This window comes from Flindersiella endophytica, assembly GCF_054779015.1.
This window is the reverse complement of the sequence record NZ_BAAGYY010000042.1, coordinates 1-57671: the sequence shown is the minus strand read 5'-3', so window position 1 is coordinate 57671 and position 57671 is coordinate 1. Positions and strand designations below refer to the sequence as shown.

46 protein-coding genes and 1 pseudogene (1 of these 47 running past the window's edge) are annotated in these 57671 nt (G+C 69.6%); 21 read left to right on the top strand and 26 right to left on the bottom strand.

What is annotated here, in order from left to right; all coding sequences use genetic code 11:
• Both ACYVF6_RS42520 and ACYVF6_RS42515 read left to right on the top strand, forming a co-directional pair.
• Window positions 1-658 carry the 3' portion of an inositol monophosphatase family protein gene (locus tag ACYVF6_RS42520; RefSeq protein ID WP_460531491.1) on the top strand. Its footprint begins 119 nt before the window's first position, so 658 of the gene's 777 nt are visible here — the last part of the coding sequence; its start codon lies off the left edge, out of view; its stop codon occupies window positions 656-658.
• 160 nt (window positions 659-818) lie between these two features.
• Window positions 819-2075, top strand: a complete 1257-nt coding sequence (locus ACYVF6_RS42515) for a sensor histidine kinase (protein ID WP_460531488.1) — start codon at window positions 819-821, stop codon at window positions 2073-2075.
• On the opposite strand, the gene ACYVF6_RS42510 is transcribed toward ACYVF6_RS42515, so the two are convergent.
• The 8 genes from ACYVF6_RS42510 to sppA form a co-directional block, all read right to left on the bottom strand.
• Window positions 1957-3756, bottom strand: coding sequence for an ABC transporter ATP-binding protein (locus ACYVF6_RS42510; protein WP_460531485.1), 1800 nt, complete (start codon window positions 3754-3756; stop codon window positions 1957-1959). The two genes, ACYVF6_RS42515 and ACYVF6_RS42510, sit on opposite strands and share 119 nt — an antisense overlap.
• Window positions 3753-5432: an ABC transporter ATP-binding protein gene (locus ACYVF6_RS42505; RefSeq protein WP_460531482.1), complete on the bottom strand. Its 1680-nt coding sequence runs from the start codon at window positions 5430-5432 to the stop codon at window positions 3753-3755. The genes ACYVF6_RS42510 and ACYVF6_RS42505 overlap by 4 nt, the downstream gene beginning before the upstream one ends.
• Before the next feature lie 117 nt (window positions 5433-5549).
• A complete protein-coding gene (locus ACYVF6_RS42500; protein WP_460531479.1) occupies window positions 5550-5705 on the bottom strand; it encodes a SapB/AmfS family lanthipeptide in 156 nt (51 codons plus the stop codon).
• 60 nt (window positions 5706-5765) lie between these two features.
• Window positions 5766-8420, bottom strand: coding sequence for a class III lanthionine synthetase LanKC (gene lanKC / locus ACYVF6_RS42495; RefSeq protein ID WP_460531476.1), 2655 nt, complete (start codon window positions 8418-8420; stop codon window positions 5766-5768).
• A 212-nt stretch (window positions 8421-8632) separates the two neighbouring features.
• Window positions 8633-10483, bottom strand: a complete 1851-nt coding sequence (locus ACYVF6_RS42490; protein ID WP_460531473.1) for a S9 family peptidase — start codon at window positions 10481-10483, stop codon at window positions 8633-8635.
• Between the two features lie 76 nt (window positions 10484-10559).
• A complete protein-coding gene (locus tag ACYVF6_RS42485; protein WP_460531469.1) occupies window positions 10560-11165 on the bottom strand; it encodes a response regulator transcription factor in 606 nt (201 codons plus the stop codon).
• A 315-nt stretch (window positions 11166-11480) separates the two neighbouring features.
• The gene (typA, locus tag ACYVF6_RS42480; RefSeq protein WP_460531465.1) at window positions 11481-13346 is read right to left on the bottom strand and encodes a GTP-binding protein TypA/BipA; all 1866 of its coding nucleotides are present in this window, start codon (window positions 13344-13346) and stop codon (window positions 11481-11483) included.
• A 108-nt stretch (window positions 13347-13454) separates the two neighbouring features.
• Entirely contained in the window at window positions 13455-15107 is a 1653-nt protein-coding gene (sppA, locus tag ACYVF6_RS42475; protein WP_460531462.1) for a signal peptide peptidase SppA, read from the bottom strand.
• Between the two features lie 327 nt (window positions 15108-15434).
• Between sppA and ACYVF6_RS42470 the strand changes: the two genes are divergently transcribed.
• Window positions 15435-16583: a TerC family protein gene (locus ACYVF6_RS42470; RefSeq protein ID WP_460531459.1), complete on the top strand. Its 1149-nt coding sequence runs from the start codon at window positions 15435-15437 to the stop codon at window positions 16581-16583.
• 96 nt (window positions 16584-16679) lie between these two features.
• Here ACYVF6_RS42470 and ACYVF6_RS42465 read toward each other — a convergent pair whose 3' ends face one another.
• The 7 genes from ACYVF6_RS42465 to lanL form a co-directional block, all read right to left on the bottom strand.
• A complete protein-coding gene (locus tag ACYVF6_RS42465; RefSeq protein ID WP_460531456.1) occupies window positions 16680-17612 on the bottom strand; it encodes a C40 family peptidase in 933 nt (310 codons plus the stop codon).
• A gap of 46 nt (window positions 17613-17658) precedes the next feature.
• The gene (locus tag ACYVF6_RS42460) at window positions 17659-18042 is read right to left on the bottom strand and encodes a PPOX class F420-dependent oxidoreductase (protein ID WP_460531453.1); all 384 of its coding nucleotides are present in this window, start codon (window positions 18040-18042) and stop codon (window positions 17659-17661) included.
• Window positions 18043-18061: 19 nt separating this feature from the next.
• Window positions 18062-18625 (bottom strand): mandelate racemase/muconate lactonizing enzyme family protein, encoded by a 564-nt coding sequence (locus tag ACYVF6_RS42455; RefSeq protein WP_460531892.1) that lies wholly within the window; start codon window positions 18623-18625, stop codon window positions 18062-18064.
• A gap of 58 nt (window positions 18626-18683) precedes the next feature.
• Entirely contained in the window at window positions 18684-18995 is a 312-nt protein-coding gene (locus ACYVF6_RS42450) for an enolase-like domain-containing protein (protein ID WP_460531450.1), read from the bottom strand.
• Window positions 18996-19142: 147 nt separating this feature from the next.
• A complete protein-coding gene (locus ACYVF6_RS42445; RefSeq protein ID WP_460531447.1) occupies window positions 19143-19274 on the bottom strand; it encodes a hypothetical protein in 132 nt (43 codons plus the stop codon).
• 52 nt (window positions 19275-19326) lie between these two features.
• A complete protein-coding gene (locus ACYVF6_RS42440) occupies window positions 19327-21051 on the bottom strand; it encodes a S9 family peptidase (RefSeq protein WP_460531444.1) in 1725 nt (574 codons plus the stop codon).
• A 570-nt stretch (window positions 21052-21621) separates the two neighbouring features.
• Window positions 21622-24549: a class IV lanthionine synthetase LanL gene (gene lanL, locus ACYVF6_RS42435; protein ID WP_460531441.1), complete on the bottom strand. Its 2928-nt coding sequence runs from the start codon at window positions 24547-24549 to the stop codon at window positions 21622-21624.
• A 344-nt stretch (window positions 24550-24893) separates the two neighbouring features.
• On the opposite strand from lanL, the gene ACYVF6_RS42430 reads away from it, so the two are divergent.
• From ACYVF6_RS42430 to ACYVF6_RS42415, 4 genes are read left to right on the top strand one after another with little or no spacing between them, the layout of a single operon-like run.
• Window positions 24894-27410, top strand: a complete 2517-nt coding sequence (locus tag ACYVF6_RS42430) for a glycoside hydrolase family 2 protein (protein WP_460531438.1) — start codon at window positions 24894-24896, stop codon at window positions 27408-27410.
• 9 nt (window positions 27411-27419) lie between these two features.
• The gene (locus ACYVF6_RS42425; protein ID WP_460531435.1) at window positions 27420-28568 is read left to right on the top strand and encodes a M24 family metallopeptidase; all 1149 of its coding nucleotides are present in this window, start codon (window positions 27420-27422) and stop codon (window positions 28566-28568) included.
• 18 nt (window positions 28569-28586) lie between these two features.
• Window positions 28587-29027: an Lrp/AsnC family transcriptional regulator gene (locus ACYVF6_RS42420; RefSeq protein WP_460531431.1), complete on the top strand. Its 441-nt coding sequence runs from the start codon at window positions 28587-28589 to the stop codon at window positions 29025-29027.
• Between the two features lie 29 nt (window positions 29028-29056).
• Complete coding sequence (locus tag ACYVF6_RS42415; protein WP_460531428.1) at window positions 29057-30136, top strand: TRM11 family SAM-dependent methyltransferase; 1080 nt, start codon at window positions 29057-29059, stop codon at window positions 30134-30136.
• Window positions 30137-30158: 22 nt separating this feature from the next.
• Here ACYVF6_RS42415 and ACYVF6_RS42410 read toward each other — a convergent pair whose 3' ends face one another.
• Genes ACYVF6_RS42410 through ACYVF6_RS42395 form a run of 4 tightly spaced genes read right to left on the bottom strand, consistent with a single transcriptional unit; the run spans window position 30159 to window position 32396 of the window.
• A complete protein-coding gene (locus ACYVF6_RS42410; protein ID WP_460531425.1) occupies window positions 30159-30671 on the bottom strand; it encodes a DinB family protein in 513 nt (170 codons plus the stop codon).
• On the bottom strand, window positions 30668-31339 hold the full coding sequence (locus ACYVF6_RS42405) for a phosphatase PAP2 family protein (RefSeq protein WP_460531422.1): 672 nt from the start codon (window positions 31337-31339) through the stop codon (window positions 30668-30670). The genes ACYVF6_RS42410 and ACYVF6_RS42405 overlap by 4 nt, the downstream gene beginning before the upstream one ends.
• A gap of 11 nt (window positions 31340-31350) precedes the next feature.
• Window positions 31351-31833: a YkvA family protein gene (locus tag ACYVF6_RS42400; protein ID WP_460531419.1), complete on the bottom strand. Its 483-nt coding sequence runs from the start codon at window positions 31831-31833 to the stop codon at window positions 31351-31353.
• Window positions 31830-32396, bottom strand: coding sequence for a Chromate resistance protein ChrB (locus ACYVF6_RS42395; protein ID WP_460531416.1), 567 nt, complete (start codon window positions 32394-32396; stop codon window positions 31830-31832). Before ACYVF6_RS42395 ends, ACYVF6_RS42400 begins: the two co-directional genes overlap by 4 nt.
• A 57-nt stretch (window positions 32397-32453) precedes the next feature.
• On the opposite strand from ACYVF6_RS42395, the gene ACYVF6_RS42390 reads away from it, so the two are divergent.
• From ACYVF6_RS42390 to ACYVF6_RS42380, 3 genes are all read left to right on the top strand, one after another.
• Window positions 32454-33296, top strand: coding sequence for an MBL fold metallo-hydrolase (locus ACYVF6_RS42390; RefSeq protein ID WP_460531413.1), 843 nt, complete (start codon window positions 32454-32456; stop codon window positions 33294-33296).
• Between the two features lie 130 nt (window positions 33297-33426).
• Window positions 33427-34374, top strand: coding sequence for an ATP-dependent DNA ligase (gene ligD / locus ACYVF6_RS42385; RefSeq protein ID WP_460531410.1), 948 nt, complete (start codon window positions 33427-33429; stop codon window positions 34372-34374).
• A gap of 124 nt (window positions 34375-34498) precedes the next feature.
• On the top strand, window positions 34499-35500 hold the full coding sequence (locus ACYVF6_RS42380; RefSeq protein ID WP_460531407.1) for a trypsin-like serine peptidase: 1002 nt from the start codon (window positions 34499-34501) through the stop codon (window positions 35498-35500).
• A 4-nt stretch (window positions 35501-35504) separates the two neighbouring features.
• On the opposite strand, the gene ACYVF6_RS42375 is transcribed toward ACYVF6_RS42380, so the two are convergent.
• The 7 genes from ACYVF6_RS42375 to ACYVF6_RS42345 form a co-directional block, all read right to left on the bottom strand.
• A complete protein-coding gene (locus tag ACYVF6_RS42375) occupies window positions 35505-38603 on the bottom strand; it encodes a WD40 repeat domain-containing protein (RefSeq protein ID WP_460531403.1) in 3099 nt (1032 codons plus the stop codon).
• A gap of 21 nt (window positions 38604-38624) precedes the next feature.
• On the bottom strand, window positions 38625-39803 hold the full coding sequence (locus ACYVF6_RS42370) for a hypothetical protein (RefSeq protein ID WP_460531400.1): 1179 nt from the start codon (window positions 39801-39803) through the stop codon (window positions 38625-38627).
• Window positions 39804-39953: 150 nt separating this feature from the next.
• Entirely contained in the window at window positions 39954-41210 is a 1257-nt protein-coding gene (locus ACYVF6_RS42365) for a copper amine oxidase (RefSeq protein WP_460531397.1), read from the bottom strand.
• A gap of 19 nt (window positions 41211-41229) precedes the next feature.
• Entirely contained in the window at window positions 41230-41931 is a 702-nt protein-coding gene (locus tag ACYVF6_RS42360) for a hypothetical protein (protein WP_460531394.1), read from the bottom strand.
• Between the two features lie 191 nt (window positions 41932-42122).
• The gene (locus tag ACYVF6_RS42355) at window positions 42123-42824 is read right to left on the bottom strand and encodes a transcriptional regulator (RefSeq protein ID WP_460531391.1); all 702 of its coding nucleotides are present in this window, start codon (window positions 42822-42824) and stop codon (window positions 42123-42125) included.
• Window positions 42821-44113 carry a sensor histidine kinase gene (locus tag ACYVF6_RS42350; protein ID WP_460531388.1) on the bottom strand — a complete coding sequence of 431 codons (1293 nt, stop codon included), beginning with the start codon at window positions 44111-44113 and terminating at the stop codon, window positions 42821-42823. The genes ACYVF6_RS42355 and ACYVF6_RS42350 overlap by 4 nt, the downstream gene beginning before the upstream one ends.
• A gap of 169 nt (window positions 44114-44282) precedes the next feature.
• Window positions 44283-45203: a RecB family exonuclease gene (locus ACYVF6_RS42345; RefSeq protein ID WP_460531385.1), complete on the bottom strand. Its 921-nt coding sequence runs from the start codon at window positions 45201-45203 to the stop codon at window positions 44283-44285.
• 104 nt (window positions 45204-45307) lie between these two features.
• On the opposite strand from ACYVF6_RS42345, the gene ACYVF6_RS42340 reads away from it, so the two are divergent.
• From ACYVF6_RS42340 to ACYVF6_RS42290, 11 genes and pseudogenes are all read left to right on the top strand, one after another.
• Entirely contained in the window at window positions 45308-46474 is a 1167-nt protein-coding gene (locus ACYVF6_RS42340; RefSeq protein WP_460531382.1) for a site-2 protease family protein, read from the top strand.
• Window positions 46475-46698: 224 nt separating this feature from the next.
• Window positions 46699-47577, top strand: a pseudogene (locus tag ACYVF6_RS42335) (tRNA (adenine-N1)-methyltransferase); the annotation flags it as partial.
• Window positions 47578-47734: 157 nt separating this feature from the next.
• A complete protein-coding gene (arc, locus tag ACYVF6_RS42330; RefSeq protein ID WP_460531379.1) occupies window positions 47735-49486 on the top strand; it encodes a proteasome ATPase in 1752 nt (583 codons plus the stop codon).
• A 179-nt stretch (window positions 49487-49665) separates the two neighbouring features.
• Window positions 49666-50859 (top strand): BTAD domain-containing putative transcriptional regulator, encoded by a 1194-nt coding sequence (locus ACYVF6_RS42325; protein ID WP_460531376.1) that lies wholly within the window; start codon window positions 49666-49668, stop codon window positions 50857-50859.
• A gap of 129 nt (window positions 50860-50988) precedes the next feature.
• A complete protein-coding gene (gene dop, locus ACYVF6_RS42320; protein WP_460531373.1) occupies window positions 50989-52503 on the top strand; it encodes a depupylase/deamidase Dop in 1515 nt (504 codons plus the stop codon).
• A 248-nt stretch (window positions 52504-52751) separates the two neighbouring features.
• Window positions 52752-52964 carry a ubiquitin-like protein Pup gene (locus tag ACYVF6_RS42315; RefSeq protein WP_460531370.1) on the top strand — a complete coding sequence of 71 codons (213 nt, stop codon included), beginning with the start codon at window positions 52752-52754 and terminating at the stop codon, window positions 52962-52964.
• A 62-nt stretch (window positions 52965-53026) separates the two neighbouring features.
• Window positions 53027-53191, top strand: a complete 165-nt coding sequence (locus tag ACYVF6_RS42310) for an endonuclease domain-containing protein (protein WP_460531367.1) — start codon at window positions 53027-53029, stop codon at window positions 53189-53191.
• Window positions 53188-54033 (top strand): proteasome subunit beta, encoded by an 846-nt coding sequence (gene prcB / locus ACYVF6_RS42305; protein WP_460531364.1) that lies wholly within the window; start codon window positions 53188-53190, stop codon window positions 54031-54033. The genes ACYVF6_RS42310 and prcB overlap by 4 nt, the downstream gene beginning before the upstream one ends.
• Window positions 54030-54851, top strand: a complete 822-nt coding sequence (gene prcA, locus ACYVF6_RS42300; RefSeq protein WP_460531360.1) for a proteasome subunit alpha — start codon at window positions 54030-54032, stop codon at window positions 54849-54851. The genes prcB and prcA overlap by 4 nt, the downstream gene beginning before the upstream one ends.
• 131 nt (window positions 54852-54982) lie before the next feature.
• Window positions 54983-56344 carry a Pup--protein ligase gene (gene pafA, locus ACYVF6_RS42295; RefSeq protein WP_460531357.1) on the top strand — a complete coding sequence of 454 codons (1362 nt, stop codon included), beginning with the start codon at window positions 54983-54985 and terminating at the stop codon, window positions 56342-56344.
• A gap of 134 nt (window positions 56345-56478) precedes the next feature.
• Complete coding sequence (locus ACYVF6_RS42290; RefSeq protein WP_460531354.1) at window positions 56479-57555, top strand: FKBP-type peptidyl-prolyl cis-trans isomerase; 1077 nt, start codon at window positions 56479-56481, stop codon at window positions 57553-57555.
• Window positions 57556-57671: the final 116 nt, after the last annotated feature.

Sequence of the window (57671 nt, the reverse complement as noted above, 5' to 3'; positions counted from 1 at the left end):
CGAGACCGACCGTGAGGTCGAGCAGTACGTCCGTGCCGTCATCGCCGAACGACTGCCGGGCCAGGTCGTCGTCGGCGAGGAGTACGGCGGTGAAGCGGCCGCAGACGGCGGCGCGACGTGGTATCTCGACCCTGTGGACGGTACGACCAACTACGCCCACGGCCTGCCGTGGAGCTCGTTCAGCCTGGCCCTGGTCGACGCCGACGGCCCCGCGGTCGGTGTGGTCGCGGATCCCTATCGTGGTGAGGTTTTCAGCGCTTCGCGGGACGGACAGGCTCTGCGCAACGGCGAGCCGATCCACTGCCGCGCGACCGAGACGCTGTCCGGCGAGGTCGTCACGACCGAATGGCTGGGCTACCGGCCCTGGCCTGATATGGATCGGTTCCTCGCCCGCTTGTCGGACGTGTTGTGCTCCACGCGCATCATGGGCTCCACCGCGCTGTCGCTCATCAGCGTCGCCGCCGGCAGGGCGGCCGGTTGCGTGATCGGCCGCTACAACGCGATCGACGGCCTGGCCGCCTCGTTCATCGCCGAGCGCGCGGGTGCGCTCGCCTTCGACGAGTCCAGGAACCGGACCGTCTTCCCACAGTCGGGCGGCATTCTGGTTGCCGCACCTGACGTCGCGGGCGCATTATGGGACGCCTGGCGCCAAGCGTAGCTTTGCGACATCTCTGAGACATAGTGTGGCGCTTCACCCGATGGGGGAGGTTGACGCCAGATCCGGCACCCCAGATGGTGTTTGTTGTAACCGTTTCGCAGCGTTTCCGACACTCGTGTGAAGAAGAACTTGCCCGCGAACGGACTGGAGGTCTGCCTGGATGGAGGAACGTGTCGCGTCGTCTGTGCCGCAGCCTCCGCCAGTTCCAGGCGAGCCCGCCGACCTGGACGGCGCCCCCCGTGTACCCGTGCCGCTGGCGGCGGGAGTCCTTGCCTGCTTGGTGATCGGCTGCCTGGCGGTCACGCTCGCCATGGTGGCCGACGCCCGCTTCAGCGGTGGCCGGCTGATGGCCGCGCTGGTCATCGCGGGACTGCTCCTGGTGTTGCAGGCGACACACTGCGCGTCGAAATATCGAACGTATGCGGGTGTGGCCCCGACCAGGATGCGGTGGTGGACGTTTCCCGTTCAGGCAGTACTCACCTACGTGCCCTTCGTCGCATTTGGTGAAGCCTGGTTGAAGGTTCCCGGTTTGCTGGCCGGTGCCGCCCTGCTGGTGTGGTCGCTGCCGTGGTCCTGGATCGGGTACGCCGTGGTCGTCGTCGCCCAGGCGGGGCTGGGCTGGAAGTTCGGGCTGGATCTCGCGCGGCTCACGGAGGAGGTCGTCGTCACGGCCGTGACCGGCCTGATGTTCTACGGCGTCGTGCGCCTGCTCGGCGTGGCGTACGTGCTGCAGATGACCCGCAGGCGGCTGGTCAAGGGCTCGGTGGCCGATGAGCAGGAGCGGTTCCGCCGCGACCTGCACGACCTGCTGGGGCACCGCCTGATGGCCGTCGCGCTGAAGAGCGAGCTGGCCAGGCGCATGCTGAGCGAGCGCGACCTGCACAAGGCCGACGAGCAGCTGACGGAGGTGGTCGAGGCAGTCCGGCAGGCCCAGTCCGACGTACGGGCGGTCGCGTACGGCTATCCGTCCGGCTCACTCGACCACGAGCTGAGCCAGGTCCGCTCGACGCTGGAGGCGGCAGGGGTACGCAGCCGGGTCGTGCAGGCCGAAGGGCTCGCGATCGACCAGTTGCCGCCGATCCTGGACGCCGTACTGGCGGCCGTTCTGCACGAGGGCGTGACCAACGTCCTGCGGCACAGCTTCGCGCAGTTGTGTGAGATCGAGATCGGGCGTGCGGGCGACGACCTGCTCCTGACCATCGTCAACGACGGCGTACGCGACGAGCCGCACCGGCAGGCCGCCGGAGGGGCGGGCATTCCCGGGCTGATCGACCGGGTGGCGGCCGTCGGAGGCGAGTTCAGCGCGGGTCTGCGAAACGGTGAGCGATTCCGGCTGGCTGCCCGGATTCCGCTGGCCGGCCGCAGGCCGGAGGTCCGCCGGGGCGACCCCGGCGACCCGGCTGGTGATCCGATCTGACCGTCCAGTGGCCGAGCAGGTCGCGGTAGAGCGCGGACTCCGACACCAGCGTGTCGTGATCGCCCGCGATCGCGGTGGTGCCGTCCAGCACCAGCACGCGCCTGGCCCGTAGGGCGGAACTGATCCGGTGGGCGATCACGATCAGTGTGCCGCCGCGGGCGGCGAACGCGAGCTCGGCCTGCTGCTCGGCCCGTGGATCGAGATGGCAGGTGGCCTCGTCGAGCACGACCAGGGGAGCGGCCGCGACGTACGCCCGGACCAGCGCGATCAGTTGCCGTTCGCCGGCCGACAGCGCGGCGGGAGTGAGCTGCGCGGACATGCCACCCAGCCGGTCCAGCAACGCGTTCGCGCCCACGGCGTCCACCGCGCGCTCGACCTCGCCCGTGGTCGCGGCGGGCCGCAGGTAGGTCACGTTGTCCGAGACCGTTCCGGTGAAGACGTAGGCCTCCTGCGGGATCAGCACGCGGGTCTTGGCCAGCTGGGCCGTCGACAGGTCGGTGACCGGTATGCCGCCCAGCTGGATCGCTCCCGCGTCGGGTTCCAGCAGCCCGCACAGCAGGTTGGCCAGCGTCGACTTGCCGATGCCGCTCGGACCGACGATCGCGAGGTGCTCGCCCTCGGGTACGAGCAGGTCGAGGCCGTGCAGTACAGGCTCGGAGTGCGGGCCGTAGGCGAACGTGACGCCACGCAGCCTCAGGTCGTAACCCGGCAGTGCGGTGACGACGGGCTGCCGTTCCTGGGCGCCGGTCTCGCTGGCCTGCAGGATTCGGCGCACGGTCACGAGGTACCGCAGGCCGGCGCTGCCGAGCCCGCTGGTCAGCGTGCGCAGGGCGGGCTGCAGGCCGAAGAGCACGTAGGTGAGTCCGCCGAGCAGCGCGCCGGCGGTCAGGCCGCGCGCGGCGAGAGCCGGGCCGGCGACCAGGACGAGGAGCAACGGGAGCCAGCCGCCGACGGCGAAGCAGAGCGTGCGCAGGACCTCGACCTTGGCCAGCGCCCGTTCGGCGTTCGCCTGGGCTTCGATCGGGCCGGCCGCGAGCTCGGCCGCGTGGTCCTCGGCGCCGCGCGCCACCACGTCCCGGGTGCCGGCCAGGACGAGGCCCGCGGTGGTGGCCAGCTGTTCGTCGGCGCGGATCGCGGCCAGCTGGCGGTCGGCCGACAGCCCGAGCGTGGCGGCGAACGCGGCGATGCCGAGCCCGAACGGCACCAGGATCAGCGCTGTGACCTCGGGCGCGACGGACAACAGCCCGGCGACCACACCGACGACGGTGACGGTGAAGCCGCGCAGCACGAGGATCAACCCGGCGTAGGAGTCGCGGACGACCTCGATCTGGCGGGTCAGCCGGGCAACCGCCCCATCGTCGGTCCGGCCGGCCACGCCGTGCCGCAGTGCACCGCTCACCACCCTGCGCACTAGGTCGTCGCGGAACGGCTCGACGAGATCACCCAGCCGCCGGTACACCTGCCGCGACCCGATCGCACTGGCGACCGCGGCCAGCAGGAACGTTCCCAGCCAGGCGAGCCCGACCACCGGTCGTCCGGCCAGGAAGCCCTTGTCGACCGCGCGAGCCATCGCGTACCCGGAGAGGGCGGTCGGCAACGCTTCGGGAATCGACCACAGGATGAGCGCGATCGCCGGCCCACGCCGAAGCGACGCGAGTCCGAGCCGGATGGCCTGCCTCATGCGAAGACCTCCCGGTATCCCGCGTGCCGCTCCCACAGCTCCGCATGCGTGCCGATCGCCCGGATCCGGCCGGCGTCCAGCCAGACCACGAGGTCCGCGCGGGCGGCCGTCGCCGCGCGGTGGGTGACGATCAGGCGGGTACGGGGCCGGCTGCCGTGGTCCGCGGTGAGCGTGCGGGAGATCTGCATCTCGGTCACCATGTCGAGGCTGGAGGTGGCGTCGTCCAGCACGAGCAGGCGGCTCGCAGGCCAGGCCCGGGCGATGCCCAGCCGCTGCCGTTCGCCACCGGACATCGGCGCGTCGGCGAGTGGCGTGTCGTACGCGCCGGGCAGGCGGCTGACGAACTCGTGCGCGTGGGTCGCCCGCGCTGCCTGGCGTACGGCGGCGGGTTCCAGTCCGAGGCCGATCGCGTCGCCGACGGTCCGGCCGACAAGCACCGGCCGCTCGAACGCGCAGCCGACCGCGTCTCGCAGGCCGGCCCGGCTGAGCGCGGTGAGCGGCACGCCGTCGAGCAGCACCTTACCCTGTTCCGGCTCGCGCAGCCTGGCGGCCAGCGCGGCGAGCACCGACTTGCCCGCGCCGGACGGCCCGACCACCGCGACAGCCGTGCCACCGGGAACGGTCAGGTCGATGTCGTGCAGGACGCCGCCGCTCACGCCACGGAACTCGAGCGTTCCCGGACCGTCCGGCAGCGGCCGGTCGCCGTAGCCGGCCGCTGGCACAGAGAGCACCTCGCCGGCCCGCCGGGCGCCGGCCCGGGCACGGGCGAGCGTGCTGAACACACCGGTCAGCCCGCCGAGACCGGCACCGAGCACGGCGTAGCGGCTGGCGGCGAACAGCTCGCCGGTCGTGATCGAGCCACCCGCGAGCAGCAGGCCGGCCGCGGCCAGGACGGTCACGAGCACCAGCGGGCCGACGATCGCGGCCTGGGATCCGGAACGGGCGAACAGCTGCCAGGTCCGTACGCCGTGAGCTCGCAGCTGGGGCAGTGCCTCGAGGACCCGCTTCTCCTCACCGGCCACGGTGCCGGCGGCGGCGATCGTCCGGGCACCGCCCAGCGACTCGGAGAGCCGGGCGGCGATCCGCCCCTGAGCTTCCTGGTATCCCGTGGTCACCTGGGTCGTCGCCCGGGTGAACGTCCACAGCACGAACGCGACGAGCAGGACGCCGGCGAGCAGCGCGCCCGCCAGCAGGAGGTGGATGTAGGCGAGCAGGACCAGCGCGCCGACGGGCGGCAGGACCGACGTGCCGACCGTGACCAGGCTCGGTCCGGCGTTGGCGGCATCAGCGGCGTTGCCCGACACCCGGCTCACCAGGTCACCGGTCTCGAAGCGCCGGGCGCCTTCGGGACCCAGGTGGAGGACGTGGCGGACCAGGCGATTGCGCAGCCATGCGCTCGTGCTGGCGACCGCGGCCGTGTCGGCGTACGCGCTGACGAGGTCGCAGACCAAGCCGAGCACCACCAGGCCGACCGCGAGCGCCAGCCAGCGACCGGTCGTACCGTCGGTGCCGGAAGCGCTGGAAGTAGTGGCACCCGCGAGGATGGCATCGACCGCCTTGCCGAGAACCACCGGAAGGGCCAGCGTGACGCCGGCCCTGATCAGGGACGAGGCGGCGATCAGCGGCAGCCAGCCGTGTGCCCGCCACACGATCGAGCCGAACGCCGAACTGGACACAGCCGCCACCGTCAACCGCCGCCTTATGATCGTTTCGGGCTCCGGCCCCGGACGACTACCGCTCGTCCGGGGCCGGAGCTCGTCACTGTGTGAAGACCCTCAGGAGGGTGGCCGAACTCAGTGGCCGCAGAGGAGCAGGGACAGGCCGCTGCCTTCCTCGCACAGACCGACGGACAGGTCGCTGCCCGTGCAGCTGTGGCCGCTGTTGCTGGAGCCGCCGAAAGCAGCGGAGTTGAACTCGGGGGCCATGCCCTGGAGGTCGAGAAGCGCCATGGTTATCTCCTTGGTGGGTTTACCGTTACCCGCGCCGTCTTGGTGCGGGAGCTCGTGTCGTTACTGGTAGGTCAGCCGCAGGTCGGCTCCGGCGAGCACTCGGCTCGGAGCGAGCAGCGGCAGGTGCACCGGCTGGTCGTGCAGGGCCGCGCCGAGGGCCAGCAGCACGCCGGCGGTGCCGGTCGCGAGGTCCATGGACAGCCGCAGCAGCCCCGTACCGGGGAACGCCGTGCCGTCGCGATAGGGGAGCGCGTGCCACGACAGCCCGCGCACTTGTTTGCCCACCCACGGGTCGGTCTGGGGCGACTCGGACCGACCCGCGAGGTAGAGCAGGATGCCGGCCCTGCCGGTGAACAAACCCGGCAGGATGTACATCTCGGATCGCGCGGCATCCTCGATCCGGCGGCCGGCCTCGGCGAAACTGGCCTGTCCCTCGTCCAGCCCCTGTACGAAGCAGGGTTCGTCCGGACGGTGAGCGAGGTACTCGTCGAGAACCAGGCCGATGCCGACGCTGCCGGCCGCCAGGTAGGGCATGGATCGCCAACCCTCGTAGACCTCGAGGGTTCCGTTGTCACGGACCACACAGCGCCGCAGGTCGTGCCGTAGCGCTGTCGCGGCATGGTCGAGGAACGCGGTGTCGCCGGTCTCCTCATACGCTCGGATCAGCAGTAGCGCTGGGCCGGCCTGGCCGAGCATCAGACCGGCTGACGGGTGGTCGCCACCGCTGATGGGCCGCTCGTCCTCGATGTCGGGCGGTGTCACACCGACCCGGCCGGCGACCAGTTCCGCCGTGCGCAGGAACGCCGCGCGCAGCTCCGGTTCGCCCGTACGGTCGGCGAAGTGGCGCAGGTTCAACCCGACGCCGGCGAGACCGCTGTTGAGATCGGGTCCGAGTGACTCCCAATCGCCTCGTAGGCAGATGTCCAGTGCGTCCAGCGCCTGTTGTTCGTAACCGAGCTGGTCGAGCGCGAACGCGGTGCCGTGCAGGCCATCGAACAGGCCGGGCCGGGTGTCGCCGGGCAGGTTCCGCACCTTGTCCAGCAGCCATTCCTCCAGCTGGGGATGGCGTCCCGCACCCGTCGCCGACAGTGCGTAGAGCACGCCGGCCGCGCCGACGCCCAGGCCGATCCCGCCGGTCTCGAACTGCTCGATGTCACCGGGGAAGAGCCGGTCGTCCCGGTCCGGGGTGGCGCTGGCGACGATCGCCTGGGCCAGCTCGCTGCGAAGCTCCGGCCAGTTGTCCGGTTCGAACGCCGGCAGCGCCGGCCGGGCCGCGCCCGACAGCCGGGAGATCTCGCCGCCGTTCGGCGGTGCGATCACGTCGACGGCCGAGCGCAGGAAGCCGCTGTCGACGGGGAAGTGGGCGCTGATCACGTCGGCGTAGTGCTGCGCCTTCGGCCGGTGCAGCCAGAGCAACGTCGTCATCGGCAGGAACAGCGCGAGCTTCAGGCAGGCCAGACCGTACCTGTCGATGTCGAATCCGGTCGTACCCGGAGGCGGGGCGAATCCGGCGTTGCCGAGCCCTGGTGACCGAGGCTCCTCGATGGGAGAGGCGACCTCGAAGTCCAGCAGCGCGATCGTCCCGTTCTCGCGCACCATGATGTTGAACAGGTGCAGGTCGCCGTAGACGATCCCGCGGGCGTGGATCGCCTCGATCGTGGCCTCGACCTGGCGGTAGATGTCCAGCGCCCAGTCGGTGTACGTGGCGAGCTCGTCCGGGCCTGCCGTGTGGTCGATCAGGGGGTACTTCAGCACGATCGTCTTGGAGAGCGACTCGCCCTCGACGTATTCCATCGCGAAGAACCGGTGTTCGCCGACCCAGAACAGGTCCTTCACCGCGGGGACGCCAGGCACCCCCGCCAGCCTGCCCTGGATGGCGTGCTCGCGCTCCACCCGGCGTACGGCGTCGTGGCCGTAGGCGTCCACACCGGAGTGCGGCCTGCCCTCCTTGAGCACGATGGCCTCGCCGGTGCGGGTGTCGGTGCCGACGTAGACACCGCCGCCGTTGGAGAAGTGCACGACACGTTCGATCGTGTACGGCAGGTCGGCGACGCTCACGGCATTCCTGGCCGCCAGGTGCGGTGCCAGGAAGTCCGGCAGCGTCACCCACGGCGGAACGCGGAAGACCGGGTCCCGCCGGTCGGGAACCAGCGTGCCGGTTCCGTCCGCGATCGCCGGTACGAGCTGGTCCTTGTCATCGACGCAGTACCGCATAGCGAAGGCGCCGTACCGCACGTAAAGCGGCCCGGCGCCCCAACGGAGGTCGGTGAGGATGTACGGACTGGGTTCGCCGTCGAGTGCTTCGCCGAGCTCGCGGAGGATCTTCTCGCACGCCGTGTCGTCGACGGGGTAGATCGTGACGAGCTTGCCGCTGTAGCCGCGAGGTGCGTACTTCGAGATCCGGGCGATCAGCGCGGACGGCGAGCGGAGGAACTTGAAGTAGATGCCGCGCGGAAGGCAGTAGTCCCAGACGGCGTCGAGGATGCGCGAGGCGTTGTCCATGCGGGCGGACACGTGGATCTTCCACCCCTGCGGCGGCAGGTCGGTCGTGTGCGGGCCGGAGAACGTGTACCAGTCCTCCTGCTCTCCGCGCTTCCAGCCCTCCGGCAGCGGGCGCTCGGCGGTCGGGAACGACTCGCCGGCAGTCCGCTCGGAGTGCAGAACGTCGTAGAACAAGGGATCTGCCATGCAGAACGTCTCGTACCCGCGATCCATGCGAACCTCGATCCGCTATCCCCACCCATCCACGCAGCCCTGTCTTTCGTCGCGTGGCCAAGATCAGGTTGGCACTGTCCGGAGTCGCGAAGTAGTGGACGGTGTCACCAAGTCAGGGTGAAGACATCACCGAGGGGCATGCGTTTCTCACAGTCCGCGTGCGCGATGCGAACAAGGTGGGAACCGAGTCGGCCGAAAGCGCTCCGAAGGGACTATTCCTCGCAGCGGCCGCCGAGATGGGTGGCCAGGAAACGTTCGGCCGCGGCGTAGAAGCGCTCGCGGTTGGCCGGGCGGTTGAGCCCGTGGCCTTCGTCCGGGAACAGCAGGTATTCGTGCGGAAGGCCCTTGTCTCGCAGGGCTTCGACGATCTGATCAGCTTCTGCCTGCTTCACGCGCGGATCGTTCGCTCCCTGCCCGATCAGCACCGGGATCCGGATATCGGCGACCCGCGACAGCGGCGACCGCGACCAGAGCAGCTCGCGCTCGGTCTCCGGGTTCCCGATCTTGTTGTGCATGTAGCCGATCATGGGCTTCCAGTACGGAGGGATCGACGCGAGCAGCGTCAGCAGGTTGGACGGACCGCACAGGTCCACCGCGCAACGGAACACCTCGGGGGTGAAGGCGGCGCCGGCCAGCGCGGCGTACCCGCCGTACGACGTGCCCATGATGCCGACCCGGCCGGCGTCCACCCAGCCCTGGCCGACGCAGAAGCCCACGGCGTCCACCAGGTCGTCCTGCATCCTGCGACCCCACTCCTTGTCGCCGGCGCTGCAGAACGCCTTGCCGTACCCACCCGACCCGCGGAAGTTCACCTGGACGCACACGTAGCCGCGGTTGGCCAGCCACTGCACCTCGGCGTTGTAGCCCCAGTAGTCGCGCGCGGTCGGCCCGCCGTGCACGTCGAGCACGGCAGGCAGCCCGCGGCGTTCCACATCGGCTGGGAACGTCACGTAGCCGTGAATCTCGAGGCCGTCCCTGCTGGTGAACGAGAACGGCTCCATCGGCGCCAGGCGGTACTCGTCGAGTTCCGGATTCTGGGCGAACAGGAGCCGCGTGGCCGAGGTCGCCCGGTCATGGAGGTAGTAGCGCGTCGAGGCGTCGGACGGCATCGCCACCACGACCCAGTAGCGGCCCGAACGTTCGGCACGGCCGATCACGATCTCGCCGTCCACGTCGAGTCCGGCCCGCACGCGCTCGACCTCGGCGCCGTACGCCGGGTCCAGCCACTGCCACTCCTGCCGGGCCTTGGTGAACCCGACGGCCTGCGGCTGGTTGGTCAGCGGGTCGAGGACGACATGGCCGACCTCCCAGTGCGGGTCCTCCGCGAGCACCTTCTGCTCGTTCGACTCGAGGTCGATCGCCAGCAGCCGTCGGGTGTTGGCACCCATCGGTGTGCACAACAGCAGCGTGCGGCCGTCGCGGGTGATGCCGATGACGTCGGTGCCGGCCACATCGTCGAACGGAATCGTGAGCCAGGGGTGGAATTCCCCCGTCTCCTGGTCGCGCAGATGGAATACCGCCCCACCCTCGGCTGTAACCGTTGCGCCACCCCTGACGACATGGTCAGTGTCCAGAATCCATGACGTGAAGCCCGGGTTTCGCTCCACCAGTTCGAGCCGGTCGGCTGCCAGGTCGTAGCGGTAGAGGTCGGAGATCTTCGGATCGTCCTTGTTGAGCATGAGCAACAAGGCTTCGGGGTGCCAGCGGTTGTGTGCCCGGATCTGCGCGCGCACCTTGTCGAACGGTGTGGCGCAGCGTTCCTCGCCGGACTCGAGGTCGAGCAGGCACACCCGCCAGTTCTCGTCGCCGTCGGCGTCCTGCAGATAGACCAGCGTGCGATCGTCCTGGCAGAACGCGAACGCCGGGATGCCCTGGCCGCGGTCGTGGGTGACGGCGACCGGCTCTCGTGAGCCGTCCAGCGGGCCCACCCAGACGTTCAGAACCCCCTCGTCGGGCGCGACGTAGCCGAACCGCGTGCCGTCCGGTGAGATGTCGGGACTCGTGCGGTGTGGATTGCCGAACAGCACCGAACGAGGCACCAGCGGCACAGCGTCATAGGCCATTCGCGCTCCCGTCAAAAGGCGATTCCCGGCCGGTCACCGAGCGGCTCTGAGTCCTCTGACCCCTCTGGATCCGCTACTAGATCCAGCCCTCGCCGCGAGCGATGCGGACGGCATCCAGGCGGTTGCGGGCTCCGAGCTTGCTGATGATGACCGAGAGGTAGTTCCGTACTGTGCCAGGCGCGAGGCACAGCCGGCAGGCGATCTCCGACACCGGCGCACCTTCGGCCGCGGCTTCGAGCACATCGTGCTCGCGCGCGGTCAGCGGGTCGCGGGTGCCTGCCAGCGCGGAACTGGCCAGCTCGGAGTCGATGACGCACTCGCCCTTGGCCACCCGCCGGATGCTTTCGGCCAGCACGCTGGGAGGCGCGTCCTTCACGACGAAGCCGCGGATCTTCGCGTCCAGCGCCAGCTGCAGCGTCCGGGGCGTGCCCATCGCCGTCAGGATCAACGAGTGGCAGTTGGGTACGACCTCGCTCAGCTCGCGGGCGGCGGTCAGGCCGTCCATGCCGGGCAACCCGATGTCGATCACCGCCACGTCGGGCTCGACTCCGGTCGCGGTCGCCACGATGTCGTCGCCGCGCTCCAGCTCGGCGACCACTTCGATGTCGGTCTCGTAGGCGAGCAACGCGACCAGTGCGCCCCGAACCATTGCCATATCCTCGGCGAGCAGGACACGAATCATAACCCCCACCTCGCCGAACGAATCGACGCGCGGGCCCGCCCGCCCAGCGACGAATAACGGTTGGCCGGGAGTTTCCCCCCGGCGCGTACAAGACTCTCCGCCGGTCTCGCAGCTTCGGCGAGCTCAGCCGATCCGTCCACAGTCGCCGCCATCCCCACGGCTGTCCCTCTCGACGCCCTTGTGGTCCTTGTCCAGAATCACCTGGGTCGCCTGCCCCCTGTAGACGTTACGTGTGTAAGTCAGGTCTGGCCACAGTCCGAAAGAAACTTTTAGTTATGTGACTATTCGACTGTAGTTGCGACAACGTTGCGAAGCCTAGCCACGGCGGGACCGAGCGCGTACCTTCTCCCGGTCTGTCTGGGAAAGCACCAGCTTACGAAGGCGGATCGCGTCCGGGGTGACCTCGACGCACTCGTCTGCTCTGCAGAACTCCAGAGCTTGTTCGAGCGCCATCTCACGTGGCGGGACCAACCGCTCCAGCTCCTCACCGGACGAGGAGCGCACGTTGGTCAGTTTCCGCTCGCGGGTCGCGTTGACGTCCATGTCGTCGGGCCGGGAGTTCTCGCCGACGATCATTCCTTCGTAGACCTCGGTCGTCGGCTTCACGAACAGGGTCCCGCGCTCCTGCAGGTTGAAACAGGCATACGTGGTGACGGCACCCGTCCGGTCGGCGACCAGCGATCCGCGTGGCCGGGTGCGCATCTCGCCGGCCCACGGCTCGTACGACTCGAAGACGTGGTGGATGAGGCCGGTGCCGCGAGTCTCGGTGAGGAACTCGGTCCGGAAGCCGATCAGGCCGCGAGCGGGTACGAGGTAGTCGAGCCGGACCCAGCCGGTGCCGTGGTTGACCATCTGCTCCAGGCGGCCGCGGCGCAGCCCGAGCAGTTGGGTGACCACTCCGACGTACTCCTCGGGAACGTCGATCGTCACGCGTTCGACCGGCTCGTGCTGCTTGCCGTCGATCTCGCGGGTGACCACCTCGGGCTTGCCGACGGTGAGCTCGAAGCCCTCCCGGCGCATGATCTCGACCAGCACAGCGAGCTGCAGCTCGCCCCGGCCCTGGACCTCCCAGGTGTCGGGCCGCTCGGTGTGGAGGACGCGGATCGAGACGTTGCCGATCGTCTCGGCGTCCAGCCGGCCCTTGACCAGCCGGGCGGTGAGCTTCTTGCCGCTGCGGCCGGCCAGCGGCGAGGTGTTGATACCGATCGTCACCGAGATCGACGGCTCGTCGACCCGGATCACCGGCAGCGGGCGCGGGTCCTCGACGTCGGCCAGCGTCTCGCCGATCGTGATCTCGGGGATGCCGGCGATCGCGACCAGGTCGCCGGGGCCGGCGGAGTCGGCCTGCACCCGTTCCAGGCCCTCCGTGCGCAGCAGGTCGGTGATCTTCACGCGTTCGACCGAGCCGTCGGCCCGGCACCAGGCGACCAGCTCGCCGCGGTTGAGGTGGCCGTGGTGCACCCGGCAGAGCGCGAGCCTTCCGAGGTACGGGGACGCGTCGAGGTTGGTGACCTGCGCCTGCAGCGGGTGGTCCTCGTCGTACGACGGTGCCGGAACGGTGCTGAGGATGGTTTCGAGCAGCGGCCGCAGGTCGGTACTGTCGGGCAGCTCGCCGTCACCGGGCTGCGTGAGGCTCGCGCGGCCTGCCTTCGCCGACGCGTACACGATCGGGAAGTCCAGTGCGGCGCTGTCGGTCGACGGGTCGTCGAGCAGGTCCATGAACAGCTCGTAGGTGCTGTCGACGACCTCGGAGATCCGGGAGTCGGGCCGGTCGACCTTGTTGATCACCAGCACGACCGGCAGCTTCTTGTGCAGCGCCTTGCGGAGTACGAACCGGGTCTGGGGGAGCGGCCCTTCCGACGCGTCGACCAGCAGCAGCACGCCGTCGACCATCTCCAGTGCACGCTCGACCTCGCCGCCGAAGTCGGCGTGACCAGGCGTGTCGACGATGTTGATCGTCACCGGACCTTCCGGCGCCTGCCAGCGGACGGTGGTGTTCTTGGCCAGGATCGTGATGCCCTTCTCCCGCTCGAGGTCCATGGAGTCCATGACCCGCTCGGCGACGTCCTGATTTTCCCGGAAGATTCCGGACTGCCACAACATGGCATCGACCAGCGTGGTCTTGCCGTGGTCGACATGGGCGATGATCGCGACGTTACGGAGATCGGTGCGGGAGTTCACCGCACAATCTTCCCGGATGCGAGCAACCGGGTGACCTCCAGGGTTCTGCTCGGTGCACCGTTCGACGTCCGGACGCGCTTGCGGACCTGGAGCGGGTCCGGGAGTTGGCTACCTGAACTCCCAGAGGACCGGGGTGGTCAGCACGCCCGCTCGCGGCACGCCGAGGGCGTCGGACACGAAGCGCAGCGGGCTCTCGGGCAGGCCCAGACTCGACACCGCTGCCGCCAGGTCGTCGGAGGAGTCCGGGGTACGGAACCGCTCGAACAGGCCCAGCCGGGGGACCGTACGGATCTCAGCGTCCGCACGGTCGATGCCGGCCCGGGCGGCCGCGAGGTCGAGTGCCCGGTCCAGGCCGCCGAGCTCGTCGACCAGCCCGCGCTGCTGTGCGTCGGAGCCGGACCAGACGCGCCCGCGGGCCGCCTCCTCGACGTGTTCGCGCGACAGCCCGCGGTCCGAGGCCACCTTGCCGGTGAAGTCGTCGTAGACCCGGTCGAGCCAGGTCGAAAGCCGCTGCCACTCCGACTCGGTGAACCGCCGGTAGGTCGAGAACATCCAGGCGTTGCGGCCCTCCGACACCCCGTCGCGGGAGATGCCGATCTTCTCCAGCAGGTCGCGGATCACGGCCTTGCCGCCGAACACGCCGATCGAGCCGGTCAGTGTGCCCGGGTCGGCGACGATGGTGTCGGCCGCCATCGAGATGAAGTAGCCGCCGGAGGCCGCGGCCGAGCCCATCGACACGATTACTGGCTTGCCGGTGTCGCGCAGCCGCATCACCTCGCGGCGCAGGGCGTCGGACGCGATGTAGGAGCCGCCCGGGCTGTCGACCCGCAGCACCACCGAACGGATCTCGGTGTCGGCGCCTGCGGCCCGCAGCGCCGCGCCCAGGCTGTCGGAGCCGATCGAGGAGCCGCCGAATCCCCGCCGGGTGGTCCGCCCGAGGTGGATGTCGCCGCTGCCGTGGATCACGGCGATCGCCGGCCGTTTGGCCAGCCGCGCCAGCGCCTGCCTCGGCTCGAAAGTCCGGCTGCGGTGGTAGCGGTGGACGTAACGCAGCTTGGTGTCCGTGCCGAACCGAGATCGCACCGAGGCGTAGACCTCGTCGCGGTAGCCCAGCCGGTCGACCAGGCCGGCCTCCTTCGCCTCGTCGCTCGACAGCGGGGCGGAGTCGACCAGCTCGCGGACGCGTTCCGGCGTCAGCTCGCGAGTGTCGGCGATCCCCGAGACGACCTGTTCCATCGCCGACGCCGTCAGCCGCCCGGCCGCCTCCCGGTGCGGCTTGGTCATCTCGGTCGAGACGAACGTGTCGATCGCGTTCTTGTATTCACCGCGCGCCGACAGCTCGGGTACGACCCCGAGCCTGGCCAGCGCGTCCTTCACGAAGACCGCCTCGGCCGTGATGCCGGTCAGCCCGACGTCGCCGGACGGCTGCAGCCAGATCTCGTCGAACCCGGTCGCGAGGTAGTAGGGAATCGTCCCCGGACCCAGCTCGCCGAACGACTCCGTCCAGGCGACCGTCGCCTTGCCGGACGCGGCGAAGTGGCGTACGGCCTGGCGCAGCTCCTGCACCTGCGCGAGGCTCTGCCCACCCCGCACGTGCGCGATCAGCCCGGCGACGTCCGGATCGGCCGCGGCCAGCCGGAGACTTTCGACCAGCTCGCGCAGCAGCGGCCGGCGTCTGGAAAGGGCGGCCGTGAGCGGGTCGGGAGGGGGTGCTTCCAGGACGGGGGAGCTGAGGTCGAGCTCGAGCACGGTGGCGACCATGTCGTTCAGCCTACGGCCGGACCCGGCCAAGTGGGTTGAGGCGCGAGCTGCGGGTATCAGCCGTTTTGGCAGCTGTTGGGCCCGGTCGTGGCTGTGACGCGGCTCCCACTCCGGGTTCTTCCGGAACAACCCCTAGTGGTCGGTTGTTTTGTTCGTACGCAACAATGATCAGCACGTGGAGGGGAGTATTCCTTCGCGGCGGCATCGTCATCACGGCTCACCCAGGTCGATTGTGTCCTGGGCCGCCCGGTGCCGCCGGCTTCTCGCAGGCGAGAAGCGGAAGAGACCTCCGGGAGGTTCTACGTCGTCTCTCGGAGGTATTCGGACTTGAACGTTCATCCCTGGGTTTGGCTCCTGACCGTAGGAATCATGATCGCCGTCCTGGCGGTCGACGTCTTCGTCATCGGCCGCCGGCCGCACGAGCCTTCGATGAAGGAAGCCGGCATCGCGATCGGCGTTTTCGTGAGCCTGGCGGTGCTTTTCGGCCTGGGAGTCTGGTACTTCTCGGGCGCGCAGTACGCCGGCGAGTTCTACGCCGGCTGGATCACCGAATACAGCCTCTCGGTCGACAACCTGTTCGTCTTCGTCATCTTGATGTCGAGATTCCGCGTGCCTCGGCAGTATCAGCAGACGGCACTCCTCGTCGGCATCATCTTGGCGCTGGTCATGCGTGGCATCTTCATCGCGCTCGGCGCGGCCGCGATCAGCGCGTTTGCCTGGGTTTTCTACCTCTTCGGCGCGTTCTTGATCTACACGGCGATCAACCTCGCCCGCCACGGTGAGAACGACGACGATGACGTCAAGGAAAACCTGATGATGCGGCTTGCCAAGTCGAGGCTGCCGGCGACCGACACCTACAACGGCGTCAAACTCACCATCATCGAGAACGGCAAGCGGCTGGCCACCCCGATGCTGTTGGTGATAGTCGCTCTTGGCACCACCGACCTGATGTTCGCGCTCGACTCGATCCCGGCGATCTACGGCCTGACCCGCGAGCCGTACCTCGTCTTCACCGCCAACGTGTTCGCGCTGATGGGCCTTCGGCAGCTCTACTTCCTGATCGGCGGGCTGCTGAAGCGGCTGGTCTACCTGTCGCTCGGGCTCTCGGTGATCCTCGGCTTCATCGGCGTCAAGCTGATCCTGCACGCGCTGCATGACAACAACCTGCCGTTCATCAACGGCGGCGAGCACCTCAACGGCGTACCCGAGATCTCCATCGTCTGGTCGCTGGCGTTCATCCTCGGCACGCTGGTCGTCACGACGATCGCGAGCCTGCTGCACACTCGGCGCCGCAACGGCAATGGGAACGGCAACTCCAACGGCGAATCCATCGGCAACGGCACGCAGGCGGAGAACCAGCAGGGGAGCGCCGTCGGCTCGGCCAACGGCTCGGCGTCCGGAGCCGCCACCGAGTCGGGTGCGGAGTCCGCGGTCGAGCCGAACGCAGAGTCCGGCGCCGCCCACCCGGACCGCTGACGACCGGCCGGATTCGCCGGCCCGACGTACGACTGCCGGCTCAGCCGAAACAGGCTGAGCCGGCAGTTGGCTTCTCGGGGTCTGTTGGTTGGTGGGCTACTGGTCGGTGGTGAACCGGCCGGCGGTCGGCAGCAGCGTGGCCGTCCGGTCGGAGTTCGGCGGCTCTTCGACGACGGGATTGCCGGTGCCGGGTGCGTGCAGCATCCGCAGCTCACCGTTGACACGGCCGGTGCAGAAACCGACGTGATGGATGCCGCGCCCCGGGCGGGCGAAGAACAGCAGGTCACCGGCCTTGGCGTCGGCCAGGGGCACGTCGTGCGCGGCGGTCGCCTGGTCGTAGCCGTCGCGCGGAACCACCTTGCCGAGCGCGCGGAACGACAGGTGCACCAGGCCCGAGCAGTCGAGCCCGTAGGCGCTGGTGCCGCCCCAGAGGTATTCCAGCCCGACGAACCGCCGGGCCGTGGCCAGCACCGCGGCGGCGGACACCGGGCGGTCCCGGTCGCCGTCGGTGACCGGAGTGAGCACGCAGGCCGACCTGCGCAGTTTTCCGGACTCGCCGCCCGGCAGCGCCACCTGCACGATCTCGTCGTCGGCTGCGACGACCGGGAGCACCGTGCCGTAGGACGCGACCCGGCTGCCGGAGGCAGTTGCGTACGAAGTCGCCTCGACCGCGACGACGGCCTCCCGTTCGGGCGTTGCCGTGGCCGGCGCGGACAGGTGCTCACGGCGTACCCAGCCGGGATACCCGTCGGGGTTCTTGTCGCTCGGCTGCCAGGGCGAGACCACCGACAGCCAGTCGCCGCGTTCTTCGACGACGACCACCGGCTCACCCAGCAGGAGCTGGCTGTGCACCCGGTTGAACAGGTCGAGCTTCTGCTCGCGGGTGAGTGATGTCGCCCACGCGTGCGGGTCGGGAACCGCGGCCAGCATCGGAGCGTCGACGTCACGCGGCGCGTCGGGGGTCACCCACAACGTGGTGGCGGTGACGTTGACCGCCAGTTGCTGCCGGTCGAGCTGTGAATCGAGCACATCGCAACCGTACCTGAGGCCCTACTCGCAAGTAGTCAGCAATCAGTCAGATCTGTGTGAGCTCGTAGTAAAGGGTCTTCTTGCCCGCCAGGCGGTGCATGAACGGCACGAGCGGCTGCATCAGCTTGTTCTTCCTCGGCAGTGCCCGCTTGGTCCAGGCGACCGCCGGGTCCTTGTCGTCCAGCAGGCGCGCGGTCGCCCGGATCGGCTCGCCGGTCGCCTTGCCGCGGAACGTGGACGGGGCGATCTCGACCTGCGGGTTACGGGCCAGTCGCCGCGCCTTGCCGGTGGTGTTCCAGGTCCGGAAGTACGCGTGATCGCCGCGCACCACGACGTGCACCGCCGTCGGTACGCCTGAGCCGTCCTTACGGTATGTCGTCACCACAACGGTCGGCTCGTCTGCCAAGCGGTCGAATGTCGTGTTCGTCATGCCCGTTGGACGCAGCGCCTCAGCGTTCCGTGACATCGTCGAGGAGTCCGTCGACGCCGAGGCCGGGCGCGTCGGGGAGCACCACCGTGGAGCCGGAGTAGCTCAGCCCACCGCTCACCGGCGAGGCGGCCAGCCACCAGGCAGCGTCCAGGTCGCTCACCAGCGTCGTGCCGTACGCCGCGACCAGGCTGGCAGCCGCGCCGACGCCGATCGGGCCCTCCATCATGGAGCCGACCAGCGTGCCCAGGCCGTAGGTGCGGGTCAGCTCGAGCAGCGTCCGGGCCGGCCCGAGGCCCCCGCACTTGGCCAGCTTGACGTTCACCAGGTCGGCCGCGCGGAGCCGGATCACCTCGACCAGATCGCGTACGTCGTAGACGGCCTCGTCGGCGAGGATCGGCGTGTCGACGCGGTCGCTCACCCAGGCGAGCCCGGCGAGGTCGGCGGCGGCGACAGGTTGCTCGACGAGCTCGATGCCGAGATCGGCGTCCTCCAGCGCGCGGATCACGCGGACCGCCTCGCGCGGTGTCCAGCCCTGGTTGGCGTCCAGCCGGATCACGACGTCGGGACCGACGGCCGTCCGGATCGCCTTGACGCGGGCGACGTCGCCGGCCGCGTCGGTGCCGACCCCCCGACCACCACCCCTACCCAGCTGCCTTCGCGCTCTGGTTGCCGACCACGGCGTCGTTCAGCTCGTGGAGCAGCGCGTTGAGGTCTTCGGGATCGCGCGTGAGCACGACGTCGCGCAGCGGGCCCTCGCAGCAGGCCTGAGCTCCGGCCAGGGACTCGCCGGTGACCCGCCAGACCTGCGGCGCCTCGCCGTACCCGGTGTGCCCGTCGTCGTCGGTGAGTCGTACCAGCAGCGACTCGACGTGCTCCGTGCGCCGCAGGGCCGTGACGAACGGCGTGTGCAGGGGTGCGCGGACGACCTGGCAGGCGACTTCGACGATCGGCATGGCTGGTGAGAGTACCCTCGGCAGCCTGACGGGGCAGTCAGTGCGCACTGACTGCCCCGCATCGGTTGGGGTGGGCCGTGGACTCTGCTGCGTTGGGGTTCCGCGGCCCACTCGTTCTTGGCGTCGCGTCACTCGTGCCCGATCACCTCACAGGAAGAGCGTGAGCAGGCAGCTGCAGTAGCACGTCACGGGACCGCAGTAGCAGTCGTCTCCGAGTTCGACCGACTCGGTCTCGGGCAGCTGTTCCAGCGCCGCGATGTCCTGCGTGAGCTCCGGCATGGGTTCACCTCCCTCCGTCACCACGTATGCCGGGCGCCTATGACCCCCTGTTTCAGCGGCTTGTGAACCAGCTCTCGATGGCCTGCCGAAAATCGGGTCCGTGCAGATGGTGCCCACAGTTGGGCAGCTCGATACGTCTGACTTCCAACCCCGCTTGGCGAAACGTGGTGTGCAGGCCGTCGACGTGGGAGGGGGGTACGGTCTCGTCGAGCGCACCGCCGACGATCAGCACGTTGGCTTCGACCACGCTCAGCGCGCTTACGGAGATGGGCTCCAGCGGGGCGATCCGGTCGAGCAGCGCGCGGACGCGGGAGCCGGCCTGGTCGTAGAGGCTCATCGACCAGAACGGCGCGGTCAGTGCCACCCGGTCGAACGCGTCGGGTTCGGCGCAGAGCGTGCGCAGGGCGAGGTAGGCGCCGTAGGAGCCGCCCAGCAGGGCGAGGCGGACTTTTTTGGCGCGGAGGGCATGGACGACCGCGCGGATGTCGTCGACGTCCTCGACGCCGAACCGGCATGGCGGGCGGCCGCTGCTGCCGCGCGGGTTGACGGCGACGACTGCGCAGGCGGTGGGGATGGCAGTGGTGTTGGCAGTGTCGGCGGTGCTGGTGCTGGGGCCCAGGCCGGACAGCGCGGACAGCAGGGGATCAGGCTGGAGCGTCCAGGCGGCATCCGGCCCGCCGTGGAGCGCGACGACGATGGTCTCGGCGGTGTCGAGGTTGCCGTACGTAACCGCCTGCACGGGTCCGGCCGGACCGGCGAACTCGACCTCCTCGATCGCGGCGGACCGTGGGTCGCGTGCGACCCGGGCGTCACCGACGTCGAGTACGACCGCGACCGAGCCGGCCTCGGCCAGCGGCGCGAACAGGCCGTCTGTCGTCCAGGCCGCGGTTGCGCCGAGCACGCCCGGCAGGTGCACGAGCTCCGTGTCGCCGGTCTCGAGGGTGTACAGCAGCAGATCGGAGCGGGCACCGGCATCGGACCGGAACGCGATCCGCTTCCCGTCGGGCGAGATCGCGAGCGGCAACAGGTGGCGCGCGTCGGCCAGCGCGGGCGGCCAGACCGGCTCACGACGGTCCGCCCGGCACCAGCCGATCCGTTCACCCTCGGCGACCACGTAGACGTCGGCCTCGGCGCCGGGCCCGGCCAGCAGCAGCCGGCGCCCGGTTGCGTTCGGCCAGGGACAGGTCAGCGAGCCGTCGATCAGGTCGACCAGCACAGTCGACAGGCGGCCGTCGCGCGCCCACGACAACGCGACCCGGCTCGGCAGCTTGACGCCGCCGCCGAGCAGCCCGGGCACCGTCAGTACCGGCGTGGTGGTGTCGCCGAGCAGCCAGACGGTGGACCGCACGGACCCGGCGGCGGCCCGCCCGGCCGCGGTGCTGACCGCGATCACCCGGTCACCGGAGTACGTGGCGACCAGCCGTAGCCCATGACCGCTGATGCCGGCCACCGTGTCGGCGCCGCCGGCATCGGCCAGCGCGACCTCGTGCTCCTCGGCACCGGCCGGCTGACACACCCAGACGGCGCCGTCGCCGCGGGGCAGCACCTGAACCCGCGACCACGCCGAGTCCCAACCCCCCACCCGCTGCGGCTCGCCGGTGCCCGGCAGCGCCCACGTCTCGGCCTGCCACCCGCCGCCACCCCCAACCCGCGCGACGCAGGCGGCATAACGTCCATCCGCGCTGAACCGGAAGCTGGTCCGCGCCCGAGCCGCCGCCTGGACGGCCGCGGGTGGATCCGCCGGCCCGTCCACAAAGCCCCCGCTACGTGCTGTCACAAACGGCCTCCTGATCGACGATCGGCAGCCCGGCGCTCCGACAACCGCGCGCCCCTGCACCACCCGTCTGCCCGCACCCGCCATCGAACGAACCCCACCCGCCCCGCGGCGGACGATCCCGAGGCGCCCGCCAGAGGATTCGCGCGCTCGCCCGCCGCCGCCCCGGCCGCGCCGGCGGCCGAGCAGCCTGCGAGACCAGCTGCCAGCCGGCCGCCGCTCCAGCTACCCGCCGGCGCCGACCCGGCTGCGGGCCCGCCGCCAACGGTGCCGAGCTGATCGCCAGAGGATTCGCGAGCTCGCCCGCCGCCCCGGTGGCGCCGGCAGCCGAGCAGCCTGCGAGACCAGATGCCAGCCGGCCGCCGCTCCGGTCACCCGTCGGCGCCGACCCGGCTGCAGGCCCCGCCGCCGCGCTCGAGGCATCGATGCCTCGGCGGAGAGCCGCGACGTCACCTGCGGCCGGGGCTGGGCTGGATTCCGGTCGTCCGGCGTGGCGAGGTGCTGGCCCGGCTGTGTCTGCCTCCGAGCTGTCGGCCTTCGGACCGTCTGGTCCTGCGCCCCCGTTTCCCGATCTCACCAACCGCCTCCGGAGCCGCCGTTGGGGGGTTTGCGCTCGCGTTCCCAGGACCGGGAGTCTTCGGGCCAGCCGTCGGCGATGACGTCGTCGGCCATGAAGAGACGGGGGCCGCCGTGGCGGAGGCGGAGGAGGTAGGCGACCACGCCGGCCAGGCCGGTGTTGTAGTCCGGCGTCACGCGGGTCAGCGACTCGTCGGGCACCAGGGCGCGGCCGTCGCGGCGGCAGTGGCGGACGGACATCAGCCGGACCAGTTCCTCGGCCCAGGCGTGGTAGGTGGAGTCGCGGAGGCGTTCGGCCGCGTCCAGCAGGAACTGGCCGTCGCCGGCGAGGCCGTGGCAGGTGGCGGGGGAGGACTGCCAGCGCGCGCGGTAGACCGCGCTCGCCGCGGCCCGGGCGTATTCCTCGAAGCGCTGCTCGCCGGTCACCGCGAGCAGCCGCAGGAGGTAGGTGCCGACGCCCGACGACCCGCTGCACCAATGGGGCAGCCGGGTGCTGTCCATCGGGCCGACCGGCCACCAGGCCGCGCCGTCCTCGTCGAGTTGGGCGACCCGGCACAGGAGGTAGCCGGCCTCGCAGGCCAGGTCGATGTAGCGCTCGTCCGAAAGCGCCCGGCCCGCGACCAGCAGGGCGTAGCCCACGCCCGCGACACCGTGCGCGAAGCCGTAGTGCACCGCACCCGCGAACTGCGAGTCGTACGAGGTCGGCACTGGCCACAGCGGCCCGTTCGGCCCCGGAAACGCGGCGGTACGCAGCGACTCGGCGTAGTCGGACAGCCGGTCGAGTACGCCGTGGTCGCCGGTCAGCCGCCCGACCTGCGCGTGGGCCAGCGCCGCTCCCGCCACGCCGTGGGCGAGGTCGGGGTTGGGCCAGTCGCCCGGCAGCCGCTTGGCCAGCCGGGTGGCCCGCTCCAGCAGGTGCGGCTCATCGAGTACGTCGGCGGCCTCGGCCAGCGCCCAGGCGACCCCCGCCTGCCCGAAGTAGAGGCCGGGCAGCACCTTCGCGGGCGCATCGGCGCCCGAACGCTCGGCCTGGTCCGCGCGATCGGAACGATCGGCCAGCCAGCCCGCGGCCTTACGCGTGGCCGAGATCAGGTCGCCGGAGCCTCGTTCGGCGGCGTCGCTGTCGGCGACCGCGCGCACGAGCACCGCCAGCACCCCGGCGGCGCCGTGCTGGACGTTGCGCGGGTCGGTGCGGGTTCCGAACCCCGCGGACGGCCAGAGCCGCTCGCCGTCGGGAGTCATGGACTGGATCAGCTCGTCGAGCCCGTCGGCGAACAGCTCGTCGGCGGTCGGCAGCGCGATCGTCAGGCACTGTATTTCGCCCCCAGCGAGGCTTCGCCACGCCCCGCCACCCCCCTCTGCCCGCGCGGGACCCGCGCCCGAGACCTCGGCCGGCAGCTGCGCCGACGCCTCGGCCAGGTCACACCGGAGCGAGGGGTCGTCGGCCAGCAGCTTGAGCACGACAGGCGCGAGCAGCCGAGCGCTCTCGCCGTAGCGGGCCACTTCGGCGAGCCAGGACGACAGCCGGTCGTGGCGCGTGCGCCCGGCCGAACCGCCGGCTGGACCGCCGGCCGAGCTGTCGTCTGGCAGCACGGGATCGTTGCCGGTGGCCAGCAGGAACAGCAGCGCGCCGAGGCTGTAGAGGTCTTCGGACGCGTTGGCCGTGACCCGCTGATCAGGATCCCCACCGGCCGACGCGTGCTCCGGCGCGCGATATCCGGGCGTGCCGGCCCGGGGCGCGGGCTCGCCGGCCGGGCTGGCGGCCTCCAGGTCGACCAGCCGAGGGACGCCATCGGGGTCGATCAGCAGGTTGGCCGGGCTGAGGTCGCGGATCACCATGCCTTCGCGATGGGCGGCCGCCACCAGGTCGAGCAGCCGCCGGCTCATCGACAGCGCGTCCTCGGCGGGTACGCCGGCGGCCACACCCGTGCGGGACCGCACCCACTGCCGCAGCGGGATGCCGGGCAGCCGCTCCATCACCAGGAACAGGTCGCCGTCCTGGGCGAAGACGGCCCGCGGCTCCGGCGCGGCGACCCGGGGGTGCAGCCGGCGCAGCATCCGCGCCTCGTGCAGCAGGCGGGTGCGCGCGTCGTTGCCGTCGAGGTCGGCCTCGGCGTGCGCCCTGGCGTGCTTGACCACGACCGGCTGGTCGGTGCCGGTGTCGGTCGCGGAGTAGATACCGCCGCGGGTGGAGTGCCGGATCGCCTCGCGTACGACGTAACGGTTGCCGAGCAGCACCTCCGAACGGCCGGCAGCCGGCGTCGGCGCGCTGGACGCCGGAGCGGCGGACGCCTCGAACGGGTTGGGCGCCCAGGCCGGCGGCGTGAACCACGCCATCCGCTGGTCGGGGATCGTCGAGCCGTCAGGCGCGCGCAGGAGGTATTGGAACAAGCCGTCGTTGTCGAGCTCGCCACCGCCGGTGAAGCCGCCGAAGCGGTAGTGGACCAGGCTGCCCGGCTGGTAGGGCCGGTCGGAGAGGATCCGCGGCCCGGGCAGGCCTCGCGTGACCTCGTGCAGGCGGGCCGCCAGCGCCACCGACTGAGCGTCGTCGAACGGATAGATGGTGACGAACTTGCCGGACGACTCCCGGTCGCACTCGCGCCCGCAGAGATATCGGACGGCCTTGCGGGTCGGCGCGAACTTGAACGGGGTGCCGAACTCCGCCAGCACCGGCGCGACGCTCGTCAGCACCTCCACCGCCGCGGCCGGTGTGGCCGACACGTGCAGCTTCCAGCCCTGGTCGGGTAAGGCATGCGCGGCCGGTGGCCGCGCCGTGTGCCAGAGCCGGCCGGGTTCGACGCGCCAGCTCCTCAGTTTTTCCACGATCACATCGATTGGTTCGAAAATCAGGGTGGTCTGATCGTTGAACATCTCGAGCGTGGTCCCCGTGATCTGCCTGTCGCCCACAGCCAGACCCCCTTCCATCCGGGCTTATGGTACTAAAAGTGCGCAAGCAATTACCAAGGGTTCGGGTGAAAATAAAACGGCTTCTTTGCACGACCGCGGGCTCATTCGCAGGTCGGACCGGGGCAGCCGGCAGTTGGGAGACGGCCTAGGCGATCTGTTCCAAGGGGTCGCCGGTCAAGCGCGCGGCGCATGGCGCCGCGCTGGCAAGGCGGAGGAGGAGCCAGGAGGGGCCTCCGGCGATCGACGACAACGCAGCCGGCGTGGATGCCAGGCGTCGCGCGTCAGGCGACCCCTTGGAATAGATCGTCTAGGCTGTAGCGGTTTGGCTGGGAGCTGTGGGCTTTTGCCTTGGAGGGTGGAACATGGGCGAGTGGCGGGATCTGCACGCGGGCTGGGTCCTTCGCGCGGTTGGCGACACGAGCGAGGTGCCGCAAGCGGTAGCTGACGCACTCGCGGCCGGGAAGGTGGCGGGCACCGTCCCTGGCTGCGTACACACTGACCTGCTGGCCGCCGGCCTGATCCCCGATCCCTATCTCGACCGCAACGAGTACGACCTGCGCTGGATCGGCCGCACCGACTGGGCGTACGCCACGAGCTTCGTCTGGAAGCCGGGCAGCGCCGACCGCACCGACGTGGTGTGCGAAGGGCTCGACACGATCGCGACGCTCGAGCTCAACGGGCAGCCGGTCGGGTCCACGCAGAACATGCACCGCTCGTACCGCTTCAACGTCTCCGACTCGCTTCGCGAGGGCCTGAACGAGCTGGTGATCACGTTCGCTTCCCCCGAGCGCTATGCCGGGGAACAGCGCGACCGGCTCGGCGACCTCCCCGGGCCGAACTCCGCCACCCCTGAACCCTTCAACTTCATCCGGAAGATGGCCTGCAACTTCGGCTGGGACTGGGGTCCGGTGCTGGTCACCTCCGGCATCTGGAAGCCGATCTACCTACACAGCTGGAAGCAGGCCAGGCTGGCGCAGGTCCGCCCGCACGTGAGCGTCGACGAGGGCGTCGGCTACGTCCGGGTCGACGCCGACCTCGACCACCACGACGACAACCGTCCATTGACGCTGGCCACGCGGATCGGCGACCGCACCACCACCACCACCGTCGACGTCGTTCCCGGCGACGCGAGCGTCTCGTTCGAGCTCGAGGTGCCCAACCCCCGCCTGTGGTGGCCCTACAGCCTGGGCGACCAGCCGCGCTACGACCTCGAGGTCACGCTGCTGTCGGCCGAGGGCACCGTCGTCGACCGGTGGACGCGCAAGATCGGGTTTCGCGAGATCCGGCTCGACACCACGCCCGACCAGTACGGCTCCGAGTTCACGATCGTGGTCAACGGCGTGCCGATTTTCGCGCGCGGTGCCAACTGGATTCCCGACGACTGTTTCCCGTCCCGGGTCACCGCCAAGCGTTATCGCGAACGGCTTCTGCAGGCCAAGGGCGCGAATATCGATCTGCTCCGGATCTGGGGCGGCGGCATTTACGAAAAGGACGAGTTCTACGACGCCTGTGACGAGCTCGGAATTCTCGTGTGGCAGGACTTCCTGTTCGCCTGCGCGGCATATCCGGAGGAGGAGCCGTTCGGCTCCGAGGTCGAGGCCGAGGCGCGCGAGAACGTCGCCCGGCTGATGCCGCACCCCAGCCTGGCGCTGTGGAACGGCAACAACGAGAACATCTGGGGCTCGATGGAATGGGGCTGGGCGGATCGGATCGCCGGCCGGACGTGGGGGGAGGGATTCTATTTCGATCTGCTGCCGCGCGTGGTCGCCGAAATCGACCCCGGCCGTCCGTACTGGCCCGGCAGCCCGTACGCCGGCTCGCGCGACCTGCCGGTCAACGCCGACAACTTCGGCTGCTCCCACATCTGGGACGTGTGGAACCAGCGCGACTACTTCTTCTACCGCAGCTACGTCCCGCGGTTCGTCGCGGAGTTCGGGTTCCAGGGCCCGCCGACCTGGGCGACGCTCACCCGGGCCGTCCACGACGAGCCGTTGGCTGCCGACTCCGAGGGCGTGCTGTCGCACCAGAAGGCGACCGGCGGCAACGAGAAGCTGGCTCGCGGGCTGGCACCGCACTTCCCGGAGCCGGTCACGGTCGAGGACTGGCACTGGCTGACCCAGCTCAACCAGGCCAGGGCGCTGCAGCTCGGCATCTCGCACTTCCGCTCCTACCGCGGCCGCTGCATGGGCACCGTCGTCTGGCAGCTCAACGACTGCTGGCCGGTCACATCCTGGGCGGCGGTCGACGGTGACGCCCGGTTGAAGCCGCTGTGGTACGCCCTGCGCGACGTCTACGACTCGCGCCTGCTGTCGGTGCAGCCGAGGGGCGCCGCGCTGGTCGTCTCCGCGGTCAACGACCGCTCCGACGCCTGGGACGCACCGCTCGTCGTCGAGCGGCGTACGTTCTCCGGCCAGGTGCTGGCCCGCTGGCACGGCGTGCTCAAGGCCGGCGCCCGCGACGCGCGCGCGTTCGAGATCGCCGCCGACGTCGCCACGCCGGGCGACCCGGCTGCCGAGCTGCTGGTCGTCACGGCCGGTGACCGGCGGGCGTTCTGGTTCTTCAGGAACGACAAGGACCTCGCCTACCCCGTGCCGGCCTACGACGTCACGGTGACCAAGTCCGGTGACGGCCATCGGGTGCTGGTTACGGCGAAGACGCTGCTGCGCGACCTGTCGCTGTTCGCCGACCGGCTCGATCCGGCCGGAAGCGTCGACACGATGCTCGTCACGCTGCTGCCAGGTGAGTCGCACACGTTCGCCGTTCGCGGGGTCGCCGAGCTCTCGGCCGCCGACCTGGTAGCGCCGGTGTTGCGTACGGCCGGGGACGTTCGCGCTGGTGTTCCGGCTGGGGAGCGGGCCGAGGTCGGTACGGCTGGATAGGGTGTCGCCGTGACTTCGTCGATCTCCGGGCAGACCTCTGGGACGGGTGCCGCCGACCTGACCGAGCGGCTCAGCCGTGCCCGCGCGGCGACCGCCGCCGCGGGCGTCGACGCGTTGCTCGTCTCGCCAGGTGCCGATCTGCGTTATCTCACCGGCTACGACGCCAAGCCGCTCGAACGGCTCACCTGCCTGGTGCTGCCCGCCGACGGCGATCCGCTGCTGGTCGTCCCCGCTCTCGAACGCGCCGCCGCGCAGGCCTCGCCCGCCGGTGAGCTCGGCCTCGAGATCGTCGACTGGCAGGAGACCGACAACCCCTATTCCCTGGTCGCCAAGCTGCTCCCGCACAGCCCGCGCCAGCTCGCGCTCGACAACCAGATGTGGGCCGAGAAGGTCATCGCGTTCCGCGTCGCGATGCCGACCGCGGCGCAGCTGCTGGCCGGCGACATCCTGCGCGAGCTGCGGATGCGCAAGACGCCGGGCGAGGTCGAGGCGCTGCGCCAGGCCGGCGCCGCGATCGACCGTGTGCACGCCCGGATCGGTGAGTGGCTGCGGCCGGGCCGCACCGAGCGCGAGGTCGGCGCCGACATCGCCGACGCGATCCTCGCCGAGGGACACGTGACGGTCGACTTCGTGATCGTCGGGTCCGGACCCAACGGCGCGTCGCCGCACCATGAGCTGTCCGACCGGGTGATCGAGCGCGGCGACCCGGTCGTGATCGACATCGGCGGAACGACGGCGGCGGGCTACTGCTCCGACGAGACGCGCACCTACGTCGCCGGCGGCTCGGCGCCGGAGGAGTTCCTGGCCTACTACGACGTGCTGCTGCGCGCGCAGATCGCGGCCTGCGAGCACGTCCGGCCGGGCGTCACCTGTGAGTCGGTCGACGCGGCGGCGCGTTCGGTGATCGCCGAAGCGGGTTACGGCGACCAGTTCATCCACCGCACGGGCCACGGCATCGGCCTGCAGGGCCACGAGGATCCCTACATCGTGGCCGGCAACACGCTCGCGCTCGAACCCGGCATGGCGTTCTCGGTCGAGCCGGGCATCTACTTCTCCGGCCGGCACGGCGCACGGATCGAGGACATCGTCGTGGTGACCGGCACCGGTGTCGAGCGGCTCAACGTGCGCCCTCGCGAACTTCTCGTGATCGAAAGCTGAGGTACTACTCTGAGCGCCGTGGAGGAGACCGACCGCCAGATCGTCCGCTTGCTCGCGGAGAACGGCCGGATGTCGTACACCGAGCTCGGCAAGCACACCGGGCTGTCGACGTCTGCTGTGCACCAGCGGGTACGCCGGCTGGAGGAGCGCGGCGTCATCAAGGGCTACGCCGCGGTGGTCGACTACGACGCGCTCGGCCTGGCGCTGACGGCCATGATCTCGATCAAGCCGATCGACCCGAGCCAGCCCGACGACTCGCCCGAGCGGCTGCGTGAGCTGCCGGAGATCGAGGCGTGCTACTCCGTGGCCGGCGACGAGACCTACATCCTCAAGGTGCGGGTCGCCACGCCGGCCGGACTGGAAGATTTGCTGGCCAGGATCCGGGCCAAGGCCAACGTCTCCACGCGATCCACGATCGTGCTGTCGACGCCGTACGAGCAGCGGCCGCCGGCCGTCTGATCGCGCACTGGCTGCTTTGAGTCTTCGTCGTGCCTGCTGACCGGTCCACCCGGATGTTCGTGCTCGCGCAGCCCGGCCTTGCCGGGTTGGTGAAACGCGAGCTCTCCTCGTTGCCGGCGGTGTCGAAGGTGACCGATCTCGGCAACGACGGCCGCTCCGATGTCGTGCTGTGTGACGTCGTGCCGGGGCAGGAACGTTCGCTGACCAAGCTACGGCTGGTCGAGGACGTGTTCGTCGAGCTGGGCCGCACCCTGCGTGCGGAGGGCGACAAGCCGCACTGGATCGCCTCGCGGTTGTGGCGGCCCGCGCGCGCTTCGCGGGCGACGCAGGTCTGGCGTTCGGTGACGTCGGCCCGCGGTGGCGTGACGTACCGCGTTGTGGCGCGGGTGCTGCAGGAGCGCGCGTTCAAGCGGACGGACCTGCGCCGGGCGCTGGGTTCGGTTGTGGACAAGGCCGAACGCGGCTGGCGGACGGCCGATCCCGCGAAGCTGGAGATCTGGACGCTGGAGTACCAACGGGGCAAGCTGATCGCCGGCCTGCGGTTGAGCGGGTCGGCGATGCGCCAGCACGGTGGGCGCGAGAGTGAGCGTTCCGGCGCACTGCGTCCGACGGTCGCGGCCGCGATGGTGTCGCTGGCCGGACCCTCCGGTGGCCGGAGTAGTGGCGGTGGCCGGGGCGCCGGTGGTGGTGTGCTGCTGGATCCGTGCTGCGGCTCCGGAACGATCCTCGCCGAGGCGCGAGCCGCCGGCTGGCAGGTCGAGGGCCGCGACATCGACGGTTCGGCGGTTCGGGTCGCCAGGCGTAACGTCGGCGCCGGAACCATCGCCGAGGGCGACGCTCGTTCGCTCGACCTGCCGGCGGCATCGGTCGACGCCTGCGTCTCCAACCTGCCGTTCGGCCGGCAGTACTCCGTGCAAGGCGATTCGGGGGAGTGGCTCCAGGAGGTGCTGGACGAGCTCGCCCGCGTCACCCGGCCCTCCGGCCGGGTCGTGCTGCTGGTGCCCGAGCTACCCCGCGAGTCGCGGCCGCGGGTGTTGCGCCTGGTCGACCGCTTCCCGCTGCGCCTGCTCGGCGCGCCGACGACGATCTGGCACCTGGAGCGTCAGTAACCGAGTAGCCCAAGGAGCTCGTTCAGTAGCCGGTCGTTTCGTCGGCGAGCTCGCGCAGCGCGTCGAGGTGGCCCAGGTGCCGGGCAGTCTCCTCGATCATGTGGACCACGATCCACCGCAGCGACACGAGCTCGATGCCCGGTGGCGCGTACGCCTCGAGCTCGTCGAGCCCGTGGCCGGCGACGATCTCGCGCGAGCGCGCGCACTGCTTGTCGTACTCGTCCAGCAAGGCAGGAAGCGACGATCCGTCGACGCGCCACTCCGCGTCCGGATCGCCGGCGGTCGACGGCGTACGGTGCGGCTCGCCGAGGAAGCTGACCTCGAACCAGTGGTGCTCGACCCACCGCAGGTGCGACACGACGCCCGCGATGGTCGTGAGCGGCGAGGACGGCAGCGGTGCCTGACCCGCGCCGGCGGGTGACAGGCCCTCGCACTTCAGGCGTACGGTCGTGCGCTGCCAGTCCAGCCATCCGGTCAGCATGGCCTGCTCGCCGGCGTTTCCTGCCGGGCGTTGGCGGTTCGGCTCGCTCGTCACGTGGCGATTCTCGCCCAGCCCGTTCGTACGAACGGCGCCGAGGCCGCGGTGAGGATGGCGCGGGTGCTGTTGACGAGTACGCCGATGGCGAGGCCAGCCAGGACGTCGGTGAGCCAGTGGTAGCCGAGGTAGAGCACGGCGACGGAGACGACCACCGGCAGTGCGACCGCGGCGACCTGGATGCAGCGGGTGAGGCCGGCCGGCTGCTCCGGCGCGGAGAAGCGCGAGGCGGTGAGGGCCAGCAGGCAGCCACCGGCCGCGACGGCGTTGGTGACGTGGCCGGAGGGGTAGGACACGCCGCCGGCCAGGAAGTCGACGACGCCGGCGGCGGGTGCGGGCCTCGCGGTCAGCAGCTTCAGGCCGCTCACGACGAGGTTGCCGGCCAGGACGGTGAACGCGGCCTGGCTGACGGGAATCCACGATCCGGTGCGGCGAGCCGTGGTCATGGCAACACAGACGAGCAGCCCGGCCAGGAACTCCAGGCGTCCCAGGCTGTTCAGCGCCCGCAGGATCTCCGAGCCCGCGGGACTCTGCAGGGCTTCCATCCACCGTGCGACCAACTGGTCCAGCGCCGAGACCGGACCCGCCGCCCAGGCGAGAACGGTCACGGCCACGAGCGCCGCGACGGAACCGACCACACTTGCCCAGCTGGACTGCTTGAACCGCATCCCGCTTTACGTTAGCCGCTGGCCGGGCCGCCCGGCCCTGGCTCAGGCGTGGGTGACTCGTCCACTTCCGGCCGGTTTGTGGCGGCCCTGATTCCGGTCAGGCGGCACAGCGCCGCGAAGCCGTCGGGAGTGCCCGGCCAGTGCTGTTCGACGGCTTGCAGCCCGGCGTGGCGTACCACCGAGCGGAGAACGACGGTCACGATGATCGCGTCGTCGGCGTACCCGAGGACGGGGATGAAGTCGGGGATCAGGTCGAACGGGATCGCGAGGTACGCCAGCAACAGGCCGAGCCGGACCCGGACGCCGCGCGGCAGCGTACGGTCGCCGGCCAGCCGGCGCAGGAGCCGCAGCAGGTCGGGAAGGATGCGCATGGCCTCCTTCAGCAACCCGCCCTTCGGCCGGGCGACGGCGAGCGCGATCACCATCAGCACCCAGGCGGCCAGCAACGCGACCGCGACTCCGATGCCGATGTCGAGGAGGAGACCCCAGCTCATTCCACTGTCCCTTCGGTCGCGGCGCCGGTGTCGGCGTGGAGCGCCGCGGCCTCGAACTCCGCGAGCGCCTGGCGGCACCGTTCGACGGCTTCGCGGGCTTCCGCGCCGCCCCGCGCGTCGAAGTAGTCGCGAGCGGCGATCTTGGCCAGCCAGCGTTCGAATCGCTCGAGATCGGCTTCGGACTCCTCCACCTCGGCGTAGGTCGTCCGGCCCTTGGCGGTCTCGGTGGCGATCTCGGTCAGGAACGCCGGGACCCGCTCGACGACCTCGGCGTACTCGACGTCGCGGTCATCTCGTTGCCGCGCGATCAGCTCGTCCAGTTCGGCCCGGTTGGTGATCGCGATCCGGATCGCGCGGGCGGTGCCGCCCTGGTCGCGTACCCGCGCCACGAGGCGGGCGATCGCCTTGCCGACCGCCGGGCGGTCCGGGAGCAGGCAGACCGACTGCTGGAGATAGACCGCGCCGAGCTTGCGCAGGGTTCGCCACACGTGCACCCGCAGGGACGCGGCGGCCCCGGTGGAGATGCTGACCAGCTGCCAGTTCCGCTCGGCGTCGCTCGTCATGTTACGAACGTAACACATGCCTGCTACGTCTGGCGCCTGGCGCTAGTGTTTCGACTTGTGATCGACTTCGGTGGCGTGGCGGTGGGGGACCTGGACGTGCGGTGGATCCACGGAGCGGAGGACGATCCGCCGATCCAGGTGCATCGGTACGACGAGCACACCTACGTCCTGCGGCAGAGCAAGCGCGTGCACTACGAAGCGCCGTTCCTCTACCTGATGTTCGGCAACGAGCGCGCGCTGCTGCTCGACACCGGCGCCACCGAGGACCCGTCGGTGTTCCCGTTGCGCGAGACCGTCGACGGGATCGCCGCGGGGTGGCTGGCCGCCCATCCTCGTGAGCACTACGAGCTGGTCGTGGCGCACACCCATTCCCACGGCGACCACATCGCCGGCGACGGGCAGTTCGCGGACCGGCCGGACACGAAGATCGTCGGCCCGAGCGTCGAGGAGGTACGAACGTTCTTCGGCTGCACCGGCTGGCCGGAGCAGGTCGTGACGTACGACCTGGGCGGCCGGACGCTCGAGCTGACCGGGATCCCCGGCCACCATCCGACGTCGGTGGTGCTGTTCGACCCGTGGACAGGTTTCCTGCTGACCGGGGACACGATGCTGCCCGGCCGGCTGATCGGCAACGACATGCCCTTGTTCGTCAGCAGCATGGACCACCTGCTGGACTTCGCCGCCGCGCGACCGGTCACCCACGTACTGGGTTGCCACATCGAGATGTCCCGCACACCCGGCCACCTCTATCCGATCGGCTCGACCTACCAGCCGGACGAGCCTCCGCTGCAGCTGACGGTGACCCAGCTCCGCGCGGCCCGGGCCGCAGCCCACGAGGTCGCGGACCGGCCGGGCCTACACAGCTTCGACGACTTCGTCATCGACAACCGGACCGGCTGACCGATCGCGAAACCGCTTTGAGCCGATGCACGTCATCGCCGGTATGCCGGAGAGCTCTGGGCGCTTCATCTCGGAGCTTGCTCGGAGGGACCACACGTAGCCATCAGCGTCGATCGGGCAAGATCTGCGTATGGAACTGATGGCGCCCATGCTGGCGGTGCTCGGCACGATGCCGCCGCCCGGTCAGCAGCCGTACTGGTCGTTCGAGATGAAGTGGGACGGCGTACGCACGCTGGCCTATCTCGAGCGCGGGCAACTCACGCTTTACGCTCGGTCCGGTCGCGACCGCACCGCGTTGTATCCGGAGTTGGAGCCGATGGCCGGTGCCGTGCCCGCACGCGAGGCCATCATCGACGGTGAGGTGGTGGCGTTCGACGCGAGTGGACGGCCGAGCTTCGCCGCGTTGCAGACCCGGATGCACAGCCTCGGGCCGGCTCCGCGGGCGCCGATCGCGTTCCTGGCGTTCGATCTGCTGCATCTGAACGGCATCTCGCTGCTCGGCCATCCCTACGTCGAACGGCGCAGCCTGCTCGACTCGCTCGAGCTGGCGGGCCCCAACTGGCAGCTCCCGCCGGTGTTCCGCGGCATGGGCGACGCCGCGTTGCAGACCAGCGTCGCGCAGAATCTCGAGGGCGTCGTCGCCAAGCGGCTCGACTCGCTGTACGAGCCGGGCCGCCGCAGCCCGGCCTGGATCAAGGTGAAGAACACCATGATGCAGTCGGTGGTCGTCGGCGGCTGGCGCACCGGCAAGGACTCCAGGCAGTCGACGTTCGGGTCGCTGCTGTGCGGCGTGAACGACCCGAGCGGGCGGCTGGTCTACGTCGGCCGGGTCGGCAGCGGGTTCGACTCCGAGACCCTCGGCGAGCTCAGCCAGCGCCTGACCGGTCTCGCGCGCACCACGTCGCCGTTCCACGACACCGTGCCGTACGAAGACACCCGCGACGCGCACTGGGTCGATCCCGTCCTGGTCGGCGAGGTCGTGTTCGCCGGATGGACGCCGGACAACCGGCTGTGGCACCCGCGCTGGCACGGTCTGCGCAGTGACATCACACCGCGAGAGGTCGTACGCGAGTCGTGAGCAAAAGTGGCCAAACCGATGACGGGTAAGGGAACTGTCACGTAGCTTTCGCCTATCGGTGCGGGCGGGAGTCGTGGGACCACGGTCAGCGACTTCGGCCCAACTCATCAGGTAGGGGATGCACATGGGCAAATCAGGGAGATCTGGCAGGTATGGCCGGCTGGGCGGTGCCGTCCTGGCCGGCATCGCGCTCGTCATGGCGTCAGCGGCGACAACGACCTCGGCACAGGCGGCACCGGGACCGGCGAAACGGGACGCGGCGACCTCCTCCAGCGCGCAGCAGAGCGTCTCGGCGTACTGGACGAGCGACCGCATGCGCAGTGCGATTCCGATGGAACGCCTGGTCAGCAGGAAATCCGTCGAACGCGCGAACGTGGCCGCCGGCGAGCCGTCGGTCATCGAAGGCACAGCCTCGAAGCTGCTCGGTGGCGTGACGCCGCAGGCGTTCCCGGAGTCCGGCGGGCCGTGGACGGGCGCAGGTGCGGTGACGAAGACCGCCGGTCGCGTGTTCTTCGTCTTCAACGGGCAGAACGCCTCGTGTTCCGGTGACGCGGTCACCAGCACCAACAAGAGCGTCGTCGTCACGGCCGGGCACTGCGTGAAGTACCAAGGCACCTGGCACACCAACTGGGTGTTCGTTCCGGGCTACGACAACGGCAGCCGTCCGTTCGGCACCTGGACCGCGAAGGCGACGCTGACCACGCCGCAGTGGCAGGCTTCGGAGGACCTCAACTACGACGTCGGCGTCGGCGTGGTCAACCAGCTGAACGGTCAGAGCCTCACCGACGTGGTCGGTGCGCAGGGCATCGCGTTCAACCAGGCACGCAACCAGAGCATGTACACCTTCGGCTATCCCGCGGCCGACCCGTACGACGGTACGAAGCTCATCTACTGCAGCGGATCCACCTTCACCGACTTCCTGCTCAGCACGGACCACGGCATGGCGTGCGACATGACCGGTGGTTCCAGCGGCGGACCGTGGTTCCTGCGGTTCAGCGAGTCCAGCGGCACCGGCGTGCAGGCGTCGGTGAACAGCTTCGGCTACAACTTCCTGCCTGGGTACATGTTCGGACCGTACTTCGGGGCGGACGCCCAGAACCTCTACAACCGCGCGCAGGCGAGCTGAGCGCTCAGCCGATGCCGATGTCGTGGGTGGTCCGTCCGGTCTCGGGTGGGCCGCCCACGCTCGGATAGCCGGCATCCTCAGGCAGCAGCTGCATCCCCGGCAGCACCTGGTCGAGCTCGCCGGGTTCGAAGCGGTGCAGGTCGATCGCGTACCAGAACTCGTCCTCCACCTCGCCGTCGAACTTGTACGCGCCGTCCGGCGACACCGAGGCCCAGCCGTCCGGGAACGTCAGCAACGTGAGCCAGAGCTCCGGATGCTCCTTGCCCTCGACCTGCCACAGCCGGATCGCGCCGTCCTCGCCCGCGGTCGCGAGCAGGCGGCCGTCCGGGCTGTAGATCGCCGACGACGTACGCCGGCCGTGCCCGCGTACGTCGTGCAGCCGCTGCCCGGTCTCGAGGTCCCACAGCCGCACGCGACCGTCGTAGCCGGCGCTGGCCAGCACAGTGCCGTCGGCGTTGAACGAGACCGCCGACAGGCCGGCCGCGTGCGCCGCGCCGATCTCCAGCCGCAGTGAGCCGGTCGCGACGTCCCAGAGCCGGATCGTGCGGTCCTCGCTTGCGGTGGCGAGCTTGCGACCGTCCCGGCTGAACGCGAGTACGTAGACCCGGTCGCCGTGCCCGAGCAGCTGCCGGACCTCCAGGCCGGTCTGCGGATTCCACAACCGCACGGTGCGGTCGTCGGCAGCGGTCGCGATCAGGTCGCCGGCCGGGCTGAATGTCAGAGCCCTTACCCGGTTGACATGTCCGAGCAGCTCGGCCTTGCGCAGCCCGCCCGTCACCTGCCACAGCTTCACCGTGTCGTCGTCGTTGGCGGTCGCGATCGTCTGCCCGTCCGGGCTGTACGTCACACCCCATACGAACGATTCGGTCGGGTCGACGATGAGCTGTTCGACCGCCCGACCGGTCCGGGCGTTCCAGCGGTAGACGATGCCGGTGCCCCCGGTCGCCGCGATCGTGGACGCGTCCGGGCTGACCGCGACCTGGTTCAGGAACCGCACGTCGCCGCCGGTCAGCCGGTGCAGGAGCCTGCCCTGCTCGAGGTTCCAGACCCAGACCTCGCCGGTGTTCGTGCCGGCGACGAGTCGTTCGGACGCCTGGTCGAACTCCAGCTTGTAGACCCGCCGCTGATGCCCGCTGAGTGTCGCGAGCTCGTGCCCGCCGTCGCGGCTCCACAGCCGTACGCTCTCGTCCAGGCCGAGTGTCGCGACCTGCGCGTGCCTGGCCGGGCAGTAGGCGACGGCCCGGACCGGCGCCGACGTCGCGGGAAAGACCTCGAGCGGCCGCCCGTCACGCGGGTCCCAGGTGCGTACGGTGCCGTCGGCGCTCGCCGAGCAGAGCTCCTCCGTACCGGACGGCGCGAAGCCCAGCCAGCGAACGGCGTCGCTGTGCTCGTTGAGCGTGCTGCGCAACGCGCCCGTACGGCTGTCCCAGAGCTTGATCGAGCCGTCGGAGCCGCCGGTCGCGATGTGCGTGGCGTCGCTGTTGACCGCCAGCGCCAGCACCGGCCGCCGGTGTGCCGGGATCTCCCGGCGCAACGGGTATCCCCGCGACAGACCCCACATCCGGACCAGGCCGCCGCCGGAGCCGGTCGCCAGGAACTCCGGTGTGACGGCCAGAGCAGTCACGCCGCCGTCGTGCCTTTCCGCGAACGTGTGCCGCGGCTCGCCGGTGTGCGCGTCACACAGGCGTACGCCACCGCCCGCGTCGCCGGCCACCAGCAGCTCGCCGTCGGGACAGAACGACAACGCCAGCAGGTATCCCTCGGCGTCCTCCCGCGTCGCGAGTGTCAGCCCGCGCTGGGTGTCCCAGATCCAGAGCCGCCCGGCCCGGTCACCCGCGGCGATCAGCGAGCCGTCCGGCGAGAACGCCAACGGCCAGGCCCACTCGTCGTACCCGGCCAGCACCTGCCGCAGCCGGCCCGTGCGCGCGTCGAGCAACCGGATCGTGCCGTCGTCGCTGGCGGAGGCGAGGGTCGAGCCGTCGGGGGAGTAGACGATGCCGTAGACCTTCTGCGCGTGCCCGCGCAACGTGCGCAGCGCCCGGCCGCTGTCGGTGTCGCACACCACGATTCCGCCGTCCTCGCAGCCGATCGCGAGCGACCGGCCGTCCGGGCTGTAGGCGAGCGGAACCGACAGGGGTCCGTGCGCGACGCCCTTGGCGGGGCCGACCGTGGCGGGCGCGACCTGCAGGCTGATGTGCTCGCGCGGTGCGCGCTTGGCCTGCTGCAACGCCTGCTGGCGTTGGTGTTCCTCGTCGGCCGTGGTCTGGTCGATGGTCTGCGACAGCCAGCGCCGGCCGACCATGTCGGTGCCCTCGATGAGGGTACGGATGAGCTTCGCGTTGACGAACAGTGCGCCCTCGACGCTGACCGAACGCAGCACGGCGTCGGTGAGGTCGGCCTTGCTGAGGTCCGCGCCGGTGAGGTCGGCGTACGCGATCTCGGCACCGGTCAGCGAGGCTCCGGCCAGGTTGGCGTTGCCGAGGTTCGCCTCGGTCAGGTTCGCGCCGTCCAGTCGCGCGTCGGAGAGATCGACGTCGTGCAGGTTCGCGGCGGTGAGGTCCGCACCTGTGAGGTCGGCGCCCGGCAGTACGGCACCGTGCAGCTGCAGCGGCTCAGGTGCCTTGTGCCGGTCGCGGTCGAGCACGACCTTGAGCGCCGCGGCGACATCGGCGGGCAGCCGGCCGGCCGGGGGCAGTGCCCGCGACTGCCGCCGGACGAACGTCGACAGCACCTCGATCACGGCGGCGTAGTCGCGGCGCGAGTCGTGCGCGATCCGGGCCAGGCCGTGCACACCACCGACGCGTACGGACTCCTCAGGCGAGCCGAGCTGCTGGACGGCCTGGGTGTAACGCTCGGTCAGCTGCGCCTGCAGGGAGAGCTGGTAGTTGCGAGCCGTGTAGTACAAGGGAATCAGCGCGAGCAGGCCGCCGACGGCCTGCAGCAGCCGGCCGCGGACCTGATCGATGTCGGGCGGTGCGGTGCCGCCGTGCGTGACGTCGTAGCGGGCGATCCAGCCGGCGCCGGGAAAGACCAGCAGATAAAGCAGGAGCAGTCCGACGACTGCTCCTGCCAGTATCAACCATCCCCGCACCGATATCCGCATGTCCCCAAGCGTATGGGGGTTTTAGTAGGCGGAGGCACGGAACGCGTAGACGTTGCGCTGGTTCGGATGCTCTGATGCCGTCCACACCTGGCCACGGTCGGGCCAGTAGGAGAAGTCCTCCGGGCCGATCGCCAGCACGTCGGTGTTCATCACGACCGATCCACCAGGCGTGAACTCCCCGAGGTCGCCCTTGTTGCTGTCGCCGTCGCTGGTCGACAGCAGGTACTTGTTGTTGATCGAGACCGCGCCCTGCATGCTGGTCACGTCGACCTGGTAGGCCTGCGTCCCGTGCGCGTAGCCGTCGGAGCTCGTGGTCAGCAGGCGGTTGGTGTAGTCGATCGGGAACCGCACGAGCCGGGTTCCGCTGCCGGGGTTGGCATACTCCCCGACGACCACGCTGTCCGGCGTGCTGGACCGGTCGAGCGAGGCGAACGAGAACGTCAGGTTGGTGTACCCGCCGGCCGTCGAGCGCAGGTAGCGGAACGACTGGGGGAGCACGTACTTGTAGTTGAACGCCTGGTACGTGCCGTCGGGCTGGCGGCCGATCAGGCTCTCGTTGCCGGTCGTGACCTGCCAGAGGTGCCGCAGGTCGAACACCCTGAAGCCGTTGGAGGTGTCGGCGACGTAGAGGTAGTAGCCGTACCAGAACATGCCGCCGGCGTGGACGTTGACCGGGCGGAAGTTCGGGCGGCCGGCGCTGTCGGTGTAGGGCTCGACCAGCAGGACGTGCCGGTAGGTCGGGGACGCGGTGTTCGACCAGTCGACGAACGACAGCCGCACGCCCTTGTCGATGCTGTCCTCGAGGTGGTCGTACCAGCTGACGACGACGGCGGTGGAGCCTTCGTAGGTGCCCTCGGTGTAGGCGTCGGCGGTGGTCGTGACTCCCTGCGGGTACCAGTCGGGTGTGCCGGCGTCGCCGGAGTTCCAGCAGAAGCCGATCACGACGTTGCTGGCCGACGGCGTGCACCTGGTGGCGACCCGGTTGCCGTCGCCGACCACGGTCGGCACCGACACGTTGGGCAGCAGCGCGTCCAGGCCGGCGATCACAGGTGAGTCGGCGGTCTTCTGCAGCCGGAAGTTCGACGCGGTGAGCTGGGTCGCCGCGTTCGCCGACGGTGCGGCGGCCACCATGCCGCCGAACGCCGCGGCCGCCGCCGCGGCGATCACGAGCTGTTTACGTGCCGGGGCGAGTCGCACCATGTGAGCTCCAAGGGCCAGGCCTGCGTAGGAGGAAACCGCCTGCTCCCTGCATGGTGAGCGGATGGAGCTCCGTAGCCCAGTGCACTGGCAGCTAGTTGCCAGCGCACCGGGCTACGGCGAAGGAACTTTTCGCCGACTGTTCCGGCGGCCTCAGTTGTGCTGGTGGCTCAACGTGCCGGCCGTCGGCCGCGAGCCGGGCAGCGGGCTGGAGGCCGTGACATCGCGCGGCACGATCGAGAAGCCCTGCCAGTGCATCGGCATCGGATCCTCGTCCTCGTCGCGGGGAACGTGGTGGAACGAGACGCCGACCCACAGCACCGGGTCGGTGACCCGCTCGCCGTTGACGAACTTGTCGACCGACGTCGCGCAGTTCGGGCTCTCGCCGCCGTTGTCCTCGACGAGGGTCTCGCACTTCTTGCGCTGCGTGACGTACATGTCGTTGTGTGACCAGCTCTCGGCGGCCGGGCCGCGTACCTGCGAGCTCTGGTCGTTCACGATCTCCCACGACTTGGCGTGCAGGTCGCTGTTGCGCTGTTTGGGATCGACGACCCGCCACCACCGCATCGGCTGGATCGTGGCCGCACCCTCCTTGCCGTAGACCTTGCGATGCATCGAGATCTTCCGCGTGCCGTTGCCGGTGAAGTCGTACTGCTCGACGACATCGTCCTTCGGCCCGTTGACGTCGAAGTCGAGCCGCCAGTACGCCAGGTGGCTGTGGTTGGGCGAGAACCGGCTCGAGCGGACGCCGATCGGCCAAGCCTGCTTGCGATCCTCGACCTCGATGGAGTCACCCGGCAGCGAGCCGGTCGCGCCGAGCCGCGGTGTGATCGTGCCGTCGTCGGAGAAGCGGTACTCCGTGACGTAGGTGTACCAGCCGATCTGACTGATCGCGAACACCGCGAAGTCGTTGCCCTGCAAGGCCTTGTCGGTGACCTGCGGCTCCTCGGTCTCCTCGTCCCAGTCCCAGTCCTGGTCGCGATAGGCGAGCCCGCGCTTGTTCGTGATCAGGCAGACCGCCCGGACGCCGTGGTGGGCACGGATCTCTCCGCCGGGGCAGTCGGTCTTGGTCAGCCCGATCACCTCGCCGAGCCCGCCGATGTCGTTGAACCGGGGCTGGCCCTGGTCGTACGGCACGTGCAGCGCGGCGATGCCGGCGTTGGCCAGCACGAGCTGCGGAACCCCGCCACGTGGTGTGTAGGTGACGTGGGACAGCGTGAGCCCTTCTTCCTGCCGCAGCTGCCAGCACATCTGCCAGCGGGCACCATTGGGCAGCTTGCGGTCGATCCGGTACGCGTTCGAACAGGGCAGCAGGGTTTCCGCTGCCTGGGCCTGGGTGTTGGCCACGCCGACGAGCGTGGCGAGGACGGCGAGCGCCAGCAGGACGACGCCGATACCGCGGTATCTCATGGCTTCCGATTCCCCTCGACTACCAGGAAAGGACGTGGACGCGGCCGGCCGACAGGTCGGCGACCAGGCGCGTGGTGTCGACCCATTCGCTGCTCGGCAGCTGCATGAAGACGAAGACACAGCGGTGCTTGCCGCAGGCGGCGACGTCGGACGCGTTCTTCGCGCCGGCGGCCTGGGGCGCGCGGAAGATCAGTGCCTGCGTTCGCAGCTGCCTGGCTGACGTCAGCTGCTTGCTGGTCGTGCGCCGGAAGTCCTCGCGCAGCAGCGGTCCGAGCCGGTCGTTCGAAAGGACGAGCTCGGCGGCCCGCCGGGCCTCCGCGGCCGTTGCCGACGGCTGCCCGCTGACGACGCCGGTCGACTCCACCTTGCCCGAGTCGAGGTTGACGACGCGGTGCAGCGCGCGGTCACGGGAGTAGTCGTAGAGATAGACGTCCGCCCTGCGTGCGCTGCGAAGCAGGTCGGTGCCCTTGTCGGCCTCGTGCACCTGCGAGTAGAGGACATCCGTCCTCGCCGGTGCGACGAGTGACTCCGGAAGCCCGGACTTCGCCAGTACGGAGGCCTTGCTCTGTTCGGAGCTGCTCAGCGGATCCAGCCCGGTGCCCGGTGGCACGGGTCTGGCGTCGGCGGAACGGGTATGGAAAAGCGTGTTGTAGAAGGCGATTCCGCAGATCGCGAGGATCGCACAGCCGATCGCGAGCACGACGAACCGGCGTTTTGGCATGGCTTGTAGCCCCCTTTAGCCCATCACCTGCCGCGGCCGCGCCCTCCGCGCAGCCGTCTGGAACGAGGTTGTGTGGGGAGGACGTGGCGGGGGCAAGAAAAGGTTGCTCGACGGCCGGAATCACTTCTGGGCCGTGGCTTCTGGGGTCTCGGCCAGGGTTGTGGTAATTCGTATTCGACAGCGCGCCGGAGTTAGCCCCCACCCGGGCGGACCAGGCCGCTCTCGTAGGCGTAGACCACGGCCTGCACGCGGTCGCGCAGGTTCAGTTTCGACAGCACGTTGCCCACGTGCGTCTTGACCGTCGTCTCCGAGACGAACAGCTTGGCGGCGATCTCGCCGTTCGACAGCCCGCGGGCCATCAGCTGCAGCACTTCCCGCTCGCGTTCGGTCAGGCTGCCCAGCCGTTCGTCGGCCGCGCTGTCGGTGACGGTCAGCGTGCCGGCGAACTTGTCGAGCAGCCGGCGCGTGACCGTCGGCGCCACCACCGACTCGCCGCGCGCGACGATGTGGATCGCCTCCACCAGGTCGTCGGGTGGAACGTCCTTCAGCAGGAACCCGGACGCACCGGCTTTCAACGCGGCGATGATGTATTCGTCGAGATCGAACGTCGTCAGCACGAGCACCTTGATCGTGCTGCCCCGGTCGGTGCCGGTGATCTGCCGGGTGGCTTCCACGCCGTCGAGGTGCGGCATCCGGATGTCCATCAGCACGACATCGGGCTGCAGGGCTCGCGCCTCCTGCACCGCGGCGCGGCCGTCACCCGCCTCGCCGACGATCACGATGTCGGGCTCGGACTCCAGGATCATCCGGAATCCCGTACGCAGCAAGGGCTGGTCGTCGGCCAGGAGCACCCGGACCGGCTCGTTCGGAGGTGTTGGCGCGTTCTCGTTCAATGGTCCTTCGCCATGCTCTCTATCGGCATCCGAGCCGAAACCTGGAACCCTCCGGCCGCTCGCGGCCCGGTTCGCAACGTACCGCCGTTGAGACTGACGCGTTCGCGCATGCCGATCAGCCCGTGGCCGGAGCTCGCGCCGTTCGCCGCCGCGGCCGCCGCACCCGGAGCCGTCCGTTGGGTGAACGTACGCCGGCCGCCGTCGTCGGTGACGGCCACCGTGACCGCGTCCGGCTCGTACCGGAGCATGACGCGAGCCCGGGTCGGGCCGGCGTGCTTGAGGGTGTTGGTGAGTGCTTCCTGGACGACACGGTAGATCGCCAGGTCGATGCTGGCCGGGAGCCTGCGGCTCTCGCCGAGGACGGTGAGCTCGACCTCGAGGCCGGCTTCACGGGCGCGTTCGAGGAGGGGCGGCAGCTCGGCGACGCCTGCCTGCGGCGAGAGCACGTCGGCGTCGGGCTCGGTGCTCTCGTCGGAGCCGTCCGAGGCGCGGTCGGCCGACCGGTCGGCGGTTCGCAGGGCACCGACGATGCGGCGCATCTCGTCCAGTGCGGCGCGGCCGGTGTCCTCGACCGCGCGCATGGCTTCGGAGCTGCGATCGGGGTCGCGATTGAGGGTGCGCCTGGCGGCCGCGGCCTGGACCGTCATCACGCTGACGTGGTGGGCGACGACGTCGTGCAGCTCGCGGGCCACCCGAGCGCGTTCCTCGGCCAGAGCCACCCGGACCTCCACCGCCGCCGTACGTTCGAGCCGCTCGGCGCGGTTCTCGAGCTCGGCGAGATAGCGGCGGCGTGCCCTCAGAGTCCGGCCGATGATCCAGACGCCGGGGAACTGGGCGGCGACGAGCAGCAGGATGACCGGCGTGAGCTCGAGGCCGACGGTCTTGACCAGCTCGGCCTTGGCGAAGAGGTAGGCGATCGAGGCCGCTGCCTGGACGACCACGAGCAGCAGACCGGACCAGACCGGAGCGTAGGCACCGAGGGTGTACGTGGCGAACAGCACGACGACGCCGCCGGCCGCACTGTTGTAGTCGAGGAAGCCCTGGGCGAAGTAGGCGCCGGCGACCGCCAGGAGAACACTGACGGGGAACCGGCGGCGCAGCACCAGTGGCGCGGCGCCGACGACGGCCAGCGCGACGGCGAGCGCATCCGGGCCGCGAAGGCTATAGCCGGCATAGTCGGTGGCGGTCATGCCGAGGAGGTTGACGATCGTGGCGGCGGAGGCCAGCAGGCCGTCAGCGGTGTAGGGATGCGCACGGAGCCACTGCCAGGGGTTACGCCAAACGTGCACACGCACAGCGTAGGCGCCGGTGTGTGGTGGGTGGTCATCCCTGGTGGGGATTGTGGCTCCTCCTACGGGACCAGTGTGCGGCATGCCGCGGCGGTTTGGGGGGTCGTCCCGCGGATGGGCACGATCCGATCAACGTGGCGATCCCTGCGCGAGCAGACTGCGCCGCTGGTCAGATGTCGACCACCGACGTGTGCGTCGACGGCGCGTCGCCGTTGGCGTCGGCCTCCTCGGCGACCCGCGGGTCGGTCGCCGGCAGCGGTGGTGGCGTGCCACCCCACGCCGGGCACAGCGCCTTGTGATCGCACCAGTCGCACAGAGGGCCGGGGCTCGCCCGCCACTCGCCGGTCGTGTGCGCCCGGTCGATCGCGGTCCAGATCGCGGCGAGCTTTCGCTCGGTGGCCAGCAGGTCGGACTCGTCCGGCCGGTATTCGAGCACCTGCCCGTTGCCCAGATAGACCAGCCGGAGGACGGACGGCACCACCGAACGCAGGCGCCACAGCACCAGAGCGTAGAAGCGCATCTGGAACAGTGCCCGCTGCTCGTAGGCCTCCCGCGGCGCCTTCCCTGTTTTGTAGTCGACCACCCGGATCGCACCGCCGGGTGCGACGTCGAGCCGGTCGATGTAGCCCCGCAGCCGGAGCCCTGACTCGAGGTCGCACTCGACGTAGGTCTCCCGCTCGGCCGGCTCCAGGCGCTGCGGATCCTCCAGCGTGAAGTAGGTGTCGAGCAGGTCTCGTGCCGCTGTGAAGAACCGGTCGGCCTGCTCGCCGTCGGCCTCGAACAGCTCGGCCAGGTCGGGCTCGGACTGGAGCAGCTGCGTCCACTGCGGCTCGAGCAGGGTCCCGGCCTCCTGCCGGGTGCGCTGTGCCGCGGGCAGGTCGAACAGCCGCTCCAGCACGGCATGGACCACCGTGCCCCTGGCGGCCTCCGGGCTGGGTCGTTCGGGGATCTTGTCGATCACACGGAAGCGGTAGCGCAGCGGGCAGGTGAGGAAGTCGCTGGCCCGCGACGGCGACAGCACACCGATCGGAACGAAGGTGTCAGCTCCGGTCTCGGTGTCCGGCGTGGTCCCGGCCTCCGAAGTCGTCATAGCTGGCAGCGTAGGGGAGGGCACCGACAGCACGGTGAACAGCGTTGAACCAAGTGATCCCAGCGTGACCAAGTAACGTTGGGTCACTCCCCGGAAGGACGTGTATGAGCCAGGACTCGCAAGAGCAGCGGGACCAGGGTGCCCGAAGGCGCGTTGGGCCGCCCCGTCTCGGTGCGCTGCGCATCGGGCGGATCGTCGGCGTGCCCGTTTATGTGAACCTGTCCTGGTTCGTGGTCGCGCTCCTGATCGCGTGGTACCTCAGCCCGAGTCTGCAGGAACGAGTGCCCGAGCTCGGCCGTTGGTCGTACGTCGCCGGGTTGGTGTTCGCGATCCTCCTCTACGGCTCGGTGCTGGTGCACGAGATCTCCCACGTCCTGGTCGCCAAGCGGTTCGGCCTGCCGGTCCGGGCGATAACGGTGCAGTTCCTCGGCGGTGTGTCGGAGATCGAACGCGAGCCGGAGACACCCTGGCGCGAGTTCGCCGTGGCCGTCGTCGGGCCGCTCACCTCGCTCGGCCTCGGCCTCGGTGCCGGGGCGGCCACCCTCGCGTTCGAGATGCCGGCGTTGCTCGAGCTGGCGGGCGAACTGCTGGCCGGCGCCAACCTGCTGGTCGGCGTCTTCAACCTGTTGCCGGGCCTGCCGCTCGACGGTGGCCGCATGCTGCGCGCGGGAGTGTGGGTGGTGACCAAGCGGCCGCACGTCGGCTCGCAGGTCGCCGGCTGGGCCGGCCGCGGCGTCGCGGTGCTGGTGATCCTGTTGCCCTGGGTGTTGCTCGCCGGGAACGACGGCACACCCAACCTCGTGACGATCATCTGGAGCATCCTGATCGCGACGTTCCTGTGGGCCGGGTCGACCCAGGCCCTGGTCACGGCGAAGATCCGGCGCAAGCTTCCCGCTCTGAAGGCCCGCGAGCTGGCCCGCCGCGGGCTGCCCGTGCCGAGCGACCTGCCGCTGTCGGAGGCGATCCGGCGGGCCGAGCTGTCCGACGCGGGCGCGATCGTGGTCGTCGACAACGACGGCCGCCCGACCGCGCTGGTCAACGAGGCGGCCGTGGTCGCCACTCCCGAGCAGCGCCGGCCGTGGATCCTGGTCGGCGACGTCGCGAGGCGGCTGGAGACCGGCCTGGTGCTGTCGGCCGAGCTGCGTGGCGAGGACCTCGTCCGCGCGATGGGCGGCACGCCGGCCACGGAATATCTCCTGGTCGAGCCCGACGGCAGTATCTATGGCGTGCTGTCCAGCCGGGACGTCGACGGTGCCTTCTCCCGGGCCTGACTCCAGGGCCTGACTCCCGGGCGTAGCTCACGGCGGCGAGCCGTTCCGGTCGGCTGGGGGAGCAGGCCCTTATGCTTCCCGCCGTGCCTGCGAACGAGACCGACGATCACGACGTCCAGCCAGACGCCAGCGAACCGACCCCCGACTCCACCCCCGAAGCTCCAGAGCTCGGCGAGGCCGAAGATCCTGCGGATGGCAAGTCCGACACGCCTGTGATCCGTCCGCTGTCGGCCGGAGAACAGGTGCGCCTGGAAGACCCGAAGGGTAGGCGTCATCTGGTGACGCTCGAAGCCGGGAAGATCTTCCACACCCATCGCGGTGGGGTGGCGCTCGATGATCTGATCGGGCAGCCGGAGGGTGTCGTGGTGATGTCCAGCGGTGGCATCGGCTACCTCGCCTTGCGCCCGCTGCTCAACGACTACATCGTCGGCATGCCGCGCGGTGCGACCGTGATCTACCCCAAGGATCAAGGCCAGATCCTGATGTCGGCCGACATCTTCCCGGGCGCGACCGTCGTCGAGGCCGGCGCCGGGTCGGGCGGGCTGACCTGCTCGTTGCTGCGCGCGGTCGGACCGAATGGCCAGGTCCGGTCGTACGAAAGACGGGATGATTTCGCGAAGATTGCCAGAAAGAATGTGGAGCAGTTCTTCGGAGGCCCGCCTCCGGCCTGGCAGCTCGAGGTGGGCGATGTCGTCGACGGCGTGGCCGAGGGCGACGTCGACCGGATCGTGCTCGACATGCTCTCACCCTGGGAGTGTGTCGACTGGGTGGCGCGGGCGCTGGTGCCGGGAGGTGTGCTGTGTTGTTACGTTGCTACGACCACACAACTTGGCCGCATCGTGGAAACCTTGCGGGCGCATGGCGGGTTCACCGAACCAATGTCGTCCGAGACGTTAGTTCGCACCTGGCACGTGGAAGGGCTAGCCGTACGCCCGGATCACCGGATGGTCGGGCACACCGGCTTCCTGGTGACGTCACGGCGACTCGCCGAGGGCACGGTGCTGCCGATCCGGCGCCGCCGGCCGGCTCCCGGAGCCTACGGCGAGGACTACACCGGTCCACGTCCTGCCGGCGAGACCGATCCCGCCACGCAGCGGGAGTAGACGGAAGTGAGAAGTTCGTTATTCCATCGGAATGTGACGTGATGGCTTGGGAGAGTGACCCGAAAGTGGCTGAGCGATATAGGGTCGAAGAGGAAAGAGGACGCGCAGTCCAGACTCCGGATCTGCGGACCTCACAAGGACTGGGGAGGTGACCGACGTGCCCGCACACGATGACAGACGAGGAGCGCGCTCGCCGGCCGAGCTTGCCAACCAGATCACCTTTCTCGAAGAGGAGATCGCCGCCCTGCGCCGGCGCCTCGCCGAGCAGCCCAGGGAGAACCGACAGCTGGAGCAGCGACTAGCCGAGACCCAGGCGATGCTGTCCAACGTCACCGCTCAGAACGAGCGGCTGGCGTCCACGCTGCGGGAGGCCCGCGAGCAGATTGTCGCTCTGAAGGAGGAGGTCGACCGGCTCGCACAGCCGCCGGCAGGCTTCGGCATCTTCATTCAGCGCGCCGAGGATGACACGGTGGACGTCTACACCGGTGGCCGCAAGCTGCGCGTCACCGTGAGCCCGTCCATCGACCTGGACGCCATGCGTCCCGGCCAGGAGGTCATGCTCAACGAGTCGTTCAACGTCGTCCGCGCGCTTGGCTATGAAGAAGTGGGCGAGGTTGTCATGCTCAAGGAGGTGCTCGAGGACGGCCAGCGTGCGCTTGTCATCGGGCACACCGACGACGAGCGGATCGCGCGGCTCGCCGAGCCGCTGGTCGGCTCGCCGATCCGGGCCGGCGACTCGCTGCTGTTCGAGTCACGTTCCGGCTTTGTCTACGAACGGATCCCGAAGACCGAGGTCGAGGAGCTGATCCTCGAAGAGGTGCCGGACATCCGTTACGAAGACATCGGTGGTCTGATGCGTCAGATCGAACAGATCCGAGACGCGGTCGAGCTGCCGTACCTCCACGCCGATCTGTTCCGCGAGCACCAGCTGAAGGCCCCCAAGGGCGTGCTGCTCTACGGCCCGCCCGGCTGCGGCAAGACGCTGATCGCCAAGGCGGTCGCCAACTCCCTGGCCAAGCAGGTCGCGGCCCGCACCGGCCAGAGCGAGGGCAAGAGCTACTTCCTCAACATCAAAGGTCCGGAGCTGCTCAACAAGTACGTCGGAGAGACCGAGCGGCACATCCGGCTGGTCTTCCAGCGGGCCCGTGAGAAGGCCAGCGAGGGCACGCCGGTCATCGTGTTCTTCGACGAGATGGACTCCCTGTTCCGCACCCGCGGTTCGGGCGTGTCCTCCGACGTCGAGAACACCATCGTTCCGCAGCTGCTCAGCGAGATCGACGGTGTCGAAGGCCTGGAGAACGTCATCGTCATCGGCGCCTCCAACCGCGAAGACATGATCGACCCGGCGATCCTGCGGCCGGGCCGGCTCGACGTGAAGATCAAGATCGACCGCCCGGACGCCGAGTCCGCGCGCGACATCTTCTCCAAGTTCCTCGTGTCCGAGCTGCCGCTGCACGCCGACGACCTCGCCGAGTTCGGCAACAGCCGCGAGGCGTGCGTCACCGGCATGATCCAGCGCACAGTCGAGCGGATGTACTCCGAGATCGACGACAACCGGTTCCTCGAAGTCACCTACGCCAACGGCGACAAGGAAGTTCTCTACTTCAAGGACTTCAACTCCGGCGCGATGATCGAAAACATCGTCAGCCGGGCCAAGAAGATGGCGATCAAGGACTTCCTCGGCCAGAACCAGAAGGGCGTGCGCGTCCAGCACCTCCTGCAGGCCTGCGTCGACGAGTTCAAGGAGAACGAGGACCTGCCCAACACCACCAACCCCGACGACTGGGCGCGGATCTCCGGTAAGAAGGGCGAGCGGATCGTGTTCATCCGTACGCTCATCCAGGGCAAGGAAGGCGCCGAAGCCGGCCGCTCGATCGACACGGTCGCCAACACCGGCCAATACCTCTAGACACCTCCAGACCCCAAAACATCGAGCCGGCCGGGTGGCCGGTTCACCGCGGCGCCGGCCGGACCTCGTGTTCCGGACCGGCGCCGCGGCGCATCCGGCGCACGTATAGCGCGCTCGCGAACACCGCACGCATAGCGGCGATTTAGCGTGCGTATAGCGCGCCGGGTTTCGATGCCGAGGTGGAGTTCAAGCTGCTGGGTTCGCTGGTCGTGACCCGCCACGGCCGCGAGGTGCCCTTGACCGCGCGCAAGCCGCAGGCTCTGCTTGCCATGCTCCTGCTCGAGTCCGGCCGGGTGGTCTCGTCGCGGCGCCTGCTCGGCGAGCTGTGGGAGCACGAGCCACCACGTTCCGCGCTGCCGAATCTCCGGACCTACGCCGCCCACCTCCGCAAGGTCGTCTTCGAAGGCGAGAGCGGCAGGGTCGTGACCGAACCGGCCGGCTACCGGCTCCAGCTGAACGGCGACAGGCTCGACGCCGCCGAGTTCGACCGGCTCTGCCGGGAAGGCAGACGGGCACACCTCGACGGCCGCGCTGTGGCCGCTCTGGAGCGCTACGGACGCGCCAGGACGTTGTGGCGCGGCACACCGCTCCTGGGCGTCAACCGCGGGCCGACACTCGCCGCGGCCTCGGTCGCGCTCGGCGAGCGGTACGCCACAGTGACCGAGACCTGTTTCGAGCTGAGGCTCGAGCTCGCCGCGCGCGACCGGCACCGTGACGAGTACGCCGAGCTGGTCGCCGACCTGCGCTCCTATCTCGCCGAACACCCGCTGCGCGAGCTGCCGTGGCGGCTGCTCGTGCTGGCGCTCTATCGCTTCGGCGACATCGCGGCCGCACTCGGTGCTTACGCCCAGGCCCGTGCGACGTTCCGCGACACGCTGGGGCTGGAGCCGAGCCCCGACCTGCGGGCCTTGCAGCAGGCGGTGCTGCGCCGCGATCCGGCCATCGGTGCGCGACCGTTCGTGGAGCAGGACCTGCCGGGAACGGTCCGGGTGCTGGTGTGCGGACCGCGTTCCGGCACCGAGCACGAACGTCGTACCGGAGCGGAGCTGGGCCGGCTGATCGCGGCCCGCGGTGCCGCCGTCGTCGGCCGGGACGACGAGGTCGGCCAGGCAGCGGTCACGAGCGCACGGGCGGCCGGCGGCGCGGCGATCACTGCCTGCGGCAACGGGCCGGGCCGGATCGATGCCGTGATCGCGGTCAGCGGCTCCTGGTACGCGCTCGCGCAGGTGGCAGCGGCCAAGCAGGCCGACGATCTTCCCGTTGTGCAGCTCGGCGGTTGGACGATCCTCGACCGGTCCGGCGGTCCCGTGCCAGGTGTCCAGCCGGCGGAGAACCCGGCCGACGCCGTACGCCGCGTCCTCGGCGAACAGTGAACGGATCGGCCACCGGCCATCTCCGCCAGCCGGCCGGCCGTACCGCTGCCTGGCACGCCAGGCGCAACTCGGTGATTGATCGTGGCGTCGCAGTCCGGTATCGACACAGACCGCGTAGGCTCGGGGAACATGGGCGTGCGACGAGTGATGGGCATCGAAACCGAATACGGCATTTCGGTTGCCGGCCAGCCAACGGTCAACCCGATGCTGTCCTCGTCTCAGGTCGTGAACGCCTACGCCGGACAGGTGATGCGTTCACGCCGGGCCCGGTGGGACTTCGAGGAGGAGAACCCGCTGCGTGACGCGCGCGGCTTCGACCTCGCGCGAGAGCTCGCCGACGAGAGCCAGCTGACCGACGAGGACGTGGGCCTGGCCAACGCGATCCTCACCAACGGTGCGCGGCTCTACGTCGACCACGCGCACCCCGAATACTCCTCGCCGGAGGTCACCAACCCCCGTGACGTGGTGATCTGGGACAAGGCCGGCGAGCGGATCATGGCCGAGGCGGCCAGGCGGGCCGGCGAACCACCGCTCACGACGCCGATCCTGCTCTACAAGAACAACACCGACAGCAAGGGCGCGTCCTACGGCTGTCATGAGAACTACCTCATGAACCGCGCGACGCCGTTCGCCGACATCGTGAAACACCTCACGCCGTTCTTCGTGACGCGGCAGGTGGTCTGTGGTGCCGGCCGGGTGAGCATCGGCCAGGACGGCAGCAAGCACGGCTTCCAGATCAGCCAGCGCGCCGACTTCTTCGAGGTCGAGGTCGGCCTGGAGACGACGCTGAAGCGTCCGATCATCAACACACGTGACGAGCCGCACGCCGACGCCGACAAGTACCGCCGGCTGCACGTCATCATCGGCGACGCCAACCTCGCGGAGATCTCGACCTACCTCAAGGTCGGCACCACCTCGCTGGTGCTGGCGATGATCGAGGCCGACGCGCTCGGCACCGTCGACCTGGTGATGGACCACCCGGTCACCGAGCTGCACGACGTCTCGCGCGACCCGAGCCTGAAGCACCTCGTGACGTTGAAGAGCGGACGCAAGCTCACCGCGCTGCAGGTGCAGATGGAATACCTCGAGCAGGCGCGCAAGTTCGTCGAGGACCGCATGGGCGCCGACGTCGACCCCGAGACCCGTGAGGTGCTGGACCGCTGGGAGTCGGTGCTGACCCGGCTCGAGTCCGACCCGATGTCGTTGTCCGACGAGCTCGACTGGGTGGCGAAGCTGTCGCTGCTCGAGCAGTACCGCCAGCGCGACGGTCTCGACTGGAGCCACTCGAAGCTGCAGCTGATCGACCTGCAATACACCGACATGCGGGCCGAGCGCGGCCTCTACCAGAAGCTCGTCGAGCGCGGCCGGATGAAGCGGCTGGTCAGCGAGGAAGAGGTGCAGGCGGCGATCCTGCGCCCGCCGACCGACACGCGGGCCTACTTCCGCGGCCGGTGCCTCGCGCAGTACGCCGACCAGGTGGCGGCGGCGTCGTGGGACTCCGTCATCTTCGACCTGCCGGGCTACGACTCGCTGCAGCGGGTGCCGACCCTGGAGCCGCTGCGCGGCACCCAGGCCCACGTCGGCGACCTGCTCGACCGCTGCCGTACGGCCGAGGAGCTGGTCCGCGCCATCACCGGCGGCTGAGGCCGTCCGGCCGGACCACTTGCGGCCCTGGTAGTTCGCGCTGCGCGAACGCCGAGATTGCCGCTCCGACCAGGCATTTTCTTCCGACGCCCAATCGTTGACCAAGTGTGTGCAAACTGGCCGCGTGGGTAGCTCCACAGCGTCGGTGCGCACTTGTAAGGTCCTTTAGTGGGTGCCGGTGACCGGCGCCCGTACGGACTGGTCCGGCCCTGGCCCAGGCGACGGGCACAGATGGATGGGTGGGAGACATGACCGCACGAGATGGTGGACAGCAGCAGCGCAACCCGCGCAAGAGCTCCGAAGAAGAAGAGCTGACCGACGTCCAGACCGACGAGGACGCCCAGGCCCGCAAGGCAGCCCTGGACGAGGATGTCGACGCCCTGCTTGACGAAATCGACGAGACCCTCGAGTCCAACTCCGAGGAGTTTGTCCGGGGATTCGTGCAAAAGGGCGGAGAATAGTCACCAGATGTCCGGTTTGGAACAACGGTGTTCTGAACGACGCACGAGGTTGCGTCGAATACATGGTGCGGGCCCGACGCCGCACCCTCCTGTGTTTCAGCTGTAACAGCGCCATCGGTAACTTTGGCGACGACCCGGTGCGGATGCGCCGGGCCGCCAGCTATTTGGAAGGGGACGTGTGGCCGCCGATCAAGTCCGTCCTGGAGCGATACCCGCAGCTTTCTTGACGCCCGGGACCTCATCTTTTGCCGACTTCCTCGCGTCGTATGCGCCTGACCTGCTGCCCGGCAGCGGCACGCCGCCGGCGACCCGCGTGACTGACGAGGTGCCGCACGGAACCACCATCGTGTCGTCGTGCTACTCCGGTGGCGTGGTGATGGCCGGCGACCGGCGCGCGACCGCGGGCAGCATGATCGCCGTGCGCGACGTCGAGAAGGTCTTCCCCGCCGACGAGTTCTCCGCGATCGCCTACGCCGGCGCCGCCGGCATGGGTGCGGACCTGATACGCCTGTTCCAGGTCGAACTCGAGCACTACGAGAAGATCGAGGGTGTCCTGCTGTCGCTCGACGGCAAGGCCAACCGCCTGAGCCTGCTGCTGCGCGGCAACCTCGGCATGGCCATGCAGGGCCTCGCCGTCGTCCCGCTGTTCGCCGGCTACGACGAGGAAGCCGGCCACGGCCGGATCTTCTCCTACGACGTCACGGGTGGCCGTTACGAAGAGCGCGCGTTCCACTCCATCGGCTCGGGTTCGCTGTTCGCCCGCGGCTCGCTGAAGAAGCTCTACCGCGAGGACGCCGGCGAGGAAGAAGCCATCGCCGCGTGCGTCCAGGCGCTCTACGACGCCGCCGAGGACGACTCCGCGACCGGTGGGCCGGACGTCTTCCGCAAGATCTACCCCCTCGTGGCCACCGTCGACGCCGACGGCTACCACCTCCACCCAGATGACGAGGTAGAAGCGATCGTCACCCAGATGCTCGACGGCCGGAGCCGACGGCCCGACGGCCCGACCGCACCCGTGTTCCCCACCAACGGCAACCGCGGCAACGGCGAGGAAGGTACAGCCCGATGACGATGCCTTTCTACGTCTCGCCCGAGCAGCAGATGCGCGACCGGGCCGACTACGCCCGGCAGGGCATCGCGCAGGCTCGCAGCGTCATCGTCCTGCAGTACGACGGCGGCCTCCTGTTCGTGGCGGAGAACCCCTCGCCGGCGTTGCACAAGGTGAGCGAGATCTACGACAAGATCGGCTTCGCGGCCGCCGGTCGTTACAACGAGTACGAAAACCTCCGCCAGGCCGGTATCCGGATGGCCGACATGACCGGCTACCAATACGACCGAGTCGACGTGAGCGCGCGCATGCTGGCCAACCGCTTCGCTGCCGCGCTCGGAACGATCTTCTCGGCTGCTGGTGAGAAGCCCTACGAAGTGCAGCTCGCGATCGCCGAGGTCGGCGCCGCGCCCGAGGACGACGAGCTCTACCTCGTGGCGTTCCACGGCGCGGTCAGCCAGGAGCGTGGCTTCACGGTGATGGGCGGCGCGGCCGACCAGATCAACACGTTCGTCGAATCCCGTTACGAGCAAGGGCTCGCGCTGGGACCGGCGCTGCGGCTCGCGGCCGAGGCTCTCGGTCAGGACAACAACGGCAACCGCACGCTCGAGTCCGGCCAGCTCGAGGTCGCGGTGCTCGACCGCACCCGCACTCAGAAGCGCAAGTTCCGTCGGCTACGCGGCGAGGCTTTGGCCCGGTTGCTCACGCCCGAAGCTGGTTCGGATTCCGAACCAACCGCGGAGACGTCGGCCGAGCCGCCTGCCGCTCCCGAGGGTGACGCGATCGACGACATGCCGGACATCGAGGATCCCGACCAGCCCGGGCAGGACAGCCAGTGACTCCACCCACCTCGCCGGGCGCCGGTACGAGCAGCCATGGCGGCGACCGAGACGAACAGTCTGGCCACAATCCCTTGCGTGCCGGAGGTTTTTCTCGCCCGTCCTCGTCAGCGCGGCATAGTGTGGTTGGCATGGACCGCCGCATCTTTGGCCTGGAGAACGAGTACGGCGTTACGTGCACGTTTCGGGGCCAGCGACGACTGTCACCCGACGAGGTGGCCCGTTATCTCTTCCGCCGGGTCGTGTCGTGGGGACGCAGCAGCAATGTGTTCCTGCGCAACGGCGCCCGGCTCTATCTCGATGTCGGGAGCCACCCGGAGTACGCCACGCCCGAGTGCGACTCGATCACCGACCTGGTGACGCACGACAAGGCGGGGGAGCGGATCCTCGAAGGGCTGCTGGTCGACGCCGAGCGCAGGCTGCGTGAGGAAGGCATCGCGGGCGACGTCTACCTCTTCAAGAACAACACCGACTCCGCCGGCAACTCCTACGGCTGCCACGAAAACTACCTGGTCAGCCGCCATGGCGAGTTCTCGCGGCTGGCCGATGTGCTGATCCCGTTCCTGGTGTCGCGGCAGATCGTCTGCGGCGCCGGCAAGGTGCTGCAAACCCCGCGCGGCGCGGTCTACGCCGTCAGCCAGCGGGCCGAGCACATCTGGGAGGGCGTGTCGTCGGCCACCACCCGGTCACGCCCGATCATCAACACGCGGGACGAGCCACACGCCGACGCCGAGCGCTACCGCCGGCTGCACGTCATCGTCGGCGACTCCAACATGTGCGAGTCGACGACGATGCTCAAGCTCGGCACGACCGACCTCGTGCTGCGCATGGTCGAAGCGGGTCTTCCGTTGCGCAACCTCACGCTCGAAAACCCGATCCGCGCGATCCGTGAGATCTCTCACGACCTCACCGGTCGCCGTAAGGTCCGGCTCGCCGACGGCCGCGAGGCCAGTGCGCTCGACATCCAGCAGGAATACTTCAGCAAGGCCGCCGACTTCGTGGAGCGCCGCGGCCTCGCGACGCCGATCGTGAGCCAGGTGCTCGACCTGTGGGAGCGCGGCCTGAAGGCCGTGGAGTCCGGCGACCTGTCGCTGGTCGACCAGGAGATCGACTGGGTGGTGAAATACCGCCTGATCGAGCGCTACCGCGAGAAGCACAACCTCACGCTCAACAGCCCGCGGGTGGCGCAGCTCGACCTGGCTTACCACGACATCCACCGCACCCGTGGCCTCTACTACCTCATGGAGCGGCGCGGCCTGGTGAAGCGGCTGACCAAGGATCTCGAGGTGTTCGAGGCCAAGTCGGTGCCGCCGCAGACCACCCGGGCGCGGTTGCGCGGCGAGTTCATCAAGCGCGCGCAGGAGCGCCGTCGCGACTTCACCGTCGACTGGGTGCACCTGAAGCTCAACGACCAGGCGCAGCGCACCGTGTTGTGCAAGGATCCGTTCCGCAGCGTCGACGAGCGCGTGGAGAAGCTCATCGCCAGCATGTAACGGCTGCCGACCTCACTCGTTGTGCTGTCGCGGGGCCTGTTTCGTACATTGAGGTTCGGCGGCTATGGTGGGCGCTCAGTTCCCCCATCACAGCCCTGCCGTACCCCCAAAAGTCCATCCAGAGGTGACCTTCCGTGCGTCGAGCCCTGGCCATCGTGGTGGCCCCAGCTCTTCTGCTCGCAGCCGCGGCCTGCGGCTCGGGAGCAGCAGAGAAGACATCCGACCCCAAGGCCAAGAAGACGGCGGCCAACCCGTGCGACACGGCGGCCGCGTCTCCGCAGCCTGGCAACGGCGCTGGAGCGGCTCAGCGGGCGCAGGCTCCTGCCCAAAAACGAGCACAGAACCCCGCCCAGCTGCCCACCCGGGTCGACAGCACGATCGACTCGGTGACGGTGAGCGGCGCGGCCAGCAAGAAGCCGACCCTGAAGTTCGACAAGCCGTACAAAGCGGCTCAGACCGAGTCGAAGGTGATCTCCGCCGGCAAGGGCGAGAAGATCGCGAAGAACGACGCGGTTGTCGTGAACTACGTCGGTATCAACGCCCGTGACGGCAAGGAGTTCGACACCTCCTGGGCCGAGGGCCGGAGCCCGGCGATCTTCACGCTGCAGGACGGTGCGCTGATCAAGGGCTTCCTCGACGGCCTGATCGGCAAGAAGGTCGGCGACCGTGTGCTGATCTCGATCGCGTCGAAGGACGGTTACGCCGACGGCAACGAGCAGGCCGGCATCAAGAAGGGCGACAGCCTCCTGTTCGTCGTCGACCTGATGATGAAGCCGACCGCCACGGCGGTGGGCAAGGAAGTCAAGCCGGCCAGCGGCATGCCGTCGCTGAAGCTCGACGCCAAGAAGCAGCCGAGCATCATCATGGTCCCGCAGACCGACCCGCCGAAGCAGCTGAAGAAGCAGGCGCTGGTCGAGGGCAGTGGCGCCGCGGTGACGAAGGACTCGACCGTCGCGGTCCACATGGTCGGCAGCAACTGGCGCACCTGCAAGGTGATCGAGTCGAGCTGGCAGAAGGGCCAGCCCTACGTCCTGCCGCTCGACCGGCTCGGCGTCAAGGGCCTGCTCGAAGGCCTGGTGGGCGCGAAGGCCGGTAGCCGGGTCGAGATCGTGATCCCGCCGGACAAGGGCTTCGGCCAGGACCTCCAGGGCACCGACGTGAAGAAGTCCGACACGATCGTGTTCGTCGTCGACATCCTCGGCGTCGCCTAGATCGCAGGACCCAAGCAAGCTCACCGGCCGCCGGCCGGCACGCCTCAGACGCTGACCAGCGTCTCGGCGTGCCGGCCGGCGGCAGCATGTGCGTGGAAGTACGCGCGGTCCTCCTC

Excerpts from the sequence above, each read along its gene's own strand:
- ACYVF6_RS42515 (WP_460531488.1), top strand. The coding sequence starts at position 819 with ATGGAGGAACGTGTCGCGTCGTCTGTGCCGCAGCCTCCGCCAGTTCCA.
- ACYVF6_RS42510 (WP_460531485.1), bottom strand. The coding sequence starts at position 3,756 with ATGAGGCAGGCCATCCGGCTCGGACTCGCGTCGCTTCGGCGTGGGCCG.
- ACYVF6_RS42500 (WP_460531479.1), bottom strand. The coding sequence starts at position 5,705 with ATGGCGCTTCTCGACCTCCAGGGCATGGCCCCCGAGTTCAACTCCGCT.
- lanKC (WP_460531476.1), bottom strand. The coding sequence starts at position 8,420 with ATGGATCGCGGGTACGAGACGTTCTGCATGGCAGATCCCTTGTTCTAC.
- ACYVF6_RS42490 (WP_460531473.1), bottom strand. The coding sequence starts at position 10,483 with ATGGCCTATGACGCTGTGCCGCTGGTGCCTCGTTCGGTGCTGTTCGGC.
- ACYVF6_RS42485 (WP_460531469.1), bottom strand. The coding sequence starts at position 11,165 with ATGATTCGTGTCCTGCTCGCCGAGGATATGGCAATGGTTCGGGGCGCA.
- sppA (WP_460531462.1), bottom strand. The coding sequence starts at position 15,107 with ATGGTCGCCACCGTGCTCGAGCTCGACCTCAGCTCCCCCGTCCTGGAA.
- ACYVF6_RS42460 (WP_460531453.1), bottom strand. The coding sequence starts at position 18,042 with ATGACGAACACGACATTCGACCGCTTGGCAGACGAGCCGACCGTTGTG.
- ACYVF6_RS42450 (WP_460531450.1), bottom strand. The coding sequence starts at position 18,995 with ATGCCGATCGTCGAAGTCGCCTGCCAGGTCGTCCGCGCACCCCTGCAC.
- ACYVF6_RS42445 (WP_460531447.1), bottom strand. The coding sequence starts at position 19,274 with ATGCCGGAGCTCACGCAGGACATCGCGGCGCTGGAACAGCTGCCCGAG.
- lanL (WP_460531441.1), bottom strand. The coding sequence starts at position 24,549 with ATGGAAGGGGGTCTGGCTGTGGGCGACAGGCAGATCACGGGGACCACG.
- ACYVF6_RS42430 (WP_460531438.1), top strand. The coding sequence starts at position 24,894 with ATGGGCGAGTGGCGGGATCTGCACGCGGGCTGGGTCCTTCGCGCGGTT.
- ACYVF6_RS42405 (WP_460531422.1), bottom strand. The coding sequence starts at position 31,339 with ATGCGGTTCAAGCAGTCCAGCTGGGCAAGTGTGGTCGGTTCCGTCGCG.
- ACYVF6_RS42400 (WP_460531419.1), bottom strand. The coding sequence starts at position 31,833 with ATGAGCTGGGGTCTCCTCCTCGACATCGGCATCGGAGTCGCGGTCGCG.
- ACYVF6_RS42395 (WP_460531416.1), bottom strand. The coding sequence starts at position 32,396 with ATGACGAGCGACGCCGAGCGGAACTGGCAGCTGGTCAGCATCTCCACC.
- ligD (WP_460531410.1), top strand. The coding sequence starts at position 33,427 with ATGGAACTGATGGCGCCCATGCTGGCGGTGCTCGGCACGATGCCGCCG.
- ACYVF6_RS42380 (WP_460531407.1), top strand. The coding sequence starts at position 34,499 with ATGGGCAAATCAGGGAGATCTGGCAGGTATGGCCGGCTGGGCGGTGCC.
- ACYVF6_RS42375 (WP_460531403.1), bottom strand. The coding sequence starts at position 38,603 with ATGCGGATATCGGTGCGGGGATGGTTGATACTGGCAGGAGCAGTCGTC.
- ACYVF6_RS42370 (WP_460531400.1), bottom strand. The coding sequence starts at position 39,803 with ATGGTGCGACTCGCCCCGGCACGTAAACAGCTCGTGATCGCCGCGGCG.
- ACYVF6_RS42365 (WP_460531397.1), bottom strand. The coding sequence starts at position 41,210 with ATGAGATACCGCGGTATCGGCGTCGTCCTGCTGGCGCTCGCCGTCCTC.
- ACYVF6_RS42360 (WP_460531394.1), bottom strand. The coding sequence starts at position 41,931 with ATGCCAAAACGCCGGTTCGTCGTGCTCGCGATCGGCTGTGCGATCCTC.
- ACYVF6_RS42345 (WP_460531385.1), bottom strand. The coding sequence starts at position 45,203 with ATGACGACTTCGGAGGCCGGGACCACGCCGGACACCGAGACCGGAGCT.
- ACYVF6_RS42340 (WP_460531382.1), top strand. The coding sequence starts at position 45,308 with ATGAGCCAGGACTCGCAAGAGCAGCGGGACCAGGGTGCCCGAAGGCGC.
- dop (WP_460531373.1), top strand. The coding sequence starts at position 50,989 with ATGGGCGTGCGACGAGTGATGGGCATCGAAACCGAATACGGCATTTCG.
- ACYVF6_RS42315 (WP_460531370.1), top strand. The coding sequence starts at position 52,752 with ATGACCGCACGAGATGGTGGACAGCAGCAGCGCAACCCGCGCAAGAGC.
- ACYVF6_RS42310 (WP_460531367.1), top strand. The coding sequence starts at position 53,027 with ATGGTGCGGGCCCGACGCCGCACCCTCCTGTGTTTCAGCTGTAACAGC.
- prcA (WP_460531360.1), top strand. The coding sequence starts at position 54,030 with ATGACGATGCCTTTCTACGTCTCGCCCGAGCAGCAGATGCGCGACCGG.
- pafA (WP_460531357.1), top strand. The coding sequence starts at position 54,983 with ATGGACCGCCGCATCTTTGGCCTGGAGAACGAGTACGGCGTTACGTGC.